This window comes from Aeromonas sp. PS2Canimalfood6 (assembly GCF_048276795.1).
Taxonomy (GTDB): Bacteria; Pseudomonadota; Gammaproteobacteria; order Enterobacterales; family Aeromonadaceae; genus Aeromonas; species Aeromonas caviae.
The window spans coordinates 1-54,794 of sequence record NZ_JBLUXC010000019.1 but is presented as its reverse complement, the minus strand read 5'-3'; the positions used below and the strand labels follow the sequence as shown (position 1 = coordinate 54,794).

The following is a 54,794-nucleotide window of genomic DNA, read 5'->3' as shown; positions in this document are numbered from 1 at the left end:
ATTGGCCGGGCGCCGCTCGAATATAACGGCTACATCAGCAAGCTGGTGGCCTGGGCCTATTTCAACGGCCTGCTGACGCCCCAGTCCCGGGTGCACCTGTTCAACCAGGGCTCGGATCTGCACATCGACAACCTGCATCAGTTCTGTCGCGATCTCTCCGGGACCTTCCCGGTCAAGTATCCCCGCGCGACCAACCTGGCCCTGAGCCGGCCGTGCGAGATCCGCCAGCTCTCCATCTTCCTGAACCTGGAGACGGACCCGTCCAGCCACTGGGTGGGGCAGGTGATCGAGTTCGATGCCAACGCCGCCGATGTCTTCTCGTTCGGTCGCAACCAGGAGTGTCTGGTGGGATCCGTGGATCTCGTCTATCGCAACTCCTGGAGCGAGATCCGCACCCTGCACTTCGAGGGGGAGGAAGCCGTGGTGGACGCCCTCACCACCATCCTCGGCAAGATGCACCAGGATGCCGCGGCCCCCGAGATGATCGAGGTGTTCTGCTACAGCCAGCACTTCCGCTCCCTGGTGCGCACCCGCTTCCAGCAGCTTGTGGCTGAATGCATCGAGCTGCGCCTGGCCCGGGACAAGCAGCAGCTGGTCAAGACGCTGGCGCTCGGCCGCGAGAAGTACGGCATCTTCTTCGAGCGGCGCGGGGTGTCGGTCAAAAAGCTGGAAAACGCCATCGATTTTTACCGTCACATCTCCCACAACAAGCTGGATCACCTGCCGCTGCGCCTCGACAAGACTCACAGCCAGCACCTGCCCGGCATCGTCGACGCCTACGCCAGCGAAGGGCTGGTGCAGTTCTTCTTCGATACCCGGGATGCAGGCACCAACATCTATATCCTGGACGAGGCGAACCGGGTGGAGATCTACCAGCACTTCGCCGGCAACAAGGACGAACTGGTACAGGGGGTGAACCGGTTCTACACCTCGGGTCACGAGCGATTCAGCAATGCGGGTCAGTTCAGCAACTTCAACCTGCCCCAGTACTACGAAATCGTGCAGGTGGGTGACAAACTCGATGTGATCCCCTACCGTAGCCAGATCCCGCAGCGGGACACCCCAGGAGCGGCGCGGGAAGTAGGATGATGTGCTGATAGCCGCACCGGCAAGATGGCAAACGGCCTGCATGATGCAGGCCGTTGTCGTATCCGTGGTGCGGGAATCTGGTGTGGAGGGGGCCGCGGCCAGTGGGGGATGCCGTCGAGCATCGCCGTCAGGGATGAAAGCAAACGGCCTGCTGATGCAGGCCGTTGTCTTACCCGTGATCCGACAATCAGGCACCGAGGCGGGCCAGCAACCAGCTGCGAATGTCGCCCAGCTGGGGGCGGCAGATCTCGTGGCGCATGGGGTATTCGTGCCACTCGGGGCTGAGTCCCGCCGCTTCCAGCCGGTTCTTGGCGTCCCAGCCCATGGAGAGGTTCACCACGTCGTCATAGATGCCGTGCATGTAGCAGATGGGCAGGGCGCGGGCCGCCTCGCTCATCTCGCCGGGCAGGGCATCGGGTACCGCCAGATAGGTGGACATGCAGAGCAGGCCTGCCAGTGGCACCGGATGACGCAGGGCGGTGAAGGAGGCGATGACGCCCCCCTGGGAGAAGCCGGCCAGCACGATGCGCTCGGGGGTGAAACCCTCGGCCACCAACTGGTCGATCAGCGAGGCGATACGGGCCGCTGACTCCCTGACATGGGATTCCACGGCGCGATCCGCCGGATCCTCGAAGCTCTTGATGTCGTACCAGCCGCGCATCCGGTAGCCCATGTTGATGGTGATGGGACGCTCGGGCGCATCGGGCAGCAGATGGCGGACGGGCAGGTCGGCGGGCAGGGCCAGCGCCTCCACCAGGGGGGCGAGGCCGGCGCCGGAGTCCCCCAGCCCGTGCAGCCAGATCACCGCATGGCGGGCACCTTCGGGATGCAGATCCGTCATGAGAAGACCACGGGCTCGCCGGCCTGGGTGGTGCAGGCCCGGGTCAGCAGGGCCTTGAGCTCGTCGCCGAAGCGGTTGTCGATCCAGCTGTCACCGCGCAGCTCGAAGTGGAAGCCGTTCTCCCGGGTAGCGACCCAGATCTGGTGCAGGGGCTCCTGCTTGTTGATGATGACCTTGGTCTTGTTCTCGAAGCTCAAGGTCAGCACCCCGCCTGCGCGTTCGCAGTCGATATCCGGATACCCCTCGTCGATGGTGTCTTCCACATACTGGAAAAAGGCGTCGGTCAGGGCGTGATACTCGTGATCCTTCATCGGTTTATCCTGTTGCTTTTAACAATGTGAGTGCGATTATAGAGGGCCAAAAATTTTTTCGCAGCGAACCATTATGATTACCCAGTTCACCAAGTGCCTGTTTGCCGCGTCGCTGTCGCTCGGGTTGGCCGCCTGTGGCCTGACGGGGCCGCTCTACATGCCGCCGGCCGAACAGCCCGCACCTGCAGAGCAGACACAGCCCAAGACAGAGAGTACACCGCAAGCCGCCTCGCCTGCGACCGCTACACCGGCCTCAGAGGCCGCGCCGCAATAATCTAGGAAGGAACCGCCCCCTTGGATCACTTTAACTACGACGCAGACGGTCAGCTTCAGGCCGAACAGCTTCCCCTGCAACAGCTTGCCGACCAGTACGGCACTCCGCTCTATGTCTACTCCCGCGCCACCCTGGAACGCCACTGGCATGCCTTCGACCAGGCGGCTGGCGACATTCCCCACCTGATCTGCTATGCGGTCAAGGCCAACTCCAACCTGGCCCTGCTCAATCTGCTGGCACGCCTCGGTTCGGGCTTTGACATCGTCTCCGGCGGCGAGCTGTCCCGGGTGCTGGCGGCGGGCGGTGATCCGGCCAAGGTGGTCTTCTCCGGCGTCGCCAAGAGCGAAGCCGAGATGCGCCTTGCGCTGGAAAAAGAGATCCTCTGCTTCAACCTGGAGTCCGAAGCCGAGCTGGAGCGCCTGAACCGGGTCGCAGGCAGCATGGGCAAGAAGGCGCGGGTCTCGGTGCGGGTCAACCCGGACATCGACGCAGGCACGCACCCCTATATCTCCACCGGCCTCAAGCAGAACAAGTTCGGCATCCCCATCGAACAAGCGCCCGCCATCTACCGCAAGGCAGCGGCCATGGCCCACATCGAGATCAAGGGGGTGGATTGCCACATCGGCTCGCAACTCACTGAATTGAATCCCTTTATGGAGGCGGCGGACAAGCTGCTCAAGCTCATCGACGAGCTGGCGGCGGAAGGCATCCACATCCATCACCTGGACGTGGGCGGCGGCCTGGGGGTCAACTACGGCGCCGAGCAGCCGCCGCACCCCACCGAGTATGCCGAGGCGCTCAAACAGAAGCTGGCGGGCCGGGATCTGACCCTCTTGTTCGAACCGGGCCGCGCCATCGTCGCCAACGCCGGTGTACTGCTGACCCGGGTCGAGTTCCTCAAACCCGGCGAGACCCGCAACTTCGCCCTGATCGACGCCGGCATGAACGATCTGCTGCGCCCCTCCCTCTACGGCGCCTGGATGAACATCATCGAGGTGGACAGCCGCGCGACCCACGAGAAGGCACTCTATGACGTGGTGGGCCCGGTGTGCGAGACCGGCGACTTCCTCGGCAAGGAGCGTACCCTGGCGATTGCCGAGGGCTCCCTGCTGGCGGTGCGTTCCGCTGGCGCCTACGGCTTTACCATGTCCTCCAACTACAACACCCGACCCCGTGCGGCCGAGGTGCTGGTGGACGGTGACCAGGCGCACCTCATCCGTGAGCGGGAGCAGTTGGCGGATCTCTGGCGTGGCGAGCACCTGCTGCCGTGATGGATGGATTTTCAGCGTTCCTCCATGTGAGAGCGTGATTAACGGTGAGACAGGAACGCGCGATGTTGATTGAGTTTTCCAAAATGCACGGCCTCGGTAACGACTTCATGGTGGTGGATGGCGTCACCCAGAAGGTGTTCTTCAGCAACGACATCATCAAGAAGCTGGCGGATCGTCACTTCGGTATCGGCTTCGACCAGCTGTTGCTGGTGGAGCCGCCCTATGACCCCGAGCTCGACTTCCATTACCGCATCTTCAATGCCGACGGCAGCGAGGTGGAACAGTGCGGCAACGGGGCCCGTTGCTTCGCCCGTTTCGTGCGTCTCAAGGGGCTGGTCAACCGGGATCGCATCGCGGTCAGCACCGCCCGGGGCCGCATCACCCTGCAGCTGGAAGGGGAGAACCAGGTCACGGTCAACATGGGGGTGCCCCAGTTCGAGCCGGGCAAGATCCCGTTCCGTGCCCAGAAGGCGGAGAAGACGTATCTGCTGCGGGCCCAGGATCACACCGTGATGTGCGGTGCCGTCTCCATGGGCAACCCTCACTGCGTCATCGAGGTGCCCTCGGTGGCCGATGCGCCGGTGGAGACCCTGGGACCCATCATGGAGCGCCACGAGCGCTTCCCCGAGCGGGTCAACGTCGGCTTCATGGAGATGGTCAACGCCAGCGAGATCAAGCTGCGGGTCTTCGAGCGCGGGGTGGGGGAGACCCTGGCCTGTGGGACCGGGGCCTGTGCGGCCGTGGTGATAGGCATCAGCCAGGGCAAGCTCAAGGAGCGGGTCACCGTCACCCTGCCGGGTGGCAAGCTGACCATCGCCTGGAAGGGACCGGGTCAGCCCGTCTACATGACGGGGCCGGCCGAGCACGTCTTTGACGGCCAGATAGAGTTGTAGACAAGGAGCGGGTGATCCCGCTCCATCAACGGATCATATCGGGGCCCTTGGCCCCTTTTTCGGATGGATCAACCAAGTTATGAGCGAACTCAAACGGCAGGAATCACTGGTGGATGAAGCCACAGTGCTGGAGTACCTGGCCCGTTATCCCGAGTTTTTCCTGCGTCACGGGGCCATGCTGGACAAGATCCGCATTCCCCATGCGCAAAAGGGCACCATCTCTCTGGTGGAGCGCCAGCTGGACAGACAGCGGGAGCGCATCGAGCAGCTGGAGCAGGAGATCACCGAACTGATGGGGGTCGCCAGCGAGAACGAGCGGATCTTCCGGGTCTATGCGGATCTCTACGGGGAGATCTACGGTTGCCAGACCCTGTTCGAGCTGAGCGCCGTGATGGGCAAGGCCTTCGTCCAGCGGCTGCGACTCACCGGCCTGCGGCTCTGGCTCAATCCCAGGCATTTCCAGCTGAGCGGCCCCGAGCAGCGTTTCCTGGCGCAGGGCAAACAGCTCGAACAACTGCTGGGTCAGCGCCTGCCCGGCACGGACTACTATTTCGGCCGCCTCAACCAGAGCGAGAAGCAGGCGCTGTTTGGCAATGATGTGCTGGTCAACTCGGTGGCCCTGATGCGGCTCGGGGAGCTCGGCGTGCTGGCCTTCGCGAGCTCGGATCCCAGCCACTTCACCCCCCACAACGACACTCTGCTGCTGGGACAGCTGGGGCGTCTGCTGCAGCTGCGTCTGCCCGAGCTGGCCCGTGGCTAAGGCAACGACCCGATCCCCTGCCAAGGTGCTCCCTGCCGCAGACCCTCTGCCGGTCGCACTGGCGGGGGAGCTGGACGCCTTTATCGAATACCTGCGGGTCGAGCGCCAGCTCAGCCCCCACACCCGCAGCAACTATCAGGCCCACCTGGAAGCCATGACCGCCGAGCTGGTGAAGCTCGGGGTCGACGACTGGGCCCGGCTCGAGGCGAGCCAGGTGCGCAGTCTGGTGACCCGGATGCACAAGGGAGGGCTGGCGCCCCGTTCCCTTGCCACCAAGGTGTCGGCCCTGCGCAGCTTCTGCGACTGGCAGGTGCGCCAGGGGCGGCTCACCGCCAACCCGGCGCGTGGCATCGTCACCCCCAAGCAGGGGCGGCCCCTGCCCAAGAACCTGGACGTGGACGAGATGTACCAGCTGCTCAACATCACCGACGAGCAGGATCCGCTGGCGGTGCGGGATCGCGCCATCATGGAGCTGATGTACTCCTCCGGCCTGCGCCTTGCCGAGCTGGTGGGGCTCAACCTCGCGGACGTGAAGCTCGACGAGCGCCAGCTCAGGGTGATCGGCAAGGGCTCACGGGAGCGGGTGCTGCCCATCGGGCGGATGGCAGTGGAGTGGTTGCACAAGTGGCTCAAGGTACGCCCCCTGCTGGCCGGTGACGAGGGGGAGGCATTGTTCGTCTCCAAGCGCAGGCAGCGGCTCTCGGCCCGCTCGGTACAGGAGCGGCTCGACGGCTGGGGCAACAAGCAGGCTCTCAATGCCCACGTGCATCCCCACAAGCTGCGCCACAGCTTCGCCACCCACATGCTGGAATCCTCCGGCGACCTGCGGGCGGTGCAGGAGCTGCTGGGGCATGCGGATCTCTCCACCACCCAGATCTATACCCACCTCGACTTCCAGCATCTGGCCAAGGTATATGACAGTGCCCACCCGCGGGCGAAGCGAGATCCGGAAACGCCGGAGGATGAGTGATGTGGTGTGCTATCTGCGGGGATGACAATCTCCACGTCGCCCGGGTCAGGCGGGAGCCCGCAACGCCAGAGGATGAGGAGTAAAGAGGAACAGCCATGCAGTTTTACCGTCGCTGGCAGCCGGTGGCCGCCATCTCGTTCGATCTGGACGACACCCTCTATGACAACGGCCCCGCCATCGCGCGGGCGGAACAGTGGATGCTGGACCACCTGCGCAGCGAATACCTGGCTACCGCCATGCTGGACAAGCCGCGCTGGCTCGCGCTCAAGCGCCAGTTGCTGCTGGACCACCCGGCGCTGAGCCACGACGTTAGCCTGGCGCGCCAGCGTGGCATTCGCGAGGCCCTGGTGCAGGGGGGCATGGAGCCCGGGCTGGCGGAGCAGCAGGCCCGGGCGGTGTTCACCGGCTTCATGGCCGAGCGCTCGAAGATAGAGGTGAGCGAGGCGACTCACGCCCTGCTGGCTCGTCTGGCGGCGCGCTACCCGCTGGCGGTGATCACCAATGGCAACCTGGATCTGGAGCAGGCAGGTCTGGCTGGCTACTTCACCCTGGTCTGCAAGGCGGGAGCGGGAGCCAGAATGAAACCGGCGCCCGACATGTTCGTGCAGGTGCAAGAGGCCCTGGGGCTGGCCCCCGGCCGCATCCTCCATGTGGGGGATCACCCGGTGACCGACGTGCTGGGTGCCAGGCTGCACGGCTTTCGGGCCGCCTGGCTCAACGAGAGCGGTCAGTCCTGGCAGTCGCTGTCGCTGCTGCCGGATGTGGAGCTGGGGCAGTTGCAGGATCTGGCCACCCTGCTGCTCTGAGCTGGGGATGAGGGACAGATTCCGTGATGTATATCTGGCAATAACAACAAGGGAGCAAGGGCGTGAAGGGAATGAAGGGTGTCATCTGGCTGGCGATCCCCGTGATGCTGGCGGGATGCGATCTGGTGCAAGACCGTTACCGGATGGAGTTCAGGGACGGATCCTGGCGGGAGATCGCCATCTCCCCGTTTTCCGACGAGGCGCGCTGGCGCGAGGGGTGTGCCACCGGCGAGATCCAGGTGGACATGACCCTGCCACTGAAACGGGGCAAGGTGGTGAATGGCCGGGAGCAACTGCTCATCGGCGGCGAGCTGTTCGAGCTGGAGGATGCCCGTCTCTATCGCGGCAACGGCATGGTGCTCGGGCAGGCCCCGGACCATATCCAGCGGGGCCTCAAGGGGCTGGATGTCTGCCGAACCCTGCGTCCTGATCGCGGGGCTCTGCCCAAGCTCAAGGGCAAGGGATTTGGCGACTAGCCCGTCTGCTGCCTGAGCGGGCAGGAGGCGTCGCCGAAGGCAGTGGGCAGCTTGATGGCGTGGGGGGTTCACAGGCCCGTCACGTCGGATGCCTCTGGGTAGCCCCCGATGTCCGAGGCCCTGCCCAGGCTCAAGGGCAAGGGGTCGGCGACTAGCCGACCTGCTGCCTGAACCGGCGGCAGGCGTCGCCAAAGGCGGTGAAGAGTTTGATGGAGTGGGGGTTCTCGCTGGCCTTCCACTCCGGGTGCCACTGCACCGCCAGCAGGAAGGGGGAGAGGGCGGGAGCGTGGATCGCCTCGATCAGCCCGTCTTCGGCATGGGCCAGGGGGGCCAGCCCCTTGGCCAGCGTCTTGATCCCCTGCCCGTGGAGGGAGTTGACCGGAATCGACGGCTGCCCCATCAGCTCGGCCAGCCAGGTACCGGGCACCAGCTCGACCTGATGGCTCTCGCCATACTGCTCGTCCACCGGGTCATCCGCATCCTCCCGATGATCGTCATAACCCGGCTCGCAATAGACCTTCTGGTGAATGTCGCCTCCCAGGGCCACGTTGATCTCCTGCATGCCGCGGCAGATCCCGAGGATCGGCAGGCCACGGTCGAGGGCGGCGCGCACCAGGGGAATATCGAACAGATCCCTGTCCCTGTCCTGGGGCTTCTCCGGGGTGAGGTTCTCCTGGCCATAAAGGGCAGGATCGATGTTGGATCCGGCACCGCTCAGATAGACCCCGTCGGCGAGGTCCAGATACTGCTCCAGATCCTCGGTGCCACAGCAGGTGGGCACCAGCAGCGGCACGCAGCCGCTGATCTCCACCAGAGGCTTGATGTATTTGTGGGTCATGACCTGGTAGGCGTGGCCACTGCGGGCCTGGGCCCCCATGGTCATCAGCACGACGGGTTTGTTATGGGAACTGGGGTTGGGCATAGGTCACCTTGGCTATCCTTGGCGGTCTCATCCTGCGCCTTGGGAAGGCCCTTGCCGCCTCGGCTCGCAAGGGCATGCCTCAAGGCATGGTCGTGGGATCAGGGTCGCGCCAGCGTGCCAGAATCGTCGGTCAGCCTTGGCAACGACAGCCTGGATCCTGCCTCCAGTCTGCCAAGGCCGTTCAATATGTCAAACAAAATGATGCAATTATGTTAACCGCTGATGCCGAGATAGGGCTGTGAGTCCCATTTAAAGGGGCTTGAGGGGGGATGCCTGGTGCGGCGAGCGATTTGATGGTGGATATATTAAACATCTGGCCGGGCGGCCGGATAGCAGAAGGGGCCCACAGGGCCCCTTGTCGACTCAGGTGTTCAGGATGAAACGCTCGATCACCTGGGCGACCCCGTCTTCATCGTTGCGCCCCGTGGTGTGCTGTGCCAGCGCCTTGATCTCGTCGGTGGCGTTGCCCATGGCGACCCCGAGTCCGGCGTAGGCGATCATGTGGTGATCGTTGCCCGCATCCCCCACCGCGATCACCTGGGAGGCATCCAGCCCCAGGTGCTCGGCCAGGGCGGCGACGCCGGTGCCCTTGTTGCTGCGCTTGTTCATGAACTCGAGGAAGTAGGGGGCGCTGCGCACCACGGTATAGCGCTCGTGGAGTTCGGCGGGCAGCTGGGCGATGGCACGGGAGAGCAGGGGCTCTGGGTCAATCATCATCACCTTCATGATCTGCTCGTCGTCGGGCAGGGTGGCGAAGTCCACTAGGTTGATGGGTTGACCGATGAGGCGGGATTCGTGCTCGGTGTAGGGGCTGATCCTGGGGCTGATGAGCCCCTGGCGGACGGAGAAGCCGTGGATGTTCACCCCCAGCTCACAGGCCAGGTGGGCGATGGCACGGGCGTCGCTGCCGGTCAGCAACTGGCTGCGGATGATGCGTTGCTCGGACACCTGCTGCACCAGGGCGCCGTTGTAGCAGATGACGTAGTCATCCTGGCCGGTGAGGCCCAGCTCGGTCAGGGCGGCGGTCATGCCTTCCAGCGGGCGGCCGGAGGCTAGCACCACGGTCACGCCCCTGGCGCGGGCTGCCGCGATGGCGGCCTGGGTGCGGGGGGAGATTCGGCCCTCTGGGGTCAGCAGGGTGCCATCCATATCCAATGCGATCAGCTTGTACATCTTCTCACTACCTGAGTCTGGCCGGCCCGCCCGATGGGGCCATGGGGAGGCCGAGTGTAGCGAAAATCGCCGCCGGGATCACGCCGCCTGCCGACGCGGGGGCACGTTGCCCCTCAGCGCTGGCCCTGGTAGGGGGTCAGTTGCAGCTGATCTTCCCGGATGGCGAAGTGGATGGGGCCGTGCTCGATATCGACCCTGTTGTGGTGATGGGCCATCTCCACCTCGACGCCGGGGAAGAGGCGCTGGGTGGCGATGATGTCCATGTTGGCCATGAGCGCCTGCAGCTCCCGCTGCGCCTCGGCGAGCTGTTCGTCCAGGCTCTTGCTCTCGTCGAACTGGCGGGTGCGCAGCGCCTTGATCTTCTGCAGGGTCTCGGGATTGCGCTTGTCACGGGGCAGTTGCAGCAGCCGAAGGATGAGATCCTGCAGCTTGTCTATCTGCTCGGCGCAGGTCTGTTTGCGCTGGCGCAGCGCCAGCTCCTGCTCCTTCTGGCTGAAATAGCCACCGAGGATCTGCAACCGGGTCCGGTTGGCCGCCGAGGCTCCGAGCACCGGGGCCATGATGAGCCGGTTGGCGATGTTGATGCCGCCGATGAGGTGCCCCTTGCGCATGGCGCTGTCCCCCACCTTGAGATCCTGGCCGCTGCGGCAATAGCAGTGGCTGAGCTGGCTCAGGATATGGATGTCGCCATCGGCCTCCAGCCTGGCGTACTGGGCATAGCTGGCGTGGATCTCCCCCCCGGCGTTGAGGTGGCAGAGGTATTCGTCGTCCGCCAGCTTGCGCCCTATGATGCCGTTGCGCACCGTGATGGTGCCGCCGGATTCGATGTAGCCGCCCTCGACGAAGCCGCCGATCACCACGTCCCCGCTGGTCTTGACGCGCATGCCGGGCATGACGTCCCCGGTGACCAGCAGCGATCCCTCGAACTCGACGTGGCCGTGGCGGATGTCGACCTGCTTGACGTTGAGCACCTCGTCGACCCGCATCCCGGCACGCTCCTGACAGGGGAGCCCCGGGCGTGTCGCCAGCAGCAGGTCCGGATCCTCGGGGGAGAGGCAGGTGCCGTCACCCGGCGTCATGGCGCTCTCCTTGCCGTGGCGGGCGGTCAGGGTCTGGCCCGTCACGGTGAAGCCGTCGATGCCCTGGGTGGCGGGGTGCCTGCGCATCAGCAACGCCCCCGCCTTGACGGTGAGCAGGGTGCCGAGGTCGCGCATGTCCACCTTGCCGTGATCCCGCTCCTGGGGTTTGAGGATCCGCTCGGCTGCGGTCTCCACCAGCCGCTCCAGGCGGGTATCCAGGCCGTGCCTGGCGGCCTTGCCGAGGGCGATGACGGGATTGAGCTGGGCACCGGGTGCCGCCTCACCCGCTGCCTGGATGGCGGCGGCAAGCAGTCGCTCGCTCACCCCCTGCGTGACCGTGCTGGCCGCCAGGGCCTCCTGCAACCGGGCCAGGGTCAGGGGCTGGCCGCCCCAGTCCGCGGTGATCTGCGCCCTGGCGCTCATCTGGTCCTTGTCCACCTGGATGAGCAGCCTGGCATCCTGGCGCCGGGCAATGGGGACTGGCGGATGCGCGGGGGCATCCGGCTCTGCGATGAGGGCGTTGAGCAGGGTGACGGCTTCACGGATCCCCTCGCCGAGGGGTTCGTAGCGCCGGCAGTTGGAGAGTCGCAGCAGGGCGAGGACGTCGCTTTCCTGGATGGGCTCGGTGAGGCCCGGGGTGATGCGCAGGCAGACATAGCTCATGTCGGCCGACAGCTGAAACCACGCTTTGCTTAACACCGGGCCCTCCTTTGTTGTCCCTGTCCGGTTTGCCCCATGCCGGGGCCTCTCCTTGCCGGCATCCAATGCCGCCGGGGCGGATCCAACGCGCAGTATTCGGGTATTTTTCCTTCCGGGTCAACGATCTGAATGCAAATGGGTGAGCCGGGTTGAGGAAATATCGGCTGACGGGAGAGGGGCGGAGCCGGCCATGCCATGGTCTCCATTGCGGTTTTTTAGCGCAATATGCTGATGTTTTATGCTTTCGCTATCCAGAGTGTCCATCACGTTGAGGGAGGCGATGCAAATCACCTTGCCAGGCAGGAAGAGAAGGATTTTAATCTGCCGCCGCCCCAGGGCGAGGACCCTGGTCGCCATCGATCAGCCCCTTTTTCTGTCCAACCGAACGAGCCCCATGACCGCCCAAGGCCACCTGCTGTTTTCCGTCACCTGCGTCCTGCTTGCCCACAAGGTCGAACTGACTCCGGCCCTGGCCGATGCCAGCCTGTGGCACATCGTCCCCATGGCCCTGGCGAGCGCCCTGCTGCCGGATCTCGATCACCCCCGTTCCCTGCTCGGGCGGCAACTGCCCTGGATCTCGGGGCCGCTCTCCCGGCTGTTCGGCCATCGCGGCTTCACCCACAGCCTGCTGGCGGTGGGGATGGGGGTCTGGGGGCTGGCCCAGGTAGAAGCCCCCTGGTTGCTGTCGGGGGCGGTGAAGGATGCCCTCATCGTGGGCTATCTCAGCCATCTGCTGGGGGACTGGCTCACCCCCATGGGCATTCCCCTGCTCTGGCCCTGGCGTCGGCGCTTTCGCCTGCCCGGCCTGCCCCTCAAGAGCGGCGGGGGTTACGAGAGGGCCTTCTGCCTGCTGACCCTGGCGCTCGCCGGGTACTGGGTCCATGGCGGTGCAGGCTTGGCTCACTTCTAGCCCCGGGCGCCCTCCTGGCACCTGGCCGTTCGGGTCAGGGTGAGGTAATCGGCGAGCACCGGCAGCCCCAGCAGGTGGCGGCGCAGCATGTCGAGGGCGGCGAAGGCGAGGATCCGGCGACCGCTCGCGGGATCCGGGTGGCTGACCCTGAGCGTCTGGCCGTGCAGTTGCCCGTCGGCGCAGAGCAGCAGCGGCACGCCGTCCGGTCCGGCACGGCCTATGGTGAGGCTCAGGGGGGCGGCGGGCACTGCCAGTTGAGTCAGATCGTCGCTCAGGGTGTGGCTGAAGCCGGCGGTCAGGGCCGGGTACCCGTGACACATGGTCAGCAGGGCGCCCCGGCTCTCCCCTTCCTGCAGGTGCAGCGACCGCTCCCCCAGCAGGGCCAGGATCTGGCTGGCAGGCGCCTCGTTGCCACGCCCCACCAGCCAGGGGGCGATGGCCGCAAGCAGCCTCGCCTCGGCGGCGTCCATGTCGGCGGTGCTGGCACCGTGGCCGATGAGCTTGAGCTCGATGAGGGGCATGGAGGAGCGGTAGCCCAGCTCGATGCCGGCAGGCCAGGGGGCCGCATCCAGCATGTCGCTGAGGGCGGACTCCGAGACGCCGAAGGTGTAGAAACGGCGCAGCTCGGTGTCGGTCTCTTCACCGGCCAGCGCCTTGAGGCGGGGCATTATCTGTTCGCGCACCATCTGCTGGAACTCGAACGGCACGCCCGGGGTGAAGAAGAGCCGGCTCTGGCCGTGGCTGGCCGGGTGGCGGACCACAAAGCCGCAGGCGGTGCCCACCGGGTTGTCGAGGATCTCGCAGTCCCGGGGCAGCCAGGCCTGCTTGGTGTTGCTCCGGGCCATGGTGCGGCCCCGACTGGCATAGCGTTCGGCCATGGTGGCGAGCCAGTCCGGGAACAGGGTCAGGGGCTGGTCAAACGCCTCGGCCGCGGCCTGGGCGGTGAGGTCGTCCGCCGTGGGGCCGAGCCCCCCGCACACCAGTACCACCTCGGCGCGGTTGGCGCTCTCCTGCAGCACGGCTGTCAGATCCGCGAGGTTGTCCCCCACGGTGGCGCGGCGGCGCACCTGCCAGCCCTGCTCCAGCAAGAGGGCACTTAGCCAGGCGGCATTGGTGTCCACCACCAGGCCGGTCACTATCTCGTCGCCTGTGCTGATGATCTCGATGCGCATGGGGACTCCTTGGGTGGGGCCAGCCCTCTCAGGGCTTGCCGTGTTCGAAGTAGTAGCTGATCCGGGTGCGGGGGTTGAGGTATTCGAACACCGCCGGGGGCAGGCGTTTGGGCTGGATCACCTTGGCGATGGTCAGCCCGGCCGCGTCGAGGTCGATGATGGCCGCCTCCTGGCGCGGAATGCGGGGGTCGTATACCAGCACGGCGGGGTAGAGCAGGCGGGAGGCGTTGACCGACATCACTAGCCCCACCTGGCCGTTGGAAAGCTGCACCACGCTACCCGGGGGGTAGACCCCCATCAGCCGGATCAGCATGCCGAGGTGATCGGCGTTGAACTGGGACTTGCGCTGCTTGTAGAGGCTGCCGAGGGCCGCGTAGGGCACCTTGGCCTCCAGGTGGCAGAGGTTGTCGTACTCGTTGATGAGGGAGACGATCTGGGTGAGGGGATCGAGCTGATCGCCCTTGAGCCCCTGGGGGCCGGTGCCGTCCAGGTACTCGTGGTGGTTCTGCACTATCTGCTTGGCCGCTTCCGGAAAATCGCTGACCAGCCCCAGCAGTTCCAGGCCGTAGCGGGGATGCTGGGCCATCAGGTTCTGCTCCGGCTTGGTCAGCGGCTCCGTCTTGCGCAGGATTTGGCTCGGGATCCTCAGCTTGCCGATGTCGTGGAACAGGGCCCCCATGCCGACCTGGCGGATCGCCTCGGCCGGCAACTTGCACTCCCGGGCGAGCAGCATGCTGAGCACGCTGACGTTGAGGGAGTGAAACTGCAGGCTGTTGCCATCATCGCTGTCGGAGACCAGGTGCAGCACCATCTCGTCCACCGAGAGGAGCTGCTCCGTCATGGCGTTGATCAGCTCCTGGGCCTCGCTGATGGCGTTGAGGGGGCGGGACTGGATCTTGCCCATGAGGTTGCGCACCTGGGCCAGGGATTGGCGGAACTGTTTCTCGCACTGCTGCAGGTCGCGGCGATAGCGCTGCAATTGCTCGATGCGCCGCAGTTTCTCCTGCTGCATCTCCTCCTGGCGGGCGACAAGACCCTCCCCCTCAACCTCATCTGCCTGGGACTGGGTCTGGCCGAGGGGCTTGGGCGGCGTGTCGCTCTTGTCGGGAATGATGGTCACCAGCTTGAGGCCAAGGCGACGAATGAGCTCGATCTCCTCCTCGCTCTTGAGCTTGAAGCTGGAGAACAGAAACGGGTGCTCACGCCATCCCAAAGGCAGGGAGACATAATTGCCGACTTGCAGCCGTTCTACGGAGATCTTGATTCCTGTCATGGGGTTGGGCACGAGGGACACACTGAGCCGTATGCTAGTCAAAGGGCGGGGTGAATACAAAAGGTATCTGATGACAGCGGGAGCGCTTTATTATAGGCTTCTAGATGTCCAGACATATTTACCGATGCAGTACAGGGAGTCAGCATGCCGATCAAGATCCCGGACCAGTTGCCCGCCGCCGAAGTGCTGGGGCAGGAGAACATCTTCGTGATGACGGAATCCCGGGCCGTCACCCAGAACATCCGCCCGCTGCGGGTGCTCATCCTCAATCTGATGCCCAAGAAGATAGAAACCGAGATCCAGCTGATGCGGATGCTCTCCAACTCGCCCTTGCAGGTGGACGTGGATCTGTTGCGCATCGACGATCGGGAGTCGAAAAACACGCCCCAGGCGCACCTGGAGAACTTCTATCACGACTTCGAGCAGGTGAGAGGCAACAACTACGACGGCATGATCATCACGGGGGCGCCGCTCGGGCTGGTGGAGTTCGAGGAGGTGGTCTATTGGCCCCGCATCGTCGAGATCATCGAGTGGTCCCATCAGCATGTCACCTCCACCCTCTTCCTCTGCTGGGCGGTGCAGGCGGCGCTGAAAGCCTTGTACGGCATGGAGAAGCAGACCCACGGCGAGAAGCTCTCCGGGGTCTATCGCCACCACCGCCTCGACGAGCACGAGGCGCTGCTGCGCGGCTTCGATGACGAATTCGTGGCGCCCCACTCCCGCTATGCGGCCTTCGACGGGGATCTCATCCGCGCCCACACCGATCTGCAGATCTTCGCCGAGTCGGAAGAGGCGGGCGTCTATCTGGCCGCCACCAAGGATTGTCGCCAGGTGTTCGTCACCGGCCATCCGGAATATGACGCCCTGACCCTGGATGGGGAATACCGGCGGGATCTGGCGGCCGGGCTCACCCCCGTCATTCCGGTCAACTATTACCCGAACAACGACCCAAGCCAGACCCCGCGCGCCACCTGGCGCAGCCACGGTCACCTGCTGTTTTCCAACTGGCTCAACTATTACGTCTACCAGTTGACCAGCTACAAGGTGGAAGACATCGGCAAGGTGTTTACCTACCAGCAGCCCAAGGGATAGAGCCCATCAGTCCGCTCCGGCCAGCCGCCGCCCACGGGTATCGAGCCAGTGACGGTGGCAGGCCAGGGTGAAGGCACGTGGCCGTCTGGCCCGGATGAGGGTCATGGCCTCCTGCTGGGGCAGCCCCTGGGTCATCAGCAGCAGGGCGGCCGCCAGCCCGGTACGCCCGCTTCCGCCGTGACAGTGAATGGCAAGGTGCCGTCCCTCGCGTAGCAGGGCGAGCAGTCGGGGTTGCACCCCGGGCCAGGCCTGTTCGAAGGCGGCATCCGGTGCCTCGTCATCCGCAATGGGCAGATGGAACCAGCTCATGCCTCTGGCCTGCACCAGCTGCCCGAGAGAGAGGGGCCCGCACAGGGCCAGCTCCTCCACCGTCATCAGGGTCAGCACCCCGCCGGCACCGGCCAACTGCAACTGGGCAAGGGCGTCGGCCATGGGGACCTGCTGGCTGCCGGGGCAGGGGGTGAGCAGGAGCTGGCCGTCGAGCCGTGGAACGTCCAGGCTCCAGAAGGGATGGGCACTGAGCATGGGGTTCCTCGTGGTGGTCGGGGTCAACGGGATCGGCATCCTGCGGGTGCGGCACAGCATAGAGGGGCCGGAGGCGATGTCAATCTGCGTTGTGTTCGGCCCGGTTTACGGGCAGAGTCTAAAAAAATCGAGCGATGCAAGGAGTAAAGATGAGAAACCTGGATCAACTGGACTTGGACATCCTGGCCCATCTGTTTCGCGATGCGGGCATGACCAACAAGGATTTGGCGGCCTTGGTCGGGGTGGCGCCGTCCACCTGTCTGGAGCGGGTGCGCAAGCTGCAGCAGGATGGCGTGCTCAAGGGGGCGCACTGCGAGGTGGATTACCAGGCCCTGGGCGGTCACATCCAGGCCATGGTCTCCCTGCAACTGGCCCGTCACAGCCGCCAGATCATCGATGCGTTTCGCGACGCCATCCTGGCCCTGCCCGAGGTGATCAGCCTGTTCCACATGGGCGGCAAGGATGATTTCCTGGTGCACCTGTGCGTCTCCGATACCGAACACCTGCGCAATTTCGTCTTCGATCACTTCACCTCCCGGGAAGAGGTGGTGCACCTCGAGACCTCCCTGGTGTTCGAGCACAGGTTCAGCCGCTCGCTCCCCTGCTTCCCTCACCCCTGATGGGGCGAGCCGCAAGAAAAAACCGCCCGAGGGCGGTTTTTTTGTGGGCGGTTCCTCAGTTGAGAGCCAGCCGGCTGTCCTGCGCCGTCCGGTAGAGCCCCTGCTGATAGGCCAGGCTGCCCCACAGGACCAGCCCCAGGGCGGCATCCTTCATGGCGCCCGGCTGCGGCGCCGGGGTGAGCGTTTCGGTCGCATCCTCGTAGATGAAGCCTTCCGGCGCCCGCTCGGGCTGCAGGATCACCACATCCCTGCCACGCATCAGGGCGAAGTTCTTGTCGTACTGCATGATGGCGCGTCCCGGCCAGTCGGCGGGCATGCGGGTGAGATCCTTGCCCAGCATGGGGTAGTCGGCACTGATGCCCATGAGGGAGAGCAGGGTCGGGGCCATGTCGATCTGGCTGACGATGCGGGGATCCTTTCTCGGTGCTATGCCGTCCCCCAGGATGACCCCCGGGATGTGGAAGCGGGGGATGGGCACCAGGCTGGCTCCCCCGACCCGGCTGTCGTGATCGGCGATGACCAGGAACAGGGTGTCCTTCCAGTAGTCCGATGCCCTGGCCTTCTTGAAGAACTCGCCGACGGCGTAGTCCGCGTACTTGGCGGCGTTGTTGCGGGTCTGCTTGGGCTGCTCGTACAGGGCGATGCGGTTGTCGGGGAATTCGAAGGGGTCGTGGTTGCTGGAGCTGAACACCAGGCTGAAGAAGGGTTTGCCCTCCTTGTGCAGCGCCGCGAAGGTCTCGTTGGCCTTGGCCATCAGATCTTCATCCGAGGCGCCCCAGGATCCCTCGAACACCGGGTTCTTGAAGTCCTTCTGCTCGACGATGGTGGTGAAGCCATTGCCGAGGAAGAAGCTGCGCATGTTGTCGAAGTGGCTCTCGCCACCATAGATGAAGCTGGTGTCATAGCCTCGCTGCTTGAGCAGGTCGGCGATGGTGAAGAAGTTGGTCTGGCTCTTGCCGAGCTTGACCACGGCCTGGGCCGGGGTCGGCGTGAAGCCGGTGAGCACCGCCTCGATGCCGCGTACCGAACGGGTACCGGTGGCGTAGAGCTGCTCGAACGCCCAACCCTCTTTCGACAAGGCATCGATGTTCGGGGTGAGCGGCAGGCCGCCGAGGGAGCCGACGAACTGGGCCCCCAGACTCTCTTGCAGCAGGATCACCAGGTTTTTGGGCTTGCCCTGGTAGCTGGCCGTGTTGAAGGTCTGGCTCGGCAGATCGGCAGAGGTAAAATCGCCGAGAGGGCGACCGCTCTCCTCGCGGACTATGTCGAGTACCTGATGGTCAGCCATCTTGCCGTAAAACTGGCTGGTGTCCTCCTCGGCCCCCATCTGCTTGATGGCAAAGAAGAGGGAGTAGGCGGAGTTGACGGTGAGAGCGTTGACCAGGGGATCGTCGGCAAAGGCCACCATGGCCGGATTCAGGGCGCGATGGCCGAGACTGGAGCGGGCGCCGAGGAAGCCGACGGCGAGGATCAGCAGGGCGAAGGCGGGGCGCCAGTACCAGCGGGGGAAGCTTAGGTCACGCACCAGGCGGCCGCTCAGCCACCAGCCACCGCCCAGCACTGCACCGCTGAAGATCACGGCCAGCAGCAGCTCGCCCTTGCGGCCAGCCCACAGCATGGAGAGCACCTCCTTCGGATAGATGAGGTACTCCACATAGAGACGGTTGGGGCGCACCCCGTATTCGGTGACGAAGGCGGGAGTGGAGATCTCGAGAAAGAGCATCAGCCAGAGCCCCAGGGTGAGCCAGATCCGGATCAGCTGCATCCAGAGCCGCCCCGGCGCGTGGGGCCCGGCCAGCAACTGGGTCAAGACGGCGGGTACGCCCCAGACCCAGCAGAGGGTGGCAACGTCGACGCGAATGCCTTGCAGCAGCATCTCCTGCCAGCCAGAGACGGCATCCACCCGTTCCAGTTGCCAGAGGCCCAGGCCAAGGCGGCTGACGGTCAGGGAGATGAGCGCGATCAATGAAAAGACGGCGATGGGCCAAACCGGTCCCAGCCATTGTTTGATGGTGGTCATATTGTTCCTGCAAACCTGTTTGCGCCCAGTCCCCGGACGCATTGTTGTTATGGTGCAGGAGTATGACAGTGGCGCCTGGCAAAGGTTGCATGGGGGGGAGGTATAAATGGAGAAGCTGGCACGTTTTATGATTTTTTTGTGACGGGATGCAGGGTTCGAAGAGAGCATAAAACGCTGGGGAAACTGTGATCCTGCTGGCACATCAAGACAATGGTCGTGCCTATAATGGCGCCGGATTTCTCAATCGGAGCCGAAGGGATGCCGGTCTTCATCGATGTGGAATATATGCAGGGCTGGTCTCTGTTCGTGGTGCTCTCCGACGGCACCACAGGCGTGCTGGATCTCACCCCCTGGCGCGGCCAGCCGCTGTTTGCGGCCATGGAGACCGAGCGTCGCTTCGCCCGTGTCTTCATCGATGATCGCCATCAACTGGCGTGGCCCTCGGGCTTCACCCTGGCGGCCCACGAGGTCTACCACCTGATCCTGCCCATCGACGAGCGCGCCGCCTTCCCCGATCGCAACATGCATCGCTTCTGACATGCTAACTCGTTGAGTCAGGTAACGTTTTCAGTCACAGACCCGCGTCGGTCAGGTCGTTATTATGACCCCAGTGCGGCGCTTTGGGCGCCCATCCACCACAGCGGGAACATAACAATGAAACAAGGAACGTTGCGTCGTGGCGGCCTCATCGGGGCCGCCCTGTTACTGACGGCTTGCGGCAGCGGGGGAGGCGGTGGCAGCAGTGACCCCCAGCCCCCGGTGGTCAATCCGCCCCCCGCGTCGGCCAGCCGCGCCTGCTACGGCAATGATCAGCCAGCCTGCAACCTGCGCACCTACCAGGTGATGGTGGAGTCCTTCGTCGACGGCGATGGCAGCGCCAACTACGGCGTCGGTTACGGCCCCTCCCGGCACAACGGCGATCTGCAGGGGATCATCGACAGCCTCGACCACATCAAGAGCCTCAACGTCAACGCCATCTGGCTCACGCCGGTGTTTGACTCCTGCGCCGGCCAGGCCGGGGACGACCGGCTGGATGCCACCGGCTACTTCGCCTGTGACTTCTTCAACGTGGATCCCAACTTCGGCAGCAACGCCCAGCTTAAAAAACTGGTGGACGGGGCGCACCAGCGCGGGCTCTATGTCTTCCTCGACGGGGTGTTCGGCCACGTCAACAAGGTGGGGGTGAGCAAGCCTTCACCAGAGGGGCGGCTGCCAGCCCTCAAGAGCGGCGGCGCAGGCTACCCGGGTCAGCTGGTGGATTACGGCCAGCCCGAGAGTCTGGCCTACTTCAAGGAGGTGGCCCGTTACTGGGTCGAGCAGTACGGCATCGACGGCTGGCGCCTCGATCAGGCTTATCAGTTGGGGCTGGATGACTGGCGCGCCATTCGCAGCGAGGTGGCCCAGGCCAGCGCGGCGCGCAAGGCCGCCGGCCAGCAGTGGGGCACCCTCGGCTACATGGTGGGGGAAGTGTGGAAGGGCGCCGACGAGATCCGCGCCCAGGCCTATGGCCCGAGCGACAACCCGGCGCTCTCTTCGGCGTTCGACTTCCCCCTGCGCTACGGCCTGGTACAGGCGCTGGCGGTGGAAGAGTCCGGCAAGGGCGGGCAGGGGGCCAGCGTGCTCGACGCCAGCTGGAACAAGGTGGAGAACTACCCGGACCATGCCATGCCCAACCTGATGCTGGGCAACCACGATCTGGTGCGCTTCGGCGATCTGCTGGAGCGGGGCAACTTCAATGGGGCGGACTACTGGCAGCGCCACAAGGCGGCCTTCAGCTTCATGGCCGCCCGCTCCGGTCCCATTACCTTCTACTATGGCGAGGAGTTTGGCGACGAGGTGCCTGGCTTTGCCAGTCAGGTGGGGGGCGACTGTGCGGCCCAGGGGCTCTGCGATGATCACGTGGCCCGCAGCGATGGCAAGGTCCCCGGTGTCACCGGCTTCGTGCCGAGCAGCGAGCAGGCCGAGCTCAAGCAGTGGCTGAGCGCTCTGCTGGCCCTGCGCGCCGCCCACCCCGCCCTCTATCAGGGGGAGCGGGTCAAGCTGGTGGCCGAGGGGAGCGTCTATGGCGACATCAAGCAGACGGCGGGCGAGCAAGTAGTCTACCTGCTCAATGTCTCCACCACGCCTCAGAGCTACGCCGTGCCGGTCGGCAAGCTGCGCAGCGGCAGCGCCCTGGTGGATCTGCAGAGCGGCGAGAACCTGGCCATCGGTGGCAGCAGCGTGACGGTGGACTTGCCGCCCCTCACCGGCCGCTTCCTGCTGGTGCGCTGAGGGAGGCAGACAACAGAAAGGGCTCCATAGTGGAGCCCTTTTTCATGGTGGCGGCTTACTTCTCGATGCCGCTGCCCAGATCGTCCCGGCGGGAAGAGACCGAGGGCTCGGCCCCGTGGCGCCAGTGTTCCAGCCGATTGTGCACCCCGCGGCGCAGGCTCTTGAAGCTGGCTTCCAAGTAGTCCACCCCCACCAGGATGGAGAGGGTGACGCCGGTGAGCAGCAGCGCCTGATGCAGCATGTCCATGCCGATGAGGGCGCCGAGGGCGGCCAGCATCCAGATGGCGGCGGCGGAGGTCACCCCCAGCACCTGACCATCCCGGGTCATCATGACCCCGGCCCCGAGAAAGCCGACCCCGGTGATGAGCTGACCCAGCACCCGCGCCTGATCGGCGCCCTGAGGACTGACGGCGGCGCCGATGGCGAGAAAACAGTAGGTGCCGAGCACGATGAGGGAAGAGGTGCGGATCCCCACCGGCTTGCCGCGAAGCTGCCGCTCCAGCCCCACCAGGGTGCCACACACCAGACAGACCAGGATGTTCTCCCAGCCAAGGGGCGCGATGTCCCACCACTGCATTGTCATCATATCCACCTCTGCTCGCGATGCTTGTTATCCTGTCGCGCTCTGCCCCCGGTTCTCCAGCCGCTGGCGGAAGGCCCGGGCGAGGCGCTCGTAGAGGTCCTTTGCCTCCCTGTCTTCAATATCGCCACGTATCCAGGGGTTGTCGATGATTTCCAGCAACACGCAGCCCTGACCCTGCTGGCGCAGATCCACCCCGAACAGGCCGTTGCCGAGCTGGTGCACGGCGCGGCGGGCGGTTTGCAGCACCCGCTCCGGCACGTCGCTGAGGGGCAGCGCCTCGATGCGGCTCATGTCGAGGGGGTGTTTGCGGCGACGGATGCGGTTGCCGGGTTCGGGTCGGTAGCGGCGGCAGGCGAACAGCGGCGAGCCGTCGAGAAAGCCGATGCGCCAGTCGAACTCGGCAGGGATCCGGCTCTGGACCAGCAGCAGGGCGGAGCGGGCCAGCCCCTCGTCCAGCAGGCGGGCGAGCTGGATGTCATCGCTGGCCATGGCGAGGTCGCGCCCCTGGGCGCCGTCGGGGATCTTCACCATCAGCGGCAGACCGAGGCGCTGCACCAGTTCGTCCACATGCTGGCGGCCGCGGCGGGTCACGACGGTGGTGGGGGGCATGGGCACGCCGCTGCGCACCATCAGCTCGTAGAGATAGAGCTTGTTGCTGCAGGCGAGGATGGCACGGGAGCTGTCGATGACCGGCATCTTGAGCTGCTCGGCACGGCGGGCAAATTCGAAGGTGTAGTGGCCGACCGCGGTCTCGGCGCGCAGCCAGAGGGTGTCGAACTCCGGCAACCGCTCGATGGCCGAGGGAGGCAGGATCTCGGCCTGGATCCCCTGGGCAGCGGCCGCCTTGATGAAACGCTCCAGCGCCAGGGCATCGCTGCTGGCGCGGCCGTCGTTGGGGTCGACCAGGATGGCGAGCTGGTAGCGTGGCGCCGTCTGTTCCTCGTCCCCCGTGCCCACCAGCGCCTGGGCGTGCTGCACCATCAGCGCCTTCTCGCTCGGGCTCAGCGCCAGCGGTGACAGGCTCTCCTGCTGGCGCACCGACCAGCCGTGGCGACCGCGCTTGAGGGTCAGCTCCTGCAGCGGCAACTGGCTCAGGCCGTAGTAATAGCGGGCGAGCCCCGCCAGCTCGCTCTGTTCGCACTGGCCGAAGATGGCGCGCACCCGGATCCTGTCCTCGCTCTGCTGGGCCAGCCAGCCCTGCAATTTGCGCCACAGCTTGGCGGGAGGCTGCTGGGGTTGCAGCCTGCTGATGGCCTGCAATCCCGGCAGGCAGTGGTGGCCGCGGGCCTGGGCCAGCAGGGAGCAGTAATAACCGGCCCCCAGGTGTTCCAGGCTGCGGCAGAGGTTGATGATGCGCGGACGCCCCCCTGTGGTGGGCAGACCGTGTTGCAGGTAGGTGCGGGCGGTCAGCAGATAGTCGGCATGGCAGGGCCAGTCGCCCGGCTCCTCGACGATGACATAGGTACTCATATTTTCAGGCTCCACAGAAAGGACTGCCAGAAACGGCAGGATCCCCAGTGGGCTTCGATGCACCGACAAGCACGACAATGGCGCGAGGGGAAACAAGAGGTTACAGTGCCTAATATTCTGCCTTGGTAACTTGTGATACAAGTCGCATTTCTGGTGCTGAGGATAAATAACCGAACAAGGACTCCCCGTGTTGACCGTGCGCGCCGCCCGAGCCGATGATTTGGGCGCCATCGTGAAGCTGGAACGCTACTGTTTTCCCCCCGAGGTCGCCTTCGGCCGCAGCCGCTGGCACTATCTGCTCAATCAGGCCAAGGGGCGCACCCTGCTGCTGCAAGACGAGAAGGCGCAGGTGATGGGCTATGTGAGCGTGCTGGAGCACAAAGGCTGGGATCGTCTCATCATCCAGACCCTCGCCATCCGCTGGACCATCCGCCGTCAGGGGTGGGCACGCCTCCTGCTGGAGCAGGTGATCCGGGAAGGGCGCGAGGCCGGCTGGGGGGCGATTCGCCTCGAGGTCGCCGACGCCAACCCAGAAGCCAGGACCCTCTATCAGGGGCTGGGGTTTCGCCCCGGGGTACGGCTGCCCGATTATTACGGGCCCGGCCAGCATGCCCACCGCCTGGTGCTGGCGCTGGGGAATGAGCGGCAGGCGCCATCATGAGTTGCGAAGATTGCCTGGCTACGGCCATCAGGGCCAAGCTCGGGCGCTGCCCGGTCTGTGCCGCCCAGACCTTTCTCATCGGGGTCGTCGGCTGGCTGGTCTGGTGGTGGTGCGGCGCCGATACCTCGGTCAACGCCCTGACCGGCCTGCTGTTTGCGCTGGGGGGCTCGGGTCTCTTCCTGCTGCATCTGGCGGTGTTCGCATGGCGAAAGCTGGGCAAACGCGACATATAACGTGCTGATTTTTCAAGAAGACAAATAACAATGGAGGTTCACATGATTGCAATGGTAACGGGCGCCTCGTCCGGCTTTGGTGAGGCCATCAGCCGCCTGCTGGTGAGCGCTGGCCACCGGGTGATCGGCACCGGGCGCCGCGGCGAACGGCTGGCCGCCCTGTCCGAGGATCTGGGCGAGCAGTTCCTGCCCCTGGTGTTCGACGTCCAGGACAAGGCTGCCACCCGCGCCGCCATCGAGGGGCTGCCGACCGAATGGCAACAGGTGGACCTGCTGGTCAACAACGCCGGCCTGGCACTGGGGCTGGAGCCTGCCCACAAGGCAGACCTTGAGGACTGGGAGCAGATGATCGCCACCAACATCAGCGGCCTGACCCTGATCACCCGGTTGCTGCTGCCGGGCATGGTGGCGCGCAACTGCGGCCACGTCATCAATATCGGCTCCATCGCAGGGACCTATCCCTATCCGGGCGGCAACGTCTACGGCGCGACCAAGGCGTTCGTGAAGCAGTTCAGCCTCAACCTGCGTGCGGATCTGGCGGGCACGGCGGTGCGTGTCACCAACGTGGAGCCCGGCCTGTGTGGCGGCACCGAGTTCTCCAACGTGCGCTTCCACGGCGACGACGCCAAGGCGGCCACCGTCTATCAGGGGGTGCAGGCCATCCTGCCGGAAGACATCGCCAATACCGTACTCTGGATCAGCGAGCAGCCTGCCCACGTCAACATCAACAGCATCGAGATCATGCCGGTGGCCCAGACCTTCGGTCCGCTCCACATCAGCCGTCGCTGATGTCATGACGAGCCGACTTCTGTCCACAAGAGGCGCCTTCGGGCGCCTTTTTTTGATGGGTCTGGTCGCACTCGTCATGGAGTGCAGAAGGAGGCGTGTTGCAACCCCGTGCTGAAACGTCGAAAGAGGGGGTACTCAAGTTGGCCTGCATTTTGCTGTCTCCGGCCCATGGCGGGGAAACCATCCCCGGAGCCGGCGAGGCCGGCAGTGAGCGTGGAGCCTTCATGGATATCAAACCCTATGGTCATCAACTCGCCCAGAGCGCGTCCCAGAACCGAGCCCTGGCGACCCTCAGCGACAGCGACGACAAGCAGAGCGGCTGGTCTCAGCAGGTCAGCCTCTCCAGTCAGGTGCTGACCGGCAAGGCGCAGCAGGCACTGACCTACGAGCATCTGGCCAGGAACGGCAAGAACACAGTCCTGACCGGTGGCGTCAAGGATGCGCGGGTGCAGCAGATGGTGGACAAGGCCCTGGGCTTTGATCGCAAAAAATTTGACGATCTCGAGCGTCAGCTCAAGGGGATAGCGGATGACAAGACGCTCTCTGCCGAGGAGCGCGAAACGCAGAGCAAGGACCTGGCCGCGCAGCGCGATGCCATGCTCAAGGAGGCCATGGATCGCCTCACCGGCAAATCCGCCTCCCAGGCATGATGTGATTCAAACGGAAATCATTGGGCGTTAAAGGCAAGGGGTTGCCCCCTTGCCACGGGGCTGGCAGGCCGTGGTCAGGGCTCAGGGACTCTGGGGGGCGATCCCGATGGCGATGGCGGTGGTCTGTACGGCTTTGATCTGGTCCCCCTTGGCGATGAGGGCGAACTGGGCCGGATCCTGCACCTTGAGGGTCAGGGTATGGTCGACCCCCTTGACCCGGATGGTCTGGTGCGCCTTGTCCACGTCGATGACGTCGGCATAGATGGTTACCTGCATGCCAGCGCCGGCAGCGGGTTTCTCCCCGGCGGCCGCCTTGCCCCCTTCCACTTCCACCACCCGTTTTCTCACCCCGGCGGTGCCCTTGAGCAGGGTCAGGTCCAGCAGTTGCAGATATCTCAGGGCCACGACATCTCCCACCTTGAGCTGGGGAAGGTTGGTCACCTCCTCCCCGGCGATCAGGTCCAGGGTCTGCCCTTCGGCATTTTTCAGGCTGACCTTGCGGGTGGCCAGGTCGATGGCGGTGACGGTTGCCCTGGCGGTCAGTTCTTCGGCCAGGCTGGCTTGTCCGGGGGCCACGGCCACATGGGTGGTGACCTCGGCGGCATAGAGCAGGGGAGGGGCACAGAGGGTGAGGACACCCGCAATCCAGGCGTGCTTCAGTTTCATGATAGAGACCCTGTGAGTGGGAAAGGGACCCCGGGAGGGGCTTGAGGGGGCGACGAACTCGTCTTCCCGCTATCACCATAGCAAAGCCGGGCAGGAGCGCCCGGCATCGGCAGGCTGGCATCGTATTTTTGACGACAGGCTCCCGTTTTTGACCTGATGGCACGGCAGGCGCACAATTCCCCGGCATGCAATCAACCGAGGGCTCTGCCGTGTACAACTTCCAATATGCCAATCCCACCCGCATCTGCTTTGGTGAAGGCCAGATCGCCAGGCTGCCCGAGCTGATCCCGGCCGGCAGCCGTCTGCTGGTGCTCTACGGGGGTGGCAGCATCAAGCAGAACGGGGTCTATGAGCAGTTGACCCAGGCGCTGGCGGGCCGGGAGTGGCTGGAGTTTCCCGGCATCGGCGCCAACCCCCAGTACGATCAGCTGATGGAGGCGGTGGCTCTGGTCAAGCGCGAGCGCATCGACTTCCTGCTGGCGGTGGGTGGCGGCTCCGTGGTGGATGGCACCAAGTTCGTGGCCGCCGCTGCCTGCTTCGAGGGGGACGATCCCTGGGAGATCCTGCGGGACAAGGCCCCCATCAAGGCAGCGCTGCCGCTGGGCTGCGTGTTGACCCTGCCGGCCACCGGCTCGGAGAGCAACCCCGCCGCCGTGGTGAGCCGGGGGGAGGCCAAGCTCTCCTTCTACAATCCGCTGGTGCAACCGGTGTTTGCGGTGCTGGATCCCGCCACCACCTACAGCCTTCCACCGCGCCAGGTGGGCAATGGCGTAGTGGATGCCTTCGTCCACATCCTCGAGCAGTACCTCACCTTCCCGGTGGGGGGCGAGGTGCAGGACCGGCTGGCGGAAGGGCTGCTGCAGGTGCTGGTGGACAACGGTCCGCGCGCGCTGGCGGAGCCCACCAACTACCAGGTGCGCGCCAACCTGATGTGGGCGGCCAGCCTGGCGCTCAACGGCCTCATCGGTCGCGGCGTGCCCCAGGACTGGTCCACCCACGCCATCGGTCACCAGCTCACCGCCCTGCACGGGCTGGATCATGCCCAGAGCCTGGCTGTGGTGTTGCCCTCCCTGCTGCGGGAGCAATCGGCCCAGAAGCAGGAGAAGCTGGCGCAGTTCGCCGAGCGGGTATGGCACTCCAGCCGCGAGGACAAGGCGCTGCGCATCGAGGAGGCCATCATCCGCACCGAGCAGTTCTTCCAGCAGATGGGGGTGGGTACCCGGCTTGCCGACTACGGGCTGAGCGAGAGCTGCATCCCCGGTATCTGCTCCAACCTCAAGCGTTTCGGGCTGACCGCCCTCGGGGAGCAGCAGGACATTGATCCCGACAAGGTAGCCAGGATCCTGTCCCACGCGCTGTAAGTCATCCTGGCAACCATAGTGGCGCGGATCCTTTCCCTCGCCCTCTGATCACCGGCTGGCCAACGGAAAAGAAAGCGCCCCGATCATCGCAATGCTGTTCAGATAAGCACTTTTTTGACTGATTATTCATAAATTGGATTTGAGTTGAGGGGGCAAGGCTGTGTCCAGTCGATCTTCCTCCAGCCTTTATCCAGCGGGGCTTGCAATAGAAAGAGGGAGGCATCATGCCTCCCTCGATTTTTTGTCCTGATACTACGTGGACTGGAACTCAAATTCTCTTAAGTGAACAGCATTGCCCCGATCATCGAGGCGTTTTGCGTGGTGTCGCCGGGCACTGCCGTTTATTCGGCGCTGCGGTCCAGCTCGCGCTCCAGCGCCGCCGCCTTCTGGCGGGCCGGATGGGTATTGAGGCGCTGCCAGTAGGCTTGCAGATGCGGGAACTGGGCCAGCTGGCCGCTCTGGGCCAGCAGATCCACCAGGAAGGAGTTCAGGATGTCGGCGCCGGTGAGGCGATCGGCCACCAGGTAACGGCGGCTTGCCAGCACCTCATCGAGGTAGCCCAGCACCTTGGTACACTCGGCTTTGGCGTAGTCCGGCAGGAAGCGCATCGGGCTGCCATCCTTGCGCACGAACATATCGAGCAGCAGCGGCAGAATACCGGAGCTCTCGGCGAAGTGGAGCCACTGTAGGTATTCGGGATACTCCGGGCTGTCAGTGGCCGGTGCCAGCCGTTCCGGAGCGTGGCGGGCGATCAGGTATTCGGTGATGGCACCGGATTCCGCCAGCACCCGGCCGTCAAACTCGATGACCGGCGACTTGCCGAGGGGGTGGACGGCCTTGAGCTCGGGCGGCGCCAGGAAGGTGGCGGCATCGCGCTGGTAGGCCTTGATCTGGTAGGGCAGGCCCAGCTCTTCAAGCAGCCAGATGATGCGCTGGGAGCGGGATTTGTTCAGGTGGTGCAGGACTATCATGGAAACCTCGACGCAGTGACGGAAGGCGGTGATACGCAGCGCCCCGGCAGCAGGTTCACTTATGGATGAAAAAGAGCGGGCGTGGTGCCCGCTCCTTCGTCGATTGACTCAGGCCTCCAGCGCCTGATCCAGATCCGCCAGTATGTCCTCGATGGCTTCGATCCCCACCGACAGCCGGATCATCTCAGGTTTCACTCCAGCCTTGGCCTGCTCCTCTTCGCTCAACTGGCGATGGGTGGTAGAGGCGGGGTGGCAGGCCAGGGACTTGGCGTCGCCGATGTTGACCAGCCGCTTGAAGATCTTGAGGGCATCGTAGAAGCGCACGCCCGCCTCGTAGCCGTCCTTCAGGCCGAAGGAGAGGATGGCCGAGGGGCGACCGGCCATGTACTTCTCCGCCAGCGGGTAGTGGGGGTGACCCGGCAGACCGGCGTAGCTGACCCAGGCCACCTTGGGGTGGTGCTTGAGGTGGTGGGCCACCCGCAGAGCGTTGTCCACGTGGCGCTCCATGCGCAGGCTAAGGGTTTCCAGCCCTTGCAGTAGCAGGAAGGCGTTCATCGGCGCCAGCGCCGCCCCGGTATTGCGCAGCGGCACGGTGCGCACCCGGCCGATGAAGGCAGCCGGGCCGAAGGCCTCGGTGTAGACCACCCCGTGATAAGAAGGCTCGGGTTGGGTCAGCTGGGGGAAGCGCTCGGCGTGATCCGCCCAGGGGAACTTGCCCGAGTCGACGATGACGCCCCCCAGGGAGTTGCCGTGGCCGCCGACATATTTGGTCAGGCTGTGCACCACGATGTCGGCGCCGTGTTCGATGGGTTTGCACAAGACCGGAGTGGCGACCGTGTTGTCGACGATGAGCGGCACGCCGCGGGCGTGGGCCACCTTGGCGAAGGCCGCCAGATCGACGATGTTGCCCGCCGGGTTGCCGATGCTCTCGCAGTAGACCGCCTTGGTTTTGTCATCGATGAGGGCGGCGATGGCCTCGGCGCTGTCATCCTTGGCGAAGCGTACCTCGACCCCGAAGCTCGGCAGCATGTGGGCGAACAAGGTGTAGGTGCCGCCATAGAGCTGAGGGGTGGAGACGATGTTGTCACCGGCGGCGGTCAGCGCCTGGATGGCGTAGGTGATGGCGGCGGAACCTGCCGAGACCACCAGGCCGGCGATGCCCCCTTCCAGCGCGGCCATCCGCTGCTCCAGCACATCGTTGGTGGGGTTCATGATGCGGGTGTAGATGTTGCCTGGCACCGCCAGATTGAACAGATCCGCCCCGTGCTGGGCGCTCTCGAACTCGTAGGCCACCGTCTGGTAGATGGGCACGGCAACGGCCTTGGTGGTGGGGTCGTTGGCAAAGCCGTGGTGCAGGGCCAGGGTCGCATCTTTCATCACACACTCCTTGTTGGATGTTGCTGGGTAGCAGTTATAGATGGATAGACGTCCAATCTATCAGGCCCAGCGCCGATGTAAACCACCCATTCCGGCAAAGCAATGCCGGGGGATGGCGGTGACCGGATGGCGTCTGTGACGGCGACCTCAGAGACGGCGGCGATACTCCCTGTCGTCTATCTGGTGCATGTCCCACTGCATCAGGCGGTTGAGCTGCGCCATGGGATCTTCGACCAGCGTCAGAGGGCGGGGCAGGATCCTCAGGAAGTAGCGACGAAGGGTTTGCTGGATCCGGTTCGGTTTGAGGGGGTTGGCATGGCTCATGATGGTGCTCCTGTGCTGTGGTGTTCACGTTCGCCAGCAGTATTGAGCTAAAATGCGGAAGTAAAAACTGATGACTTTCAGAGACAGGATTTCCTCTTTTATGCCTACCACCCGCCTTTATCAGCAATTTCAACGGCTCACCCAGCAGCTTGGCTGCGACGAGCGGGAAATCAGCCTCGCCGAGGTGGCGGACCTGCTCTGCTGCACCCCCCGCAATGCCCGCCTGCTGCTGCGCCGCATGGAAGGGCAGGGCTGGCTTTGCTGGACGGCAGAAGCGGGGCGGGGGCGGCGCTCCCGCCTCACCCTGCTGGACAACCAGGAGAGCCTGACCCGGCGCCGATTGCGGGATCTGCTGAGCCAGGGCCAGCTGGCGCAGGCGGTGCGGCTGGCCGAAGATCGTCTGGATCTGCTCACTCCGCTGCTTATCGAGCAGCTCGGCCAGGCCACCCGGGAGGGGCGCCAGATCCTGAGGGTGCCCTACTACCGGCCCCTGCCCGGTCTGCTGCCCACCGCGCCCTTGCGCCGCTCCGAAATTCACCTGAGCCGCCAGATCTTCAACGGCCTGACCCGGCGAAACGAGGAAAATGGGGAAATCGAGGGGGATCTCGCCCACCACTGGGAGTGTCTGGCCCCCTGTCACTGGCGCTTCTATCTGCGCCCCGTGGTGCGTTTTCACCATGGCCGCGAACTGGTGGTGGAGGATGTGATGGAGAGCCTGCAGGCCTTGCGGGATCGCCCGCTGTTCACTCATCTGGCACGGCTGGAGAGCCGCTGGCCGCGCACACTGGACATCCATCTCGACAGCCCGGATCCTCTGCTGCCGCACCTGCTGGCCGAGCCGGTGGCGGCCATCCTGCCGCGGGAGCTCAAGGGGGAGGCGAAGTTCGCCCTGCAGCCGGTGGGCACCGGCCCCTATCGGGTGAGCGCCAACGATCCCCTGCACCTGTGCCTCGAAGCATTTGACGACTATTTCGGACTGCGGGCCCTGCTCGACGAGATCGACATCTGGATGCTGCCGGAGCTGGCGGAACGACTGGAGAGCCACGTCAGGCTGGGCAGCGACACCCCGGAGCTTGGCTCCATGCGCGGGGAGTCCGAACTGGAATCCGGCTGCTACTTCCTGCTGCAGGACGACAGATCGGCCCCCCTGCAGGACCCGGCCCTGCGCCAGTGGCTGACCCGGCTGCTCAACCCCATCGCCCTGATGGCCCGGGTGGCCCCCGAGCTGCAGCGGGGCTGGACCAGCGCACTGGGCCTCCTGCCCCACTGGCGCGAGAGCCTGCCTCTTCCCGAGCCCGGCCCGGTCAGCCTGCCAGCGCGGCTGGTACTGGCCTGCTTCAACCAGCATCTGGAGTTCAACGAGTGTGCCAGCGCCATGAGCAGCCTGCTGGCAGAGCATGGGATCCAGCTCGAGGTGCGTACCCTGGACTACGGGCGCTGGGTGAGCGGGGAGGATGAAGATGTGGATCTCTGGTTCGGCACCCTCAACCTGGAGCATGAGCACGCCTTCGCCCCTTACGCCTGGCTTCAGGGCACCCCCTTGCTGCGCCGGGTGTGGGGCGGCCAGCAGGCCCTGTGGCAGGGATTGACGCAGTGGCGCGCCCATGGTGAAGAGCCCGGCCCCCGCGCCCTGCTGGCCGAGGTTCAGCGCCAGAGCTGGTTTGTGCCGCTGTTTCACCACTGGCTGGAGCTGGAGAGCCGGGTCGGCGTGCACGGCGTGCGCATGACGGCCCTTGGCTGGTTCGATTTTCGCTGCGCCTGGTTAAAGCCCGAGCAGGTGGCGCAGGAGCCGGAAACCGGTGGTGGCTCTCACCCCCAGGCAGGGACGCTTGAGTCGGGCGGGTTGGCGCGCTAGCCTGTGCGCGGTCCTACGACAAGGAGTCGACATCCATGCTGGAAATGCAGATCCAACCCCGTTTTCAAGAGACGGACGCCCTCGGCCACATCAACAACACGGTGCCGGCGGTCTGGTTTGAATCGGCCCGTGATCCCCTGTTTCGCCTCTTCTCGCCCGAGCTGGATGTGCATGACTGGCATCTGATCATCGCGGGCTACACGGTGCAATTCAAACGGGAGCTGTTCTATGGCCAGATGGTGTCGATCAAGACCGGCGTGCGGCGTATCGGTACCAGCTCCTTCACGCTCTGGCAGGAAGCCTGGCAGGGCGGCGAGCTGGCGGTGACCGCCGAGACGACCCTGATCCATTTTGACTACCGGACCCGGCAGTCCATCCCTTTGAGCGAGGCTCACCGGGAGGGACTGAGGGTCTGGCTGGTAGAGAGTTAATCCGGCCTTCGGGCCTACCACAGGACACTTATGCGCACAACCGCGATCGCCCTGAGCCTCGGCTTGGGACTGGGACTCTGCTCCCTGCCTTCATTTGCCGCCTCCCTGGCCGAGCAGTTCACCCTGATGGAGAAGGGGGCCGACAGCGCCCTCGATACCCGCTTGTTCAGCCACGATGGCGCTGACATCAAGGCCTGGGTCGACGGCACGCCCGTCATCATCGCCGTGCCCATCCTGAACGAGCAGGGTAAACAGGAAGGGGAGAGCCGTTACTACTTCAAGGGCGGCAAGCTGTTCGGGGTGAAGGAGCCCGCCGCCCAGTTCGCCTTCGATGACAGTGGCAAGCTGACCCAATGGCTGGACGACAAAGGGCAGCCTGCGGAGTTTGTCAGCAAGATGAGCATGCAGCAGCGGGAAGCCTGGCTGACCAGACGGGCGGCCGAGCTGGGCGGGTTGTTTGCACCGAGCACCGCCGAGGAGAGGGCTGACAAGGGCGTCAAGCTCAAGGGGGCCGAGCTCGCCCAGTGGCTCTGCAATGGCAAGCTGATGGCGCTCGCCGGAGGTGACAAGGTGACCTTCGAGCCGGCCAAACTCAAGAGGAGTGCAGAGGGCATCAAGGGAGAGGTTTCCCTGCGCCAAGAGAAGGGGTGGCAGGATCTCTGCCTCACCTGCGAGGTGCAGGGCAACCGGGTGACTCGCCTCACCTGGCAGCCGCTGCCGGGTGCCAACAAGCCGCAGTAAGGGCGGCAGCGTCAAAGAATGGGGGCCCACTTGCGGGCCCCTTTTTCATGCCGGTTACTGCTCGTCCAGGGTGAGCCGGGTGAGGGCCTCCACCCGTCGCCACTGACCGGGCTCGAACCAGCGTGCCAGGATCTCCGGCTGCTGGCTGACCCGGGCCTCGGCAGGCAGGGGCCTGATCTCGGCCAGATAGCCGGCCAGCTGCTGCTCGAACGCCTGCTGGCTCTCTGCCAACTGGTGCAACCGGTCTGCCGCCTCCGGTCCCAACTGTTCGCGCAGTGCGGCGTCACGCCCGGCTGCGGGGAGTTGCTCCAGAGCCTGCAGATCGCCCAGCAGGCGGCTGTTGGCCTCCGCCTCCCGAAACCACTGGGGCTGCTCCGCCAGCCAGAGCTCCAGCTCGCTCGCCAGCAGCGGCTTGTCGGCATCGCTGGACTCCGCCAGCGCCTTGCGGCGCAGGGTCCACTGCTCCATCAGCCTGTCCTCGGCAAACAGCTGCTCCTGCTCGACCGGGGTGAAGCGCTGCCTGCGCAACTGTTCGCGCTCGTCGAACAGTTTCTGCAAGCTGGCGAGGCCCGGATCCGTCGGCACCGTCAGGCTGCCCTCGGCCGCGAGAAAGGCTTCATGGCGGGCCTGCAGCGAGCCCTTGTCCGACGGTGGTGCAGCCTGCCTGACCAGAGGGGAAGCGGGCCCGACATGTTGCGGCGAAGGGGCGGTTGCGTCAGCGGAGGGCCAATACTGCCAGTCCCCCAGCAGCAGGGCTGTCGCCAGCGGAGCAGCCATCAGCCATGCCCTGTTCATAGTCCCAGCCTCTGCAGGCGGTTGGCGTGCTGGCGATAGAGGTTGACCGGGTTGGTCTCGAACAGGTGGCGAATGCCGAACGACTGGTTCACCTCGTCCAGATGGTTCATGCGGTAGTGGGTGCCGATCACCTTGCCGAGGTGGCTGCTGCACACCCCGACCAGGCCGTCACTGGGCTCCTTGAAGAAGCTGCCGGTCAGCGCCAGCGCCGGATCCACCGGATCCAGGATGTTGGTCATGGTGCCGCGTCCGCTCCAGGAAAAGTAGTAGACCCCGTTGGCGGCCTGCATGGGCCCTTCACCACAATGCTGGCTCGGCAGCCCTTCCGGGTAGCGCTGGTTGAAGCGCTGGGCGCCGGTGCTGGTGAGGGCGTCGAGGGCGGCGAGGGGATCCTGCGGCAGCTGGCTGCCCCCGGAGAGCAGCGAGATGACCCCGGACAGAGCCGAGGCGGCGGCCACCGCCAGACCTTCGGCCGCCGAGCCCGGCGTCACCTTGGCCCGCACCAGGTCGGCGATCTCCGAGCCATGGTTGACCCCGCCCACGCTGGTGGCGGAAGCGACCAGCTCGGGGGCGACCGAAGCGACGTAGCGAATGGTGGGGCCACCGTGAGAGTGGCCGATGAGGTTCACCTTCTCCGCCCCCGTGATGGCGAGCACCTGCTGCACCTGCTTGAGCAGCTGTTCACCGCGCAGCTCCGAGCTCTGGGTGGCGGAGACCTGGGCCACGTAAACCTTGGCGCCATCCTGGGTCAGGGCCTGGGGGATGCCGTAGAAGTAATCGACCCCGAGCAGCTTGTCGAAACCGAACAGACCGTGCACCAGCACTATGGGGTAGCGGGTCTGGGTATAACCGGCGCCCTGACCCAGCATGGGCAGGGCGCACAACAGCATCAATAGCCATCTTTTCATCTTCACCGTCCTTGTGAAAAAACCGGCTGCATTCTGGTCGTCACCGGGGCAGCCACCGGCCTCATGCCAGTACCGGCAGCATGGTGGCTGAACTCAGATGTATCTGTGGATGGGATCACTAAACCGGGGATTGCAGAAAAACCCTACCCATATGGGCAAAAAAGGCGGCACCAACTATTCCTTGTGTCTGCCCATTAAATAAGTTAAATAATAATTATTATCATTTGAGTGGTCGAGTCATGACGGGAACCTGGGTGAAGGGGTGGGTCGGTACCACCGGAGCGGACAGCAGCATGGCGCACTGGAAGGCGCAGACCCTGAGTGGCAACCGTCATTTCGATGCGGGGGAGTACGCCAGGGCGCTCGACTGCTATCAGCAGGCGCTGTGGCTTGCCCGCCAGCAGTTTGCCGACTGGCACGATGCCGACGAAGCGGTGGCGGCCCTGGTGGTGGCCCATCACAACCTGGCGGATCTGCTGGTGGCCATGACCCTGCCGGATCGGGCCGCCGACCTGCTGTGTCACATCCACGACTGCCTGCTGGCCACCAGCCAGTCCCCCACCAGTTCCGCTGCCCTGCGGGAGGCGGCTGTTCGCCACGCCCGCAGCACCCGTACCGAGCTGCTCGCCTTTCTGGGCAAACACGGTCATCACGACGGCATCCAGCGCAGCCTGGGTCAATGTCTGTGTCAGACCGGCTCTGCCCATCAACTGCATTGAGCCCAACAGGAGAGACAATGAACATGAGCCATACCCTGCCAGCCCTTCCTTACGCTTATGACGCGCTGGAACCCCATATCGATGCAAAGACCATGGAGATCCATCACAGCCGTCACCATCAGACCTACATCAACAACCTCAATGCCGCCCTGGCCGATCTGCCGGAGCTGGCTGCCCTGCCGCTGGAGGCATTGCTTGCCCGTATCGACAGCCTGCCGGCCCAGGTGCAGGGGGCGGTGCGCAATCACGGCGGCGGTCACGCCAACCACAGCCTGTTCTGGCAGGTGATGAGTCCGCAGGGCGGCGGCGAGCCGGACGGCGAGCTGGCCGCAGCGATCGAGCGGGATCTGGGTGGGCTGGAGGCCTTCAAGCAGGCCTTTACTCAGGCGGCGCTGAGCCGTTTTGGCAGCGGCTGGGCCTGGCTGGTGGTCGATGGGCGCGGCAAGTTGCAGGTGGTGAGCAGCGCGAACCAGGACAGCCCCCTGATGGAGGGGCTCACCCCCATACTCGGGCTGGATGTGTGGGAGCATGCCTACTACCTCAAGTACCAGAACAAGCGTCCCGACTACATAGCCGCGTTTTACAACGTGATCGACTGGGATGAGGTGGCACGGCGTTATGTGGCAGAGCTGGCCTGATCGCCGGAAATACCGAGCCCAATGAAAGAGACCCGCCTGTTGGCGGGTCTCTGCTATTGAGGAGTCAGTGTGCTGCCAGTGGCCGGCGCCGCGCTGGCGGCAGCCGGATTATCCACGGGCGTAGCTTCGCTCGGCACGGCTGCACTGGTGGCCAAGGCACTGCTGGTTGCAGCCGCTGCACTGGTGGCGGTTGCCGCGCTCACGGCCGCTGCCTGCTTGGCTTTCGGCTGATGAGGGGGCGGTGCAATGGGCAGGCAGGGCTGGCTTGCCCCTATGGTGCTCAACGCCTGGCAGGGGACCGGGCCGCCGATGACGATGGGCTCGCCGAGGAACTTGGGACCCTTGTCCAGCACGTAGAGGTCCAGCAGCCCCATCAGGCGGGCGAACACCTCGCGCACCCGGGTCTTGATGCCCTGATAGGCGCTGGGATCCACGGCGTTGAAGCCGACCGCCTCGATGCCGAAATGGCGGGCGATGAAGATGGCACGCTCGTTGTGAAAGGCCTGGGAGACCACGGTGAAGTGGGCCTGACCGAACACCTCCTTGGCACGCACGATGGAGTCCAGAGTCCGAAAACCGGCGTAGTCGCTATAGATGGCGCTGGCTGGAATGCCGGCCTGGATCAGGGCCCGCCGCATCTGGCGCGGTTCGTTGTACTGCACGGTGGCGTTGTCGCCGGAGACCAGGATGTAGTCCACCTTGCCGTTGTTGTAGAGCTCGGCGGCGGCCTTGATCCGGTATTTGAAGTAGTGGTTCGGGCTCCCGCCAATCAGGTATTTGGAGGTGCCGAGCACCAGGGCGACCCGGTTGTAGGGCACCGCGTTGACGTCGTCGTAGGTGTAGTGACGGGCGTCCGAGACGGTCCACTCGCTGTAGCCAAGCAGGGCGGCGATGGAGGCCAGCAACAGGCAGAGGCAGGCGAGCAGGATCTTGGCAAACTTCTTCATGCGCGGTGCGGTTCGGGTCTGAAGTAAGAGAAGACAGGGGGCCATTCTATTACAAGTTGTTGTGGCGCGTCAGGTTTGATGGCGGCGCAGGGGCTCACTCGGGCAGAGGTTGTCGCAGCGTGCGCCATGATCCCGGGCATATCAAACGGCGCCATAAACAAGGGGCGGCCATGGCCGCCCCTTGTCATCGTCGTCTCGTCCTCAGTGGGAGGAGTCGTTGGCCTTGCACTCGTCGGAGTCCTTGTTGGCTTCCCACCAGGGCAGCAGCTCGCGGCCGAGCCACTGCTGGTAGGCCTCGCTGTCATTGGCAATCAGCTGGTCCAGCTCGGCTTCGAAGGCACTCATGGCCTGCTCTCGATCCGGGTTGCGCAGGGCCTGGGCCATGGCCAGCCAGCTGGCGCCGCGACCGGTTTCGTTCAGGAAGCGGTGTACCGTGTAGGACCAGGAGTAGACCATCTCGCCGCCCTTGTCGTAATCCAGGTGCAGGATGTCGGCCAGGGCCGGACGATCGCTGGCCGGGCGGCCGGCGACGTTGTCCAGACCACGGGTGAAGCACTGGCCGTGGGCGATGAATTCCGCCAGCCCTTCCGACCACCAGGTGGTGCGGTTGAGCGGGTAGTGGCCGAAGCTGCCGTACTGGTTGAAGCGGCCGTCCAGGTAGTGCACGTACTCGTGGCGCAGGTTCCACACCTGGAACGCAGGACGCTTCCACTCCGCCTCGTAGGCGAAGAAGCGGGCCTGGTTGCCGGGGCGCGCCGGATCCCCTTCGAGGTAGATGCCGCCGTTGTCGGTGGAGACGCCGCCAAACAGAGCACTGCCGTAGCGTTTCCAGTCAGCGGAGGAGTCGAAGATCACCAGTTCCAGCGCCTCGTTGTGATCATCCGCCACCGGCTGCCAGCCAGTTTCCATCTGCTGATGGAACTGCTGCTCTTCGGCGCCCAGTTCACGGCAGATCCCCTCGGCCTGGCTCATGGTCAGATCCTGGGCCCGCAGGCGCAGGGTCGGCGAGCAGGTGTGCTCGAAGGGCAGCACGTCCTCCACCCGGATCGGGGTGCAGAGCCCGGCGAAGTCGCCGCTGATGCAGGCTTCGCTGGTGCGGTCCGTGTAGGTCAGGTAGTAGGTGGAGAGGGTCAGCGACATGTCTTCCAGCAGATCCTGGCTCTGCTGGCCACCGGGGATCAGGTCGTGGTGGCGAACCAGTGCGATGACGGAGTCATCCAGCAGCTTGCGGTAGCCGTCGAGCTCGTCCGGGCGGGTATAGCGGGCGACCCGGTAGAGACGGGTGTAGGCATCCAGCACGTTGTTGAGCAGGAACAGATCGGCGCCATCCCTTCCTTGCCACAACGCGAGTTCGCTCATGCCGAGGGCGTGCAGCTGCTTGCGCAGCTCGCCATCCTGCTGGCGGAAGTCGTTGGCGAAGGGATCGCTGTAGTCGCTGGCGAAGTCGAGGAAGTTGAGCAGATCGAACAGGCCGGTCGCCCAGGCGTGCTGGCCGTTGATCTCGCTGGCATGGCGGGTGCTGTAGGCCAGCATCTGGTTGAATTCACCGAGCAGGGTACCAAAGCGGCTCTGTACTGCCGGGCTCTTGAACTGGCCGTGCAGGGCGATGCTCCAGGCACCCATGACGGCGCCTATCTCGTCGCTGGCCTGCTCCGGGAAGAGCAGCGGATGGGCACCCAGCGCCGTCAACGCCTCGGCCAGCGCCTCGGCGGCGGCCGGGCCGTCTTCCTTGTGCTTGCCGTAGTTGTGGTAGTTGTGGGCGCGCACGTATTCCAGCAGCAGCTTCATGGCCGGATGGGCCGGCTGATTGGCCGCCAGCAGGCTCTGGATGCCGCGCGACACGGCCAGCAGCTTGGTGTCATCGTGACCATAGTTCTCCTGCCAGACCGGCGCGGGCTGGCCACTGGCATCCTGCACTATCTTGGCCGCTTCGGCGTCCAGCAGTTCGGTGCCCGGCAGATCCGGCTCGGAGCAGGTGCGGCCGTCGGCACGGCGACAGTCGATCTGCTCTTCCTTGCTGGCCAGCACGATGGGGCGGTTGAGCACCCGGCTCTCCTGCCACTCGGTTGTTTCCGGCAGGGTCTGCCATTCGCTGCCCCCCACCGGGTATTGATAGCCTGTGTCCTTCAAGACCACCTGCACTTCGCTGCCGGCGGGCAGGGTCTGACGGCATACCCGGTAGCTGATGGTCTTGTCCCCTTCCTGGTGGGTCTGGGGTTCATCGCACTCCTGCTGGGCCTTGATCTCGTCCAGCAGCCAGGTGTACTGGCGCCAGACGTGCAGCTCGCTCACCTGTTTGGCGGCCTGGCTGCCCGCGATGGGCTGCAGGCGGAAGAAGATCTGCTCGAGGCGACCATCCCGTTCGTTGGGGGTCTCTTCCAGCGCCTTCAATTGCTGCCAGTTTTGCGGCTGGTACTGCCATGCCTGCTCGGCGCAGCGACCTTCGGCGTTGAGCTCACAGCGATCCAGCTCCTGCTCGCTGTGACCCAGAATGACCCGTTCAGCCAGCGGCAGACGATCCTGACGCGGCGCGGTCGGGGTGCCCGCCAGCGGCTCCCAGCGGCCCTGCTTCATGCCGTAGCCATAGTCATAGCTGCTGGCCGGGACGGCCTTGCCGGCCGGTACCACCTCTTCACAGCTGAGGTAGCGGATCTGCCAGCCCTGCTCGATCTTGAGTTGCGGCTCGCCGCACTGCTGCTCTGCCAGCGCAGCCAGGTTGGCATCGCGCCAGTCGAAGCGGCGATACACCCTCAACTGCTGATAAGGGGCGTCGCTGCTGTGGGCGCTCAGTTCAAAGGTCACTTCGGTGAGACGATCCCCCAGCTGACGGCTGGATTCACCGTTGAGTTGATACTGTTGCCAGTCGGAGGGGGAGTAGTTGGCCAGCGCCGAAGTGGCGAGCAGGCTTGGGGCTGCCAGGAGCAGCAGCCGGGGAGAGAGGTGCTTCATCATGATCCCTTTGGTGGATGGAGAGGCGTGGGGACCAGAGAGGGTATTGGGCTCCAAAGGAATATCAATTGGCCAGATGGCGCAGCGAAATGATGCATTCGGGAGCAAACAACATAAAAACAGCCCCAAAGGGGGCTGTGTTGATAGCAAGGACTCCGCCCCATATGGGGGAGGCGTCACTCCTCTTGTCGCAAGCTGCGGGCGAGCAGGGTGCGGGAGGGTTTCAGATTGCCGCCGAGATCCGGCCAGGGATGCCACTGGTCCGGCACCATGAAGCCGGGTAACGACAGCCTGATCCAGGCGGCCAGTTCGGCAGGGGGGACAGGTTCGCCATGCCAGTCGATGAAGGCGGCGGGCCTATGCCCCCACTCGTCGCTCGGCACCGGCACCACCAGGGCCTGGGCCACGGCGGGGTGATCCACCAGCCGCTGCTCTATGGTCTCGGGCTGGATGTTCTCCCCCCCCGAGATGAAGAGGTTGTCGAGCCGACCCTCCACCACCAGATCGCCCCCCGGAGTGAGGCGGCCCTTGTCCCGGGTGTGGAACCAGCCCTCTTCATCGAGGGGGCGCACCAGCTCGCCCTCCCTGAAATAGCCGGCAAACAGGGTCTCACCGCGCACGCAGATCTCCCCCTGGCGGATGCAGACCTCCCGCCCCGGCAGCGGGCGACCCACCACGCCGGCGGCGCAGGGTTGCCCGGTGCAGACCTGGCTGCCCATCTCGGAGAGTCCATAGCTCACCTTGGGCTCCAGCCCCAGAGCGGTCAGCCGGTTGACCAGGGGCGCCGGGATGGCGGCGCCCCCGAGCAGCAGCTCTCGCACCCGGGTGCGGGATGGGTCGAACCCCTGTGCCAGCAGGCGCCAGAGCTGGGTCGGCACCAGCGAGAGGTGGGTGATGGGCTGATCCTCGAGCCGCGCCTTGAGGGGCCGGGTGCGATCGTCCAGCACCAGGGCGGCTCCTGCCAGGAAGACCCGGAACAGGATAGCGTAACCGCCGACGTGAAACAGTGGCAGGGAGAGCAGCCAGCCGCAGGCTTCGTCCAGGGGGATCAGGGTGGCGGAACCCCGGGCCGAGGCGAGGTGGTTGGCGAGGCGGTGGACCACCGCCTTGGGGGTACCGCTGGATCCCGAGGTGAGGATCATGTTGTTCGGCTGGTCGGGTACCAGCGGGGACTCCCCATCTGCGGCCAGCTCGCCCGTGAAGTCGAGGCTGAGGGCTTGCCAGTCGCCCGCCGGGATCTCGCCTGCCGACCAGAATGCCCGGGCCTCGAGCTGGCTCGCCAGTTCGCTGTGTCTGGTTGCCGGAAAGGCGGGATTGAGGGGGCAGAAGACGATACCGCTGCGCACGCAGGCCCAGGCCAGCAACACATCCTCCAGAGCGCCGCGCACCACGGCGGCGAGATGATCTCCCCGTTCCAGCCCGGCCCGGGCGAGCTGATTGCACAGGCTGTTGAGGCGCAGGTCGAGGCGCTGGTAGCTAAGAGGCTCCCCGCTGTGGATGGCAATACGATGAGGGGCCAGTGTCGCCCAGCGTCGTACCGGGCAGGTTTCCTGCCGTGGGATCTGACGGGTCACCATGGATCAGTCTCGGTGAAACAGGGGGTCCATCCTGCTCGGATCGGGTTGTCCCTGCTTGTCCAGCAGATCCCTGGCCAGCCAGCGGCGGGTATCGAGGCCAGGGGCCTGATCCGGCGCCCACTCCCCCGCGAGGCGGGCGAGCTGACCGAGGCCGAGACCGGACTCGAAACAGGAGGAGACGATCACCTTGAGCTTCAGTTCGCGAGCGCGGGCCACCAGGGCCTCGCTGTTGGCCAGGGCGCCGAGCAGGGTCGGCTTGAGCACCAGGGCGCGCAGTTGCGGGATGGGCTCCCAGGGCTTGCCCTGGGCCAGCAGTTCGTCCAGCGCCACCGGCATGCCGGTGCGGCTGGCGACGAAGGCGATGTCCTCGAAGTCGGCGCACAGATCTTCGAGGTATTCGATGCGATTCGGATCCAGGTGGCCGCAAAAGGCCCAGGCCTCCTCGCGGGTCCAGCCCTGGTTGGCGTCCAGGACCAGCTTGAGGTTGGGGCGCCGATCGAGCAGTAGCCGGATTAGCGCCAGCTCGTCGCGCATGGGGTAGCGGGCCACCTTCAGCTTGGCCTTGAGGGGGGTCTCGTGCAGCCACTGCTTCCAGTTCTTGAGCAGCTCCTGGGGGGAGCCCTGGATCAGCGGATAGGGCTCGGGCAGGGGGGCACCCTGCTCGGGCCAGCTACGACGGGCGCAGTCGAGCCCGAACTGCACCGAGGGCAGCTGTGGCGTCGGGGTCTGTCCCCGCGCCAGCTGCGCCAGACAGTCGAGGGCCTCGGCCTGGGCGTCGGCCAGGGTCTCTTTGGAAAATCCTGGCAGGGGGGCTATCTCCCCCCAGCCATCGTCGATGCGTACCAGCAGGCCCTCGCGCGCTACCTGCAACTGACCGTGAAAGGCCAGGGGCTGGGTAAAGGGCAGTTGGTAGCGGTAGAGGGCGAGTGTCATCAGGGATTCCGCTTGTATTTGGAGAAGTCGGGACGGCGTTTCTCGTTGAATGCGTTGCGCCCTTCCTGACCCTCTTCGGTCATGTAGAACAGCATGGTGGCATTGCCTGCCAGCTCCTGCAAACCGGCCTGGCCGTCGCAGTCGGCGTTGAGGGCCGCCTTCAGGCAGCGCAGGGCCATGGGGCTGTGTTGCAGCATCTCGCGGCACCAGCGCACGGTTTCACGCTCCAGCTCGGCCAGGGGCACGACGGTGTTGACCAGCCCCATGTCGAGGGCCTGTTTGGCGTCGTAGAGGCGGCAGAGGAACCAGATCTCCCGAGCCTTCTTCTGGCCGACGATGCGGGCCATGTAGGAGGCGCCCCAGCCGCCGTCGAAGGAGCCCACCTTGGGGCCGGTCTGGCCGAACTGGGCGTTGTCGGCGGCGATGGTCAGGTCGCACATCATGTGCAGCACGTGGCCGCCACCGACGGCGTAGCCAGCCACCATGGCCACCACGGGTTTGGGGCAGGTACGGATGTCACGCTGGAAGTCGAGCACGTTGAGGTGATGGGTGCCCTCGTCATCGCGGTATCCACCGTAGTCGCCCCGGATCTTCTGGTCGCCGCCGGCACAGAACGCCTGCTCGCCGAAGCCGGTGAGGATGATGGAGCCGACCTTGTCGTCGTAGCGGGCATCGGCCAGGGCCTGCAGCATCTCTTTCACGGTGCGGGGGCGGAAGGCGTTGCGCACCTGGGGGCGGTTGATGGTGATCTTGGCAATGCCATCCCGGGACTTGTGATAGAGGATGTCTTCGTAACCGGCGGAGCAGTCGCGCCACTCGACAGGGGCATAGAGCTCGGCTTCCGTCATTGCTTCAATCATGGATCTTCTCTTCTGGTTGGTTGACCCACTCCCGCAGGAGCCGGGCAAAGGTATCGGGCTGGCCGGCGTGCAGGTTGTGCCCGCCATCCAGAGCCAAGTGTTTGATATTGCAGCCTTGCTTTACCAACTGGCAAGCGAGGGCATGGAATTTGTGATCCCGGTTGCCGGAGATCCACTGCACCGGCAGCCGGGTCTCCCCGAGCCAGGGGGCAAGATCCGGCTGCCTGCCGAGGGAGGTGGCCCGCAGCATGGTGGCCACGGCCTGCCCGTCGTTGCCAAGGCGGCGGGCGGCCTGGCGGGCGCGGGCATCGTCGTCCAGGTCGGCGAAGACGCCCTGGCGGTACCAGTCGGCAAGCACCCGGGGCAGGGGCTCGTGCTCGAAACGGCTGGCCCACAGCTCGTCGTGTTGGATGCGGGCCGCCCGCTCGGCTTCCGGCAGGCCCGGATGGCAGTTCTCCAGCAGCAGGGCCTGCAGCCCCGTCGGTGACAGGCTGGCGTGATGAAGCGCGAGCCGCCCCCCCAGCGAATAACCCACCAGCCGGTAGTGCGCGATATCCCGCGCGGCCAGCTCGTCGCGGAGCCAGCGATGGGCCTCGTCGAAGCCACTCACCCGCACAGCCTGGTTGCGACCGTGGCCCGGCAGATCCAGGGCGTGGCACTCGATGCCAGCCAGGGCCTGGATGACGGGCCGCCAGTCGTCGGCGTCCCCCAGCAGGCCGTGCAGCAGCACCAGAGGTACGGGGTCAGAGGCCACGGATGGCGGCTCCCAGCGCCTTGAGATCCTCGGCGACTTCACTGCTCGGTACCTTGATTTCAATCAGGGTTGTCCCGCTTTGCAACGCCGCGGCGTAGTCTCGTTCAAATTCGTCCAGGGTGGTCGGCGCCCGGTAGGCGAGGCCGAACATGGCGGCGGCGTGCTCGAAGTGCAGGCCGTGGGGCAGGCAGTAGTAGGTCTCCAGCAGGGCGTCCTGGGTCGGCACCGGCAGCATGCGGAAGATGCTGCCGCCGTCGTTGTTGAGCAGGATCACCACCAGGGGGCGGCTCCCCTTGCCGAGCAGCGCCAGGCTGTTGAGATCGTGCAGGGCGCTGAGATCGCCGAGCAGCAGGGTGGTGGGCTCGCGACTGTCAGGCGGGACCGACTGTGCGAAGCCGTATGCGGTGGCGATAAGGCCATCGATGCCGGAGGCGCCGCGGTTGGTCATCACCCGGCTGGGGCCCTTGCCCGCCTCGCCCAGCATGTCCATCAGCCGGGCCGGCATGCTGTTGCCGACGAACAGCTGACCCTGGATGAGCTGATTCAGGCGGTGGCACACCCCGAGCTCCGAGAAGCGATCACAGGCGGTGCGGATCTGCTGGCTGATAGCCTGCTGGCGCGCGGCCAACTGGTGCCAGGGCTGCTGAGAATGGGGGATTGGATGGGCGGCCGCAAAGGCGGCGGGGTCGCACACCAGGCGACGGCGCAGCCGGTAGTCGGGGTCGAGGCGTGCCGGCTGCGGGTCCACCAGCCAGTAATCCTGCCAGGGGTGTTGTTTGATGAACTGGCCGAGGCGCTTGGAGATGAGGCGGGCGCCGAATTGCAGCAGTACCTCGGCGCGGGCCAGCTCGGCCACGAAGTCGCTGTGTTGCAGGGCGAGATCCGTGTGGACGAGGTTGCGATCATCGAAGCGGATCTGGCTTTGCAGATCTGCCAGCAGGGGCCAGCCGAGGCGGTCGGCCAGCTCGGCCACCGCCTTGCCTTGCACCGGATCCTGGATGCGTCCGGCGACGATGACACCGCGCTTGCCCTTCAGCTCCTCCCAGTCCGGCTGGGCGGGGCAGCCCGGCTCGCCCGCCAGCCAGGGGCTCCAGGGCTTGGCCGAGTGCAGCCAGTCGCCGAGAGGCGCCAGGTAGTCGGCAAAGTCCAGGTAGGTATCGCCGGGATAGAGGGGCTCGGGGTACATGCAGTTGAAGTGCACCGGCCCCGGGGTGTGCGCCTGTCGGGCCAGGGCCTGATCCACCGAGCTCAGCACGAAGGCCGCCGGAATGGCGGGAGTGGGGCTCGGCAGATTTTGCTGATAGACGGGGTAGCGACCGAAGATCCCCGGCTGATCGATGGCCTGGTTGGCCCCGTTGTCGATGAGCTCGGGTGGCCTGTCGGCAGAGAGAATGATGAGCGGGACCCCGGTGAGCTGGGCTTCCGCCACCGCGGGCCAGAGGTTGGCCACCGCGGTGCCCGAGGTCATGATCACCGCCACCGGGCGGCCGCTCCCCTTGGCCAGCCCCAACGCCATGAAGCCCAGACCCCGCTCGTCGAAGTGCAGATGGCGGCGAAAGCCCGGGTGGGCTGCGGCGGCCATGGTGAGCGGCGCCGAGCGGGATCCGGAGGCCAGGGCGATGTCACGCACGCCGAGGCGAAAGAGCTCTTCCAGCAAGAGGGAGGACCAGACATGGTTGAAGGTGGCGTGATGGCTGGCAAAGGCGTGATGCGCGGACACGTGGCTGGCGGACATGAAGCTCTCGCAGTGAGGAGTCGGTAAGAAACGCTATCCCAGCAGGGAGAGCACGTTGGCGATCTTGTTGTCGAGTTCGGCCCACTCGGCGGCGGGCTCCGATCCCGCCACTATGCCGGCACCGGCGAACAGGCTGATGCGCGGGCCCCTGATCCGGGCGCTGCGAATGGCGACGGAGAACTCCGAGGTCTCCCGGCTCAGCATGCCACAGGCACCGGCATACCAGCCGCGATCATGGGGCTCGCATTCACGGATGAAGGCGAGCGCCGCCTCGCGGGGGGCGCCCCCCACGGCGGGGGTGGGGTGCAGGGCAGCCAGCAGTTGCCAGTCGCAGACGCCGGGTTTGAGCTCGGCCTCGATGTCGCACTTGAGGTGTTGCAGCAGCCGCAATTTCAGAATGCGCGGCTCGGTCAGGGTGGCATCGGTCGTGAGGGGGGCCAGGCGGCTGAGAATGTCGGCGTGAACCAGCCGGTTCTCCAGCCGGTTCTTGCTGTCGGCCAGCAGCTCGGCGGCCAGGGCCGCGTCGGTCGCCTCATCCCCGGAACGGCGAATGGTGCCTGCCAGCGCCTCGGTAAAGAGGTGGCCCTTCTCCCGGCGGTAGAGGCGCTCGGGGGAGCAGGAGATGAAGCTCTGCTCGGGGGAGAACTGGAAGCCGAAGTGGAAGCACTCCTGGGCGTGGCGGGCCCACTGTGTCAGCAGGGACCAGGGGCAGAGGGGCGCATCGTGCGCCTCGCTCTGGAGCAGGCTCTCCCGCGACAGCACCACCTTGGGGGTGCGGGCCTGGAAGTCGGGGGCCGTGACCTGCTCCACCAGGGTCTGCCACTGGGCAGGGCCCGGCAGGTCCTGGCGCTGCCATGGCCGCTTTTGCAGGGCGGGCAGAGGGGCCTCGGGTTGCAGGGCATCGAGCGCCGCCTCGGCGGCGCAGAGTTCGGCTTCGAATGCGTGACCCTCTTCCCGGGCAGGCAGCCAGAGATTGAGGCAGAGGCTGGTGCACTCCCCCCGGCGTACCAGTTCGATGCGGGGCAGCACGAAGCGGCAGGGGCCAAAACCCTGCCAGCCGGGCAGATCCGGGTCGAACGCCAGACCGCCGTAGTAGCGAGGGCTGTCTTCACTGGCCGTGCCGGCAAGGTCGCAGACCCGCTGGATATCCTCCGGCCGGGTCAGCTCGTGGATGGCGCCAAGCGCCACGTACTCGGGGCTCTGTTGCCCTCTGGCGTGCCAATAGATGCGGGGGTAGAGCGTCTGGGCCGCCAACCAGCCGGGAAAGACGTCGACGTGAGCGGCCACGCGCAGTCGCACGAAACCGCTGACAGTGCTGTGACGCAGGGCGTCCAGTTGTTGCTTGAGGTGGGTCTGAGCCAACATGGATGTCTAGTCTGAGCCGGATAATCGCGATCGCTCCGGGGGAGGATGGCGCAGGTTGATGCCAAAGGGCGACGATTTCCTATATATTATCTGCCCATTCGTCCATGTAAATTGCCCGGGGGAGCCGACGCCCCCGCGCAGCCAAGTATACCTAAATCCGGTTCGATAACCCTTAACACGATCAATATCTGATTGTTTGGCCATCACAATATGACAAATACCTTCTCTGTTTGGTTGCTGGCGGCGCGTTTGCGAACACTGCCCCTGGCGTGCTCCTCCATCTTGCTGGGCTCGGGGCTGGCAGCCAGCCGGGGAGCGTTCGACGGCACCATCATGGGGCTCTCCCTGCTGACCGCCATCCTGCTGCAAATTCTCTCCAATCTGGCCAACGACTATGGCGATGCGGTCTCCGGTGCCGACAACGGGGAGCGGATCGGTCCCCAGCGCGCCGTGGTTTCCGGCCTCATCACCCGGCACCAGATGTGTGTGGCCATGGGGCTGACCGCCCTGGCGGCCGTGGTGAGCGGCCTCTCCCTGCTGGTCTGCGCCTTCGGGGAGGCGTGGCAGCAGATCCTGACGTTCATCCTGCTGGGGGGAGCGGCCATCGTCGCGGCCATCACCTACACGGTGGGCAAGAGCCCCTACGGCTATCGCGGCTTCGGGGACATCTCGGTGTTCCTGTTCTTCGGCCTGCTGGGGGTGCTCGGCTCCTACTACCTCTTCACCCATAGCCTGGAGTGGGACCTGTTGCTGCCCGCCACCGCCTGCGGCCTGCTGGCGACTGCCGTGCTCAACATCAACAACGTGCGGGACATCGAGACCGATGCCGCCAGCGGCAAGATCACCCTGGCGGTGCGCCTTGGCCGCAACCGGGCCATCGCCTATCACTGGGTCTTGCTGGGGGCGGCGCTGCTGGCGACCATCGCCTTCCTGCTGACTCAGCCTGCGAGCCTCTGGCCCTGGATCTTCCTGCCCGCCATGAAGCCCCTCACCGATGCCGCCCGCACCCTGCGAGAGAGTTTCGATGGCGAGGTGCTGACCGGCGCCCTCAAGAAGACCGCCATCAGCGCATTTCTGTTCAGCTTGCTGCTCTCCGCCGGGCTGGCGCTCACCTGAGGCCGACGCGTTTGGCAATGAAAAGGGCTCCCGAATGGGAGCCCTTTTTGCTGATGTGTCGACGCGTTGTTGTTTCATCAGACCGATGTGATGATCGAAAGGGGAGGAGCATGCCGCCAGGCGAAGGATGATGCCAGGTGATGCAGACGACGAGGGCCCCCGACAGGGAGCCCTCGTGTGCATGAGGCGTGCTTGCCCCGAGGTCAGCTTGCCTGGGCCACGGCCGGGCGGCGAGAGAAGAAGAGACTGTCCAGCAGCCAGATGGCGACCATGGAGGCCCCCACCAGCGGGAAGCAGATCCCGAGCACGACCAGCACCGCGATGGCACCGCCCATGGGAGGCAGCTTGGCGGGCAGGGGCGGGGCGGCGAGGCGACCACTGGGACGGCGGCTCCACCAGATCCAGAGCCCGCTCACCGAGCTTGCCAGAATCATCAGGCAGATGAGCAGCATGACGAGCTGGTGCGGCCAGCCGTAGAGCTTGCCCATGTGCAGCATGACGCCGGTTTCCACCGTCTTGGCGACCGGGCCGTAATCCTGCCAACGCACGTCGACCAGCACCTTGCCGCTGTATTGGTCGATGTGCAGGGTGGCATCGTTGCGGGGATCATCGGCAAAGATGGCGATGGTATAGACGCCGGTTTCACCGACCGGGGGGGTGATGCTGTAACCCGGGCTGACCCCACGCTCGCTGGCGATGTCGACCACCTGTTGCAGCGGAATGCGATGGCTGGCCATGACCATGCCCTCGTGTCCGCCGCCATGGGTCATGGCGCTGTGATCATGGCTCTCTGCCGTGGGTTGGGAGCTCGGCATGGGCAGGGTCTCGGCCCCCCAGGAGACGGTCTGTTCGTGAGCCTGGTTGAGGCTGCGGGTGAGGGGGGCCGACTTGGGCACCTCGTTCCACATGGCCGCAGGGAAGCGGTTCCAGACGTCGGCGAACTGGCCGCCCCAGAAACCGGTCCAGGTCATGCCCGTCAGCAGCAGCAGCAGCAGGAAACCTGCGCCCCAGAAGCCGACCACGGCGTGCAGATCACGCCACCAGAGACGGCCGCGCTGGTGCATTCTCGGCCAGAGGATGCCTCCCACACCCGGTCCCTTGCGGGGCCACCAGAGATAGAGTCCGCTGACGAGGAGCACGATTCCCCAGCCTGCGGCCAGCTCGATCAGGCGATCACCCGTGGTGCCAAGCATCAGCTCCGCATGGAGAGCGCGCGCCACCGCCTGCAGGTTCCACTTGTTGTCCATGGTACCGAGCAGGGCGCCGTTCGCGGGATCCATGAAGAGGGTCAGCTCCTGCCCTTCACGCATCACGACTATCTGGGCGCTCGCGTCCGCTGCCACCGGGGGCAGGTATTTGCGCAGACTGGCGTCCGGCATGGCGATGGTTGCCGTGGCCAGCAGCTGGTCGGCACTCAGGGTCTGGGTGGCGGGCGTCACCTTCATCAGCTGGGGGTAGAGCAGGTTGTCCAGCTGCGGCTTGAACAGGTAGACGATGCCGGTGAGGGAGAGCAGGATCAGGAAGGGGGCGACGAAGAGACCAGCATAGAAATGCCAGCGCCAGATCCGTTGGTAATAACTTGCGTCTTGTTGCTTCATCGTTGTTCCCTGGGTGAACGCCAAAAGGTTTCAGTAGGTGGAATGTTTTGAGTGGCGCGGATAATAGCAGCAACGTTTTGTTAACTGCAACAGAACATGTCGAAGAAATGTACATTCCGCCACCGGGGTAAAAACGGGGGTTGAATGGAGCTTTCCGTTCACAATGCGGGGAGCTTCATGGACTTTTCGGGGATAAATTCTTACTTTGTGGCAACACAGGGCATATCAGCCGCAGCGAAGGACTCAAGGCAGGAGGTGAACGTGCAAGCACACGGCCATTTTGAGATGCAGCGACAAGGGCAACTGCTGATCTGTCGGCCGAGCGGCCCTTTCAACCTGGCAGGCGCCATGGCCTATGAGGGCAAGTTCAGCCAACAGATAAGCCGTTTGCAGGGAGCCCCCTGGGGCATCGTCGAGGTCGCGACCGAGTTCGAGGCCGCCGGCCCCGAGGTGTTGGCCCGTTTTCGTCGCCAGTTCAACTGGTGCGCCACCCATGGCTGCGCCTTTCTGGCAGTGGTCATGATCGGGGATTTCAAACGTTATCTGGCGGATCACGTCTTCAGCGAGCTTCCCTTTCAGGAGGTGCGCTATTTCGAGGAGGAAGCGCAGGCCATCCACTGGCTGACACAGCGCCTCGAGGGGCTGCAAGGCAAGGAGACCCACGTCAGCACGGGTTGAACTTCCCGTTCATTCCAGCCTGATGAACCACTTGTCCCGCTCGTCGAGGCAGTCTGGCTCCCCCATCTCGAATTCACGGCAGATAAGCGGCCGCACCTCGTAGATGCGACACATCATGGTGTTGCGGTCGAGGGCGGCGCACCAGCCATCTTCCAGTCTGTGCATCACGGGCACTTCTCCTTCCCGCTCCTCGATATAGCGGTCCGGCACGCCGGTGTCGGTGAAGAGCATCACCTCGAGGCGGCAGCAGCAGGCTTCGCAGTTCTGGCAGCTCACATCGCTCTGGATTGCTTGGGTCATGTCACCTGTCTTGCCGCATGGCGGCGAATGATATGAAACAGGCGCCTGTCAGGCGCCTGTGGTCTGGCCGGGAGTGTGAAATACCTTAGCCCAGTTTGCGGGCACGGTAGCTGCGCCCCTTGATCTTGCCTTCCTGCAACCGCTTGAGGGCGGCGCTCGCCACCTGGCGCTTCACCGCCACGTAGGAGTACTGCTCGGAAATCTGGATCTTGCCTACATCGGCCCCGGCAATGCCGCCTTCGCCAGTCAGGGCGCCGAGGATGTCACCGGCACGCACCTTGCTCTTGCGGCCCGCATCGATGGAGAGGGTCACCATCTGCGGCGCGATCGGCTTGATGTCGCGGCCGATCCCGGCCAGGTCGCCCTGAGGAATGGGGGCCTGCTGGTACTCCTCGATGAAGTTGACGCGCTGGGCCTCGTTCGGCTGGTAGAGGCTCAGGGCCAGGCCCTGCTGGCCGGCGCGGCCGGTACGGCCGATGCGGTGCACGTGCACCTCGGGGTCGTAGGTCAGCTCGTAGTTGATGACGGCCCCCAGCTCCTTGATGTCGAGGCCACGGGCCGCCACGTCGGTGGCGACCAGTATGGTGGCGCTGCCGTTGGCGAAGCGCACCAGCACCTGATCCCGCTCACGCTGCTCCAGATCGCCGTTCAGCGCCAGCGCCGAGAAGCCCTTGGCGGCCAGGTGATCGGCCACGTCGTTGCAGGCGCGCTTGGTGTTGCAGAACACCACGCAGGAGCTCGGCTGGTAGTGGCTGAGCAGCCAGGTGAGGGCATCGAGGCGCTGGCCGGCCGGCACTTCATACAGCTTCTGTTCGATGGCGCTCTCTTCGTGCAGGGACTCTACGCTCACCTCCACCGGGTTGCGCTGCACGCCGCGGCTCATCTGGGCGATCCCTTCCGGATAGGTGGCGGAGAAGAGCAGGGTTTGCCGGTCCCGCGGGGCGTGGCTGATGACGCGGTTGATGTCTTCGCCAAAGCCCATGTCCAGCATGCGATCCGCTTCGTCCAGCACCAGCGTCTTGAGGTCGTCGAGCGCAAGGGTGCCCTGCTCCAGGTGCTTGAGGATCCGGCCCGGGGTGCCGACGGCGATGTGGGCGCCAAAGCCCAGGGTGGCGGATTGCGGTGCGGTCGGGGTGCCGCCGCACAGGGTCACCAGCTTGACGTTGGGCAGGGTACGGGCAAGACGGCGGATCTCGGTGGCCACCTGATCCGCCAGCTCGCGGGTCGGACAGAGCACCAGCGCCTGCACGGCCAGTCGGTTGACGTCCAGCTTGGCCAGCAGACCCAGGCCGAAGGCCGCGGTCTTACCGCTGCCGGTTTTCGCCTTGGCGATCAAATCTTTGCCGTCGAGCACCAGGGGCAGGCTCTGGGCCTGGATCGGGGTCATCTGCAGATAGCCCAGGCTGGCGAGGTTGTCCTGCAGGGCGGAGGAGAGGTTCAGGCTGCTAAATTCGCTGTTGTTCACAAAAGGACTCTATATCGGAAAACCAGAAATGGGGGTGCGCGGTGCGCAAGGGGGCGCATCATACCAGAATGTGCCGCCGGATGCGGTGAATATTTGAACGGTTGGCGTCATGGGTTGCCGATGGAGGCTTCTGTCTGCGTTGGCGGGCTTGCGGTATGTAAAAAGAGCACAATGGAACAGGGTGGTCATGGCCAGATCATGATGAATGACGAGAAAACGTTTTTAATTAAACATGTCGTGGTGATGATGAGTCATCGGAGGATGCCATATGGGATATGGCCGTTATGAAATATATATACGAATGAGGAATAAAATTAACGAAAGAGCATAACTTATTGTTTTTGATTTATTTTTAAACTTCCCCAATGAAGATTAATAATCATGTGCCTTGGCAATTAATTTAAAAACGTTTGTATTATTTCGCATGCATATTTTTACCGCGGATTGTGATGACTCTCTGATTTTTAAATATGCAGTTCTTTATGATGGCGCCGGTCAAAAATAACAATTCAATGGGTGCTACTGGTATGGAATACGTTCATTTCGTGCTCGGACTCGTGATGGTCCTGGCATTGGCGTTGCTGGCAAACCGCCGCAACTGGAAACAGATCAAGCTGCGTTACATCGGCCAGCTGCTGGTGGTCGAGCTGGCGCTCGCCTGGTTCATGCTCAACTCCGAAGTGGGTCTGGCGGTGGTGGGTGGCTTTGCCGCCGGCTTCACCAAGCTGATGGAGTTTGCCAAGCAGGGGACCGACTTCGTGTTCGGCGGTCTGGTCAACGAAGGGGCCTTCTCCTTCTTCCTGATGGTGCTGATGCCTATCGTCTTCATCTCCGTGTTGATCGGCATTTTGCAGTACATCCGTCTGCTGCCCATCGTCATTCGTGGCATCGGCACCGTGCTGGCCAGGATCAACGGCATGGGCAAGCTGGAGTCCTTCAACGCCATCAGCTCCATGATCGTCGGTCAGTCCGAGAACTTCATCGCCCTCAAGAACATACTGCCGCACCTGAACGAGAAGCAGATGTACACCCTGGCGGCGACGGCCATGTCCACCGTCTCCATGTCCATCGTCGGTGCCTACATGCAGCTGATCGAGCCGCGCTACGTGGTGGCCGCGCTGGTACTCAACATGTTCAGCACCTTCGTGGTGCTTTCCCTCATCAACCCCTACGAGCCCGACAACACCGTGACCGATGCCAAGGCGCTGGCCGAGGGTGACGAGCACCATACCCCGAAGAAGGAAAACTTCTTCGAGATGCTGGGGGAGTACATCATGGCCGGTTTCACCGTGGCGGTGATCGTCGGTGCCATGCTGGTGGGCTTCATCGCCCTGATCGCCCTCATCAACTACCTGTTCGAGGCGGCGTTTGGCGTCAACTTCCAGCACGTCATGGGCTACATCTTCTATCCCGTTGCCTGGATCCTGGGCATCCCGGGCAGTGAAGCGCTGCAGGCCGGCTCCATCATGGCGACCAAGCTGGTGACCAACGAGTTTGTGGCCATGATGGATCTGGGCAAGATTGCCGCCGAGCTCTCCCCGCGCACCGTCGGCATCCTCTCCATCTTCATGGTGTCGTTCGCCAACTTCAGCTCCATCGGCATCATTGCCGGTGCGGTGAAGGCGCTCAACGAAGAGAAGGGCAACATGGTTTCCCGCTTCGGTTTGAAGCTGGTCTATGGCTCCACCCTGGTGAGCCTGCTCTCCGCCGTTATCGCCGGTGTGATGATCTAGGTCCTCCCCCCGCGCTGCTCATGACGACCCCCTGCCTTGGCAGGGGGTCTAATGAGATGGTCACCCCCACCCTGTGAGCGGTACGCTGACAGGGTGTTTTTCTTTCAGGAGAGGCCATCATGGAAAACGTTGCGCTTATTGGTATTGATCTCGGTAAACACTCTT

At 64.7% G+C, this 54,794-nt stretch carries 55 protein-coding genes (1 of these 55 running past the window's edge); 26 read left to right on the top strand and 29 right to left on the bottom strand.

The features are described 5' to 3' along the window. Positions 1-1,089: the 3' end of a class I adenylate cyclase gene (locus ACNPAA_RS10300; RefSeq protein WP_408763517.1), read on the top strand. It extends 1,431 nt beyond the left edge of the window; the window shows 1,089 of its 2,520 coding nt (coding positions 1,432-2,520); its start codon lies beyond the left edge, outside the window; it ends in the stop codon at positions 1,087-1,089. Between the two features lie 187 nt (positions 1,090-1,276). Here ACNPAA_RS10300 and ACNPAA_RS10295 read toward each other — a convergent pair whose 3' ends face one another. Together ACNPAA_RS10295 and cyaY are read right to left on the bottom strand one after the other, a co-directional pair. Beyond that, positions 1,277-1,930 carry an alpha/beta hydrolase gene (locus ACNPAA_RS10295; protein WP_408763515.1) on the bottom strand — a complete coding sequence of 218 codons (654 nt, stop codon included), beginning with the start codon at positions 1,928-1,930 and terminating at the stop codon, positions 1,277-1,279. Beyond that, positions 1,927-2,241: an iron donor protein CyaY gene (gene cyaY, locus ACNPAA_RS10290; RefSeq protein WP_010672698.1), complete on the bottom strand. Its 315-nt coding sequence runs from the start codon at positions 2,239-2,241 to the stop codon at positions 1,927-1,929. The genes ACNPAA_RS10295 and cyaY overlap by 4 nt, the downstream gene beginning before the upstream one ends. Positions 2,242-2,314: 73 nt before the next feature. Here cyaY and lptM point away from each other — a divergent pair, with 73 nt between their 5' ends. The 7 genes from lptM to ACNPAA_RS10255 all read left to right on the top strand — a co-directional run bounded on the left by lptM (position 2,315) and on the right by ACNPAA_RS10255 (position 7,691). Further along, entirely contained in the window at positions 2,315-2,515 is a 201-nt protein-coding gene (gene lptM, locus ACNPAA_RS10285; RefSeq protein ID WP_010672699.1) for an LPS translocon maturation chaperone LptM, read from the top strand. A gap of 20 nt (positions 2,516-2,535) precedes the next feature. Next, the gene (gene lysA / locus ACNPAA_RS10280) at positions 2,536-3,786 is read left to right on the top strand and encodes a diaminopimelate decarboxylase (protein ID WP_039039806.1); all 1,251 of its coding nucleotides are present in this window, start codon (positions 2,536-2,538) and stop codon (positions 3,784-3,786) included. Positions 3,787-3,848: 62 nt separating this feature from the next. After that, complete coding sequence (dapF, locus tag ACNPAA_RS10275) at positions 3,849-4,679, top strand: diaminopimelate epimerase (protein ID WP_029313578.1); 831 nt, start codon at positions 3,849-3,851, stop codon at positions 4,677-4,679. Between the two features lie 79 nt (positions 4,680-4,758). Further along, positions 4,759-5,439, top strand: a complete 681-nt coding sequence (locus ACNPAA_RS10270; protein WP_010672702.1) for a DUF484 family protein — start codon at positions 4,759-4,761, stop codon at positions 5,437-5,439. Next, a complete protein-coding gene (xerC, locus tag ACNPAA_RS10265; RefSeq protein ID WP_124813167.1) occupies positions 5,432-6,409 on the top strand; it encodes a tyrosine recombinase XerC in 978 nt (325 codons plus the stop codon). Before ACNPAA_RS10270 ends, xerC begins: the two co-directional genes overlap by 8 nt. Before the next feature lie 95 nt (positions 6,410-6,504). Next, on the top strand, positions 6,505-7,215 hold the full coding sequence (locus tag ACNPAA_RS10260; protein ID WP_043154052.1) for an HAD-IA family hydrolase: 711 nt from the start codon (positions 6,505-6,507) through the stop codon (positions 7,213-7,215). Positions 7,216-7,286: 71 nt separating this feature from the next. Continuing rightward, a complete protein-coding gene (locus ACNPAA_RS10255) occupies positions 7,287-7,691 on the top strand; it encodes a hypothetical protein (RefSeq protein ID WP_010672705.1) in 405 nt (134 codons plus the stop codon). Positions 7,692-7,842: 151 nt separating this feature from the next. Here ACNPAA_RS10255 and ACNPAA_RS10250 read toward each other — a convergent pair whose 3' ends face one another. The 4 genes from ACNPAA_RS10250 to ACNPAA_RS10235 form a co-directional block, all read right to left on the bottom strand. Next, positions 7,843-8,613, bottom strand: a complete 771-nt coding sequence (locus ACNPAA_RS10250) for a gamma-glutamyl-gamma-aminobutyrate hydrolase family protein (RefSeq protein WP_043154048.1) — start codon at positions 8,611-8,613, stop codon at positions 7,843-7,845. A 363-nt stretch (positions 8,614-8,976) separates the two neighbouring features. After that, entirely contained in the window at positions 8,977-9,786 is an 810-nt protein-coding gene (gene yidA, locus ACNPAA_RS10245; protein WP_161470160.1) for a sugar-phosphatase, read from the bottom strand. A gap of 113 nt (positions 9,787-9,899) precedes the next feature. After that, a complete protein-coding gene (locus ACNPAA_RS10240; protein ID WP_327786595.1) occupies positions 9,900-11,564 on the bottom strand; it encodes a FapA family protein in 1,665 nt (554 codons plus the stop codon). A gap of 117 nt (positions 11,565-11,681) precedes the next feature. Further along, entirely contained in the window at positions 11,682-11,921 is a 240-nt protein-coding gene (locus ACNPAA_RS10235) for a hypothetical protein (RefSeq protein ID WP_161470161.1), read from the bottom strand. 37 nt (positions 11,922-11,958) lie between these two features. On the opposite strand from ACNPAA_RS10235, the gene ACNPAA_RS10230 reads away from it, so the two are divergent. Beyond that, positions 11,959-12,474, top strand: coding sequence for a metal-dependent hydrolase (locus tag ACNPAA_RS10230; protein ID WP_010672710.1), 516 nt, complete (start codon positions 11,959-11,961; stop codon positions 12,472-12,474). On the opposite strand, the gene ACNPAA_RS10225 is transcribed toward ACNPAA_RS10230, so the two are convergent. Both ACNPAA_RS10225 and ACNPAA_RS10220 read right to left on the bottom strand, forming a co-directional pair. Continuing rightward, on the bottom strand, positions 12,471-13,646 hold the full coding sequence (locus ACNPAA_RS10225; protein ID WP_161470162.1) for a competence/damage-inducible protein A: 1,176 nt from the start codon (positions 13,644-13,646) through the stop codon (positions 12,471-12,473). The two genes, ACNPAA_RS10230 and ACNPAA_RS10225, sit on opposite strands and share 4 nt — an antisense overlap. Positions 13,647-13,674: 28 nt before the next feature. Next, the gene (locus tag ACNPAA_RS10220; protein WP_041212363.1) at positions 13,675-14,919 is read right to left on the bottom strand and encodes an HD-GYP domain-containing protein; all 1,245 of its coding nucleotides are present in this window, start codon (positions 14,917-14,919) and stop codon (positions 13,675-13,677) included. A gap of 144 nt (positions 14,920-15,063) precedes the next feature. Between ACNPAA_RS10220 and metA the strand changes: the two genes are divergently transcribed. Further along, complete coding sequence (gene metA / locus ACNPAA_RS10215; RefSeq protein ID WP_010672713.1) at positions 15,064-16,011, top strand: homoserine O-acetyltransferase MetA; 948 nt, start codon at positions 15,064-15,066, stop codon at positions 16,009-16,011. A 6-nt stretch (positions 16,012-16,017) separates the two neighbouring features. On the opposite strand, the gene ACNPAA_RS10210 is transcribed toward metA, so the two are convergent. Further along, complete coding sequence (locus tag ACNPAA_RS10210) at positions 16,018-16,536, bottom strand: tyrosine-protein phosphatase (protein WP_010672714.1); 519 nt, start codon at positions 16,534-16,536, stop codon at positions 16,018-16,020. Between the two features lie 149 nt (positions 16,537-16,685). Between ACNPAA_RS10210 and ACNPAA_RS10205 the strand changes: the two genes are divergently transcribed. Next, the gene (locus ACNPAA_RS10205) at positions 16,686-17,156 is read left to right on the top strand and encodes an Lrp/AsnC family transcriptional regulator (protein WP_010672715.1); all 471 of its coding nucleotides are present in this window, start codon (positions 16,686-16,688) and stop codon (positions 17,154-17,156) included. Between the two features lie 55 nt (positions 17,157-17,211). Here ACNPAA_RS10205 and ACNPAA_RS10200 read toward each other — a convergent pair whose 3' ends face one another. Further along, the gene (locus ACNPAA_RS10200) at positions 17,212-19,176 is read right to left on the bottom strand and encodes an LTA synthase family protein (protein ID WP_201872042.1); all 1,965 of its coding nucleotides are present in this window, start codon (positions 19,174-19,176) and stop codon (positions 17,212-17,214) included. A gap of 258 nt (positions 19,177-19,434) precedes the next feature. Between ACNPAA_RS10200 and ACNPAA_RS10195 the strand changes: the two genes are divergently transcribed. After that, a complete protein-coding gene (locus ACNPAA_RS10195) occupies positions 19,435-19,713 on the top strand; it encodes a DUF2442 domain-containing protein (protein WP_039039795.1) in 279 nt (92 codons plus the stop codon). Positions 19,714-19,830: 117 nt separating this feature from the next. Beyond that, positions 19,831-21,447, top strand: a complete 1,617-nt coding sequence (locus ACNPAA_RS10190; RefSeq protein ID WP_052815612.1) for an alpha-amylase family protein — start codon at positions 19,831-19,833, stop codon at positions 21,445-21,447. Positions 21,448-21,502: 55 nt separating this feature from the next. Here ACNPAA_RS10190 and ACNPAA_RS10185 read toward each other — a convergent pair whose 3' ends face one another. Continuing rightward, entirely contained in the window at positions 21,503-22,033 is a 531-nt protein-coding gene (locus ACNPAA_RS10185; RefSeq protein ID WP_160836811.1) for an MgtC/SapB family protein, read from the bottom strand. A gap of 24 nt (positions 22,034-22,057) precedes the next feature. After that, on the bottom strand, positions 22,058-23,500 hold the full coding sequence (locus ACNPAA_RS10180) for a RimK family alpha-L-glutamate ligase (protein WP_010672720.1): 1,443 nt from the start codon (positions 23,498-23,500) through the stop codon (positions 22,058-22,060). A gap of 187 nt (positions 23,501-23,687) precedes the next feature. Between ACNPAA_RS10180 and ACNPAA_RS10175 the strand changes: the two genes are divergently transcribed. The 4 genes from ACNPAA_RS10175 (at position 23,688) to ACNPAA_RS10160 (ending at position 25,833) form a co-directional block, all read left to right on the top strand. Further along, a complete protein-coding gene (locus ACNPAA_RS10175; RefSeq protein ID WP_201872044.1) occupies positions 23,688-24,161 on the top strand; it encodes a GNAT family N-acetyltransferase in 474 nt (157 codons plus the stop codon). Beyond that, complete coding sequence (locus ACNPAA_RS10170; protein ID WP_041212265.1) at positions 24,158-24,394, top strand: DUF3624 domain-containing protein; 237 nt, start codon at positions 24,158-24,160, stop codon at positions 24,392-24,394. The genes ACNPAA_RS10175 and ACNPAA_RS10170 overlap by 4 nt, the downstream gene beginning before the upstream one ends. A gap of 42 nt (positions 24,395-24,436) precedes the next feature. Continuing rightward, on the top strand, positions 24,437-25,183 hold the full coding sequence (locus tag ACNPAA_RS10165; protein WP_052815614.1) for an SDR family oxidoreductase: 747 nt from the start codon (positions 24,437-24,439) through the stop codon (positions 25,181-25,183). A gap of 224 nt (positions 25,184-25,407) precedes the next feature. After that, the gene (locus tag ACNPAA_RS10160; protein ID WP_029313593.1) at positions 25,408-25,833 is read left to right on the top strand and encodes a hypothetical protein; all 426 of its coding nucleotides are present in this window, start codon (positions 25,408-25,410) and stop codon (positions 25,831-25,833) included. Between the two features lie 81 nt (positions 25,834-25,914). Here the strand turns inward: ACNPAA_RS10160 and ACNPAA_RS10155 are convergent, their stop codons facing one another. Further along, positions 25,915-26,499 carry a hypothetical protein gene (locus tag ACNPAA_RS10155; protein WP_052815615.1) on the bottom strand — a complete coding sequence of 195 codons (585 nt, stop codon included), beginning with the start codon at positions 26,497-26,499 and terminating at the stop codon, positions 25,915-25,917. Between the two features lie 185 nt (positions 26,500-26,684). On the opposite strand from ACNPAA_RS10155, the gene ACNPAA_RS10150 reads away from it, so the two are divergent. Beyond that, positions 26,685-27,860 carry an iron-containing alcohol dehydrogenase gene (locus tag ACNPAA_RS10150; protein ID WP_080989986.1) on the top strand — a complete coding sequence of 392 codons (1,176 nt, stop codon included), beginning with the start codon at positions 26,685-26,687 and terminating at the stop codon, positions 27,858-27,860. Positions 27,861-28,201: 341 nt separating this feature from the next. On the opposite strand, the gene ACNPAA_RS10145 is transcribed toward ACNPAA_RS10150, so the two are convergent. The 3 genes from ACNPAA_RS10145 to ACNPAA_RS10135 all read right to left on the bottom strand — a co-directional run bounded on the left by ACNPAA_RS10145 (position 28,202) and on the right by ACNPAA_RS10135 (position 30,532). Next, on the bottom strand, positions 28,202-28,831 hold the full coding sequence (locus tag ACNPAA_RS10145) for a glutathione S-transferase family protein (protein WP_052815618.1): 630 nt from the start codon (positions 28,829-28,831) through the stop codon (positions 28,202-28,204). 108 nt (positions 28,832-28,939) lie between these two features. Then, complete coding sequence (locus ACNPAA_RS10140; protein WP_201872045.1) at positions 28,940-30,208, bottom strand: O-acetylhomoserine aminocarboxypropyltransferase/cysteine synthase family protein; 1,269 nt, start codon at positions 30,206-30,208, stop codon at positions 28,940-28,942. A 147-nt stretch (positions 30,209-30,355) separates the two neighbouring features. Further along, positions 30,356-30,532, bottom strand: coding sequence for a hypothetical protein (locus ACNPAA_RS10135; protein WP_080769963.1), 177 nt, complete (start codon positions 30,530-30,532; stop codon positions 30,356-30,358). 100 nt (positions 30,533-30,632) lie between these two features. Between ACNPAA_RS10135 and sgrR the strand changes: the two genes are divergently transcribed. Genes sgrR through ACNPAA_RS10120 form a run of 3 tightly spaced genes read left to right on the top strand, consistent with a single transcriptional unit; the run spans position 30,633 to position 33,559 of the window. Beyond that, positions 30,633-32,387, top strand: coding sequence for an HTH-type transcriptional regulator SgrR (gene sgrR / locus ACNPAA_RS10130; RefSeq protein ID WP_201872047.1), 1,755 nt, complete (start codon positions 30,633-30,635; stop codon positions 32,385-32,387). A 35-nt stretch (positions 32,388-32,422) separates the two neighbouring features. Further along, complete coding sequence (locus ACNPAA_RS10125) at positions 32,423-32,818, top strand: acyl-CoA thioesterase (protein WP_010672731.1); 396 nt, start codon at positions 32,423-32,425, stop codon at positions 32,816-32,818. A gap of 30 nt (positions 32,819-32,848) precedes the next feature. Beyond that, the gene (locus ACNPAA_RS10120) at positions 32,849-33,559 is read left to right on the top strand and encodes a hypothetical protein (protein ID WP_171865266.1); all 711 of its coding nucleotides are present in this window, start codon (positions 32,849-32,851) and stop codon (positions 33,557-33,559) included. Between the two features lie 54 nt (positions 33,560-33,613). Here the strand turns inward: ACNPAA_RS10120 and ACNPAA_RS10115 are convergent, their stop codons facing one another. Both ACNPAA_RS10115 and ACNPAA_RS10110 read right to left on the bottom strand, forming a co-directional pair. Then, positions 33,614-34,354, bottom strand: a complete 741-nt coding sequence (locus tag ACNPAA_RS10115) for a lipase secretion chaperone (protein ID WP_201872049.1) — start codon at positions 34,352-34,354, stop codon at positions 33,614-33,616. After that, positions 34,351-35,262 (bottom strand): lipase family alpha/beta hydrolase, encoded by a 912-nt coding sequence (locus ACNPAA_RS10110; protein WP_201872051.1) that lies wholly within the window; start codon positions 35,260-35,262, stop codon positions 34,351-34,353. Before ACNPAA_RS10110 ends, ACNPAA_RS10115 begins: the two co-directional genes overlap by 4 nt. Positions 35,263-35,555: 293 nt before the next feature. Here ACNPAA_RS10110 and ACNPAA_RS10105 point away from each other — a divergent pair, with 293 nt between their 5' ends. Continuing rightward, positions 35,556-35,981 (top strand): hypothetical protein, encoded by a 426-nt coding sequence (locus ACNPAA_RS10105; RefSeq protein WP_029313599.1) that lies wholly within the window; start codon positions 35,556-35,558, stop codon positions 35,979-35,981. Positions 35,982-36,004: 23 nt separating this feature from the next. Next, the gene (locus ACNPAA_RS10100) at positions 36,005-36,619 is read left to right on the top strand and encodes a superoxide dismutase (protein WP_417891730.1); all 615 of its coding nucleotides are present in this window, start codon (positions 36,005-36,007) and stop codon (positions 36,617-36,619) included. Between the two features lie 53 nt (positions 36,620-36,672). Here the strand turns inward: ACNPAA_RS10100 and ACNPAA_RS10095 are convergent, their stop codons facing one another. The 8 genes from ACNPAA_RS10095 to ACNPAA_RS10060 all read right to left on the bottom strand — a co-directional run bounded on the left by ACNPAA_RS10095 (position 36,673) and on the right by ACNPAA_RS10060 (position 47,739). Then, complete coding sequence (locus ACNPAA_RS10095) at positions 36,673-37,611, bottom strand: SanA/YdcF family protein (protein WP_111896545.1); 939 nt, start codon at positions 37,609-37,611, stop codon at positions 36,673-36,675. Between the two features lie 156 nt (positions 37,612-37,767). Further along, entirely contained in the window at positions 37,768-40,515 is a 2,748-nt protein-coding gene (locus tag ACNPAA_RS10090; RefSeq protein WP_201872057.1) for a collagenase, read from the bottom strand. Between the two features lie 176 nt (positions 40,516-40,691). Continuing rightward, on the bottom strand, positions 40,692-42,092 hold the full coding sequence (gene menE / locus ACNPAA_RS10085; protein ID WP_161470170.1) for an o-succinylbenzoate--CoA ligase: 1,401 nt from the start codon (positions 42,090-42,092) through the stop codon (positions 40,692-40,694). Between the two features lie 3 nt (positions 42,093-42,095). Continuing rightward, positions 42,096-43,025 carry an o-succinylbenzoate synthase gene (menC, locus tag ACNPAA_RS10080; protein WP_201872059.1) on the bottom strand — a complete coding sequence of 310 codons (930 nt, stop codon included), beginning with the start codon at positions 43,023-43,025 and terminating at the stop codon, positions 42,096-42,098. After that, positions 43,025-43,885 (bottom strand): 1,4-dihydroxy-2-naphthoyl-CoA synthase, encoded by an 861-nt coding sequence (menB, locus tag ACNPAA_RS10075; protein WP_234924932.1) that lies wholly within the window; start codon positions 43,883-43,885, stop codon positions 43,025-43,027. Before menB ends, menC begins: the two co-directional genes overlap by 1 nt. Beyond that, positions 43,878-44,639 (bottom strand): 2-succinyl-6-hydroxy-2,4-cyclohexadiene-1-carboxylate synthase, encoded by a 762-nt coding sequence (gene menH / locus ACNPAA_RS10070; protein WP_244812507.1) that lies wholly within the window; start codon positions 44,637-44,639, stop codon positions 43,878-43,880. The genes menB and menH overlap by 8 nt, the downstream gene beginning before the upstream one ends. Then, entirely contained in the window at positions 44,629-46,374 is a 1,746-nt protein-coding gene (menD, locus tag ACNPAA_RS10065; RefSeq protein ID WP_201872064.1) for a 2-succinyl-5-enolpyruvyl-6-hydroxy-3-cyclohexene-1-carboxylic-acid synthase, read from the bottom strand. The genes menH and menD overlap by 11 nt, the downstream gene beginning before the upstream one ends. Before the next feature lie 33 nt (positions 46,375-46,407). Next, on the bottom strand, positions 46,408-47,739 hold the full coding sequence (locus ACNPAA_RS10060) for an isochorismate synthase (protein ID WP_043154006.1): 1,332 nt from the start codon (positions 47,737-47,739) through the stop codon (positions 46,408-46,410). 210 nt (positions 47,740-47,949) lie between these two features. On the opposite strand from ACNPAA_RS10060, the gene ACNPAA_RS10055 reads away from it, so the two are divergent. Continuing rightward, complete coding sequence (locus tag ACNPAA_RS10055; protein WP_029313608.1) at positions 47,950-48,855, top strand: 1,4-dihydroxy-2-naphthoate polyprenyltransferase; 906 nt, start codon at positions 47,950-47,952, stop codon at positions 48,853-48,855. A gap of 203 nt (positions 48,856-49,058) precedes the next feature. On the opposite strand, the gene ACNPAA_RS10050 is transcribed toward ACNPAA_RS10055, so the two are convergent. Beyond that, the gene (locus ACNPAA_RS10050; RefSeq protein WP_161470174.1) at positions 49,059-50,453 is read right to left on the bottom strand and encodes a PepSY-associated TM helix domain-containing protein; all 1,395 of its coding nucleotides are present in this window, start codon (positions 50,451-50,453) and stop codon (positions 49,059-49,061) included. A gap of 285 nt (positions 50,454-50,738) precedes the next feature. On the opposite strand from ACNPAA_RS10050, the gene ACNPAA_RS10045 reads away from it, so the two are divergent. Next, positions 50,739-51,131 carry a hypothetical protein gene (locus ACNPAA_RS10045; protein WP_185219242.1) on the top strand — a complete coding sequence of 131 codons (393 nt, stop codon included), beginning with the start codon at positions 50,739-50,741 and terminating at the stop codon, positions 51,129-51,131. A gap of 9 nt (positions 51,132-51,140) precedes the next feature. Here the strand turns inward: ACNPAA_RS10045 and ACNPAA_RS10040 are convergent, their stop codons facing one another. Then, positions 51,141-51,431 (bottom strand): YkgJ family cysteine cluster protein, encoded by a 291-nt coding sequence (locus ACNPAA_RS10040; protein ID WP_039039772.1) that lies wholly within the window; start codon positions 51,429-51,431, stop codon positions 51,141-51,143. Between the two features lie 85 nt (positions 51,432-51,516). Beyond that, positions 51,517-52,896 carry an ATP-dependent RNA helicase DbpA gene (gene dbpA, locus ACNPAA_RS10035; RefSeq protein ID WP_103259421.1) on the bottom strand — a complete coding sequence of 460 codons (1,380 nt, stop codon included), beginning with the start codon at positions 52,894-52,896 and terminating at the stop codon, positions 51,517-51,519. Positions 52,897-53,423: 527 nt separating this feature from the next. On the opposite strand from dbpA, the gene ACNPAA_RS10030 reads away from it, so the two are divergent. Beyond that, positions 53,424-54,629, top strand: coding sequence for a NupC/NupG family nucleoside CNT transporter (locus ACNPAA_RS10030; protein ID WP_041214374.1), 1,206 nt, complete (start codon positions 53,424-53,426; stop codon positions 54,627-54,629). Positions 54,630-54,794 lie beyond the last annotated feature (165 nt).

Excerpts from the sequence above, each read along its gene's own strand:
- ACNPAA_RS10295 (WP_408763515.1), bottom strand. The coding sequence starts at position 1,930 with ATGACGGATCTGCATCCCGAAGGTGCCCGCCATGCGGTGATCTGGCTG.
- cyaY (WP_010672698.1), bottom strand. The coding sequence starts at position 2,241 with ATGAAGGATCACGAGTATCACGCCCTGACCGACGCCTTTTTCCAGTAT.
- lptM (WP_010672699.1), top strand. The coding sequence starts at position 2,315 with ATGATTACCCAGTTCACCAAGTGCCTGTTTGCCGCGTCGCTGTCGCTC.
- dapF (WP_029313578.1), top strand. The coding sequence starts at position 3,849 with ATGTTGATTGAGTTTTCCAAAATGCACGGCCTCGGTAACGACTTCATG.
- ACNPAA_RS10270 (WP_010672702.1), top strand. The coding sequence starts at position 4,759 with ATGAGCGAACTCAAACGGCAGGAATCACTGGTGGATGAAGCCACAGTG.
- ACNPAA_RS10260 (WP_043154052.1), top strand. The coding sequence starts at position 6,505 with ATGCAGTTTTACCGTCGCTGGCAGCCGGTGGCCGCCATCTCGTTCGAT.
- ACNPAA_RS10255 (WP_010672705.1), top strand. The coding sequence starts at position 7,287 with ATGAAGGGTGTCATCTGGCTGGCGATCCCCGTGATGCTGGCGGGATGC.
- ACNPAA_RS10250 (WP_043154048.1), bottom strand. The coding sequence starts at position 8,613 with ATGCCCAACCCCAGTTCCCATAACAAACCCGTCGTGCTGATGACCATG.
- yidA (WP_161470160.1), bottom strand. The coding sequence starts at position 9,786 with ATGTACAAGCTGATCGCATTGGATATGGATGGCACCCTGCTGACCCCA.
- ACNPAA_RS10235 (WP_161470161.1), bottom strand. The coding sequence starts at position 11,921 with ATGGCGACCAGGGTCCTCGCCCTGGGGCGGCGGCAGATTAAAATCCTT.
- ACNPAA_RS10230 (WP_010672710.1), top strand. The coding sequence starts at position 11,959 with ATGACCGCCCAAGGCCACCTGCTGTTTTCCGTCACCTGCGTCCTGCTT.
- ACNPAA_RS10225 (WP_161470162.1), bottom strand. The coding sequence starts at position 13,646 with ATGCGCATCGAGATCATCAGCACAGGCGACGAGATAGTGACCGGCCTG.
- ACNPAA_RS10220 (WP_041212363.1), bottom strand. The coding sequence starts at position 14,919 with ATGACAGGAATCAAGATCTCCGTAGAACGGCTGCAAGTCGGCAATTAT.
- metA (WP_010672713.1), top strand. The coding sequence starts at position 15,064 with ATGCCGATCAAGATCCCGGACCAGTTGCCCGCCGCCGAAGTGCTGGGG.
- ACNPAA_RS10210 (WP_010672714.1), bottom strand. The coding sequence starts at position 16,536 with ATGCTCAGTGCCCATCCCTTCTGGAGCCTGGACGTTCCACGGCTCGAC.
- ACNPAA_RS10205 (WP_010672715.1), top strand. The coding sequence starts at position 16,686 with ATGAGAAACCTGGATCAACTGGACTTGGACATCCTGGCCCATCTGTTT.
- ACNPAA_RS10200 (WP_201872042.1), bottom strand. The coding sequence starts at position 19,176 with ATGACCACCATCAAACAATGGCTGGGACCGGTTTGGCCCATCGCCGTC.
- ACNPAA_RS10195 (WP_039039795.1), top strand. The coding sequence starts at position 19,435 with ATGCCGGTCTTCATCGATGTGGAATATATGCAGGGCTGGTCTCTGTTC.
- ACNPAA_RS10190 (WP_052815612.1), top strand. The coding sequence starts at position 19,831 with ATGAAACAAGGAACGTTGCGTCGTGGCGGCCTCATCGGGGCCGCCCTG.
- ACNPAA_RS10185 (WP_160836811.1), bottom strand. The coding sequence starts at position 22,033 with ATGATGACAATGCAGTGGTGGGACATCGCGCCCCTTGGCTGGGAGAAC.
- ACNPAA_RS10180 (WP_010672720.1), bottom strand. The coding sequence starts at position 23,500 with ATGAGTACCTATGTCATCGTCGAGGAGCCGGGCGACTGGCCCTGCCAT.
- ACNPAA_RS10170 (WP_041212265.1), top strand. The coding sequence starts at position 24,158 with ATGAGTTGCGAAGATTGCCTGGCTACGGCCATCAGGGCCAAGCTCGGG.
- ACNPAA_RS10165 (WP_052815614.1), top strand. The coding sequence starts at position 24,437 with ATGATTGCAATGGTAACGGGCGCCTCGTCCGGCTTTGGTGAGGCCATC.
- ACNPAA_RS10160 (WP_029313593.1), top strand. The coding sequence starts at position 25,408 with ATGGATATCAAACCCTATGGTCATCAACTCGCCCAGAGCGCGTCCCAG.
- ACNPAA_RS10155 (WP_052815615.1), bottom strand. The coding sequence starts at position 26,499 with ATGAAACTGAAGCACGCCTGGATTGCGGGTGTCCTCACCCTCTGTGCC.
- ACNPAA_RS10150 (WP_080989986.1), top strand. The coding sequence starts at position 26,685 with ATGCAATCAACCGAGGGCTCTGCCGTGTACAACTTCCAATATGCCAAT.
- ACNPAA_RS10145 (WP_052815618.1), bottom strand. The coding sequence starts at position 28,831 with ATGATAGTCCTGCACCACCTGAACAAATCCCGCTCCCAGCGCATCATC.
- ACNPAA_RS10140 (WP_201872045.1), bottom strand. The coding sequence starts at position 30,208 with ATGAAAGATGCGACCCTGGCCCTGCACCACGGCTTTGCCAACGACCCC.
- ACNPAA_RS10135 (WP_080769963.1), bottom strand. The coding sequence starts at position 30,532 with ATGAGCCATGCCAACCCCCTCAAACCGAACCGGATCCAGCAAACCCTT.
- sgrR (WP_201872047.1), top strand. The coding sequence starts at position 30,633 with ATGCCTACCACCCGCCTTTATCAGCAATTTCAACGGCTCACCCAGCAG.
- ACNPAA_RS10125 (WP_010672731.1), top strand. The coding sequence starts at position 32,423 with ATGCTGGAAATGCAGATCCAACCCCGTTTTCAAGAGACGGACGCCCTC.
- ACNPAA_RS10120 (WP_171865266.1), top strand. The coding sequence starts at position 32,849 with ATGCGCACAACCGCGATCGCCCTGAGCCTCGGCTTGGGACTGGGACTC.
- ACNPAA_RS10115 (WP_201872049.1), bottom strand. The coding sequence starts at position 34,354 with ATGAACAGGGCATGGCTGATGGCTGCTCCGCTGGCGACAGCCCTGCTG.
- ACNPAA_RS10110 (WP_201872051.1), bottom strand. The coding sequence starts at position 35,262 with ATGAAAAGATGGCTATTGATGCTGTTGTGCGCCCTGCCCATGCTGGGT.
- ACNPAA_RS10105 (WP_029313599.1), top strand. The coding sequence starts at position 35,556 with ATGGCGCACTGGAAGGCGCAGACCCTGAGTGGCAACCGTCATTTCGAT.
- ACNPAA_RS10100 (WP_417891730.1), top strand. The coding sequence starts at position 36,005 with ATGAGCCATACCCTGCCAGCCCTTCCTTACGCTTATGACGCGCTGGAA.
- ACNPAA_RS10095 (WP_111896545.1), bottom strand. The coding sequence starts at position 37,611 with ATGGCCCCCTGTCTTCTCTTACTTCAGACCCGAACCGCACCGCGCATG.
- ACNPAA_RS10090 (WP_201872057.1), bottom strand. The coding sequence starts at position 40,515 with ATGAAGCACCTCTCTCCCCGGCTGCTGCTCCTGGCAGCCCCAAGCCTG.
- menE (WP_161470170.1), bottom strand. The coding sequence starts at position 42,092 with ATGGTGACCCGTCAGATCCCACGGCAGGAAACCTGCCCGGTACGACGC.
- menC (WP_201872059.1), bottom strand. The coding sequence starts at position 43,025 with ATGACACTCGCCCTCTACCGCTACCAACTGCCCTTTACCCAGCCCCTG.
- menB (WP_234924932.1), bottom strand. The coding sequence starts at position 43,885 with ATGATTGAAGCAATGACGGAAGCCGAGCTCTATGCCCCTGTCGAGTGG.
- menD (WP_201872064.1), bottom strand. The coding sequence starts at position 46,374 with ATGTCCGCCAGCCACGTGTCCGCGCATCACGCCTTTGCCAGCCATCAC.
- ACNPAA_RS10060 (WP_043154006.1), bottom strand. The coding sequence starts at position 47,739 with ATGTTGGCTCAGACCCACCTCAAGCAACAACTGGACGCCCTGCGTCAC.
- ACNPAA_RS10055 (WP_029313608.1), top strand. The coding sequence starts at position 47,950 with ATGACAAATACCTTCTCTGTTTGGTTGCTGGCGGCGCGTTTGCGAACA.
- ACNPAA_RS10050 (WP_161470174.1), bottom strand. The coding sequence starts at position 50,453 with ATGAAGCAACAAGACGCAAGTTATTACCAACGGATCTGGCGCTGGCAT.
- ACNPAA_RS10045 (WP_185219242.1), top strand. The coding sequence starts at position 50,739 with ATGCAGCGACAAGGGCAACTGCTGATCTGTCGGCCGAGCGGCCCTTTC.
- ACNPAA_RS10040 (WP_039039772.1), bottom strand. The coding sequence starts at position 51,431 with ATGACCCAAGCAATCCAGAGCGATGTGAGCTGCCAGAACTGCGAAGCC.
- ACNPAA_RS10030 (WP_041214374.1), top strand. The coding sequence starts at position 53,424 with ATGGAATACGTTCATTTCGTGCTCGGACTCGTGATGGTCCTGGCATTG.